The sequence below is a fragment of the Streptomyces sp. NPDC001544 genome (assembly GCF_042894285.1).
GTDB lineage: Bacteria > Actinomycetota > Actinomycetes > Streptomycetales > Streptomycetaceae > Streptomyces.
In genome coordinates, this window is the sequence record NZ_JBIAVN010000004.1 from 173240 (window position 1) to 229633 (window position 56394).

Genomic DNA, 56394 nt, shown 5'->3' on the forward strand with positions numbered 1-56394 from the left:
CGGCTGTCGGCTTGGGCTCGGCCTTGGCGGCCGGCTCCGCCTCCGCCGCTACCTCGGCCTCGATCTCGGCGGGCTCCTCGGTCACCGGCTCCGGCTCGGCCTCGGGGGCTGCTTCGGCGGTCGGCTCGGCCTCGGGCTCCGGCTTGGTCTCGGGGGCTGCTTCGGCGGTCGGCTCCGGCTCGGCCTCGGTGGTCGACTTGGCCTCGGGCTCCGGCTCCGCCTCGACGGTCGGCTCGGGCTCGACGGTCGGCTCCGGCTCCGCCGCTACCTCGGCCTCGATCTCGGCGGGCTCCTCGGTCACCGGCTCCGGCTCGGCCTCGGGAGTTGCTTCGGCGGTCGGCTCGGCCTCGGGCTCCGGCTTGGCCTCGGGGGCTGCTTCGGCGGTCGGCGCGGGCTCGACGGTCGGCTCCGGTTCGGCCTCGGTGGTCGACTTGGCCTCGGGCTCGGTCTCGGCGGTCGGCTCCGGCTTGGCCTCGGGCTCCGGCTCGGTCTCGGCGGTCGCCACGGACGCGGGCGTCGCCTCCGCTTCGGCCCCGGCCTTGGCCTCGGGCTCTGCCTCCGCTTCGGCCTCGGCCTCGGGGGCGGGTTCTGCCTCGGCCGTGGGCTGCGGCTCCGGTTCCGGGGTGGGGGCGATCACCGGGACCAGGCGGATTTCCGGGTCCGTGGACTGGGCCGGGACCGTTACGTTGCTGAAGGCCGCCGAGACCAGGTCGTGCTCCTGGCGGGGCTCGGAGACCTGGGCCTTGGGCTCGGGCTGCGGTTCGGGTTCCGGTGTGGGGGACGAAGCGGTCGGCTCGGGCGAAAGCGTGCTGTCCGCACCCTCCGCTTCGGCGGTGCGCCCCTTGCGCGATCGGCCGAACGCGTTCCGCAGGAGAGTGAGAATGCCCATGTGCGCAACCCTTCGAAGTGAGTTGTTCCCGTCGATCCCTGGCCAGGACGGACACGTAAGGTTAGCGGCCCCGGATCTCAGTGCGGTGAAGCAATGGCCCTCGCTGCCGCCACCTCCTGCCGCAGGGGTTCCAGGACGCTGCCCGCCGGGCCCGTGAGGTCGGTGCGGACGGCGATCAGGGATTCGGCGTGACGGACGCCCTCCGAGAGTTCGTCGAGCTGCAGGACCACCTGGTCCACCTCGAGCGAGGAAGGCGCGGCCGCGCCGTGGCCGACGCGGACGCGGGCCGCCGTCGTCGCGTCGACGATGCGTTCCACGGCGACGACCAGCGGCCACCAGGCGGCGGCGCGGCGGCCGGTGGGCGGGGGTTCGGTCAGGGCGCGCTGGAACTCCGTACGGATGGCGGAGAGGTCGCGGTAGAGGCGGCGGCGCATGCGGGCACGAGAGGCCGGATCGGTCGGTGTGTCCGGGGGGTCGCCGAACGCCGACTCCACGTAGCGGGCCGTGTCCGCGACCGCGTTCGCGAGGCGGTCGCCGACGCGGGTGTGCCAGCTCTCCGGCCAGAGGAGGTAGCCGGCGACGAGGGCGATCGCGCAGCCGAGCAGGGAGTCCAGCAGCCGGGGGACGAGGAGGGCGGTGCCCTGGTGGTTCAGGATGTCCGAAAGGAGGAGGATGACCGGGGTGATCGCCGCTGTCTGGTAGCCGTAGCCCCGCGGAGTCAGGGCTGGGATCAGGGGGGCCAGGATCAGTATCACCGGGACGTCCCACCAGCCCCTCGGCACCTCCGCCAGGACCGCCGCCGCGATCAGCAGGCCCGCCACCGTGCCGAGGGCGCGCAGCAGGGCGCGGGAGAAGACCGAGCCGAAGTCGGGCTTGAGGACGAAGGTGATGGTGAGGGCGACCCAGTAGGAACGGGGCACCGGGACGAGGGAGACCAGGGCCTGCGCGATGCCGATGCACAGGGCGAGGCGCAGTCCGTAGCGCCAGGAGTGGGCGGACAGGACGACGTTGCGGGCGGCCCGGGCGGTGCGGACGCCGAGGGCGGCGGGCCGGCCGAGGCGGTCGTCGATGCCCCGTGGGTCCACGTCGGGGGAGGTGACGACCTCGGCCGCGTGGCGCAGGGCGTGGTCGACGGCGCGGGCCGTCTCGGTGGTGGGGGTGGGGATGCGGAGGTCTATCGGGCCCGTGTAGCCCGTGTCCACCGCCTGGGCCAGGTGCCTGACCGCCGCCGGGATCTCGGGTGGCAGGGGCCGGCCCGCGAGGTGGGCCATGGGCGCCGCCTCCACGACCGGGGTGATCGCGTTCAACTGGGCGAGCAGCCGGGTCAGTTCGCGGCTGCGGCCGTGGTGGCGGGCGCGGTGGGCGAGGATGAGGTCGTAGGACTGGTTCAGGGACTGGGTGACGGCGTGGCGGGCGGCGTCGTACTCGTCCGTGCGGTCGGTGCCGCTCGCCGCCAGCAGGGCGGCGACGGTCCGGTAGGTGCCCGCCACCGCCGTCCGCTCCGGCACCCCGGACCGCAGTGGCCAGGCCAGCAGGGTGAGCAGGAGGACGAGCAGGCCGCCGCCGGTCATCAGGGCGGGGGCCAGCCACCAGGGGCCGGGCAGGGGGAGGCCCGCGCCGATGACCGCGTTCAGGAGCAGAAGGAGGCCCGACACCGAGGCCACCGCGCCGATCGTGGAGATCATTCCGGAGACCAGCGCCACGCCGGTGACGGCGACGACGGCGAGCCATCCCTGGCCGAAGACCAGCGCGCCGAGGGTCACGCCGAGCGCGCCGAAGAGCTGGGGGACGGCGATGTTGAGCAGCCGCATGCGGTAGGCGTCGGCGGTGTCGCCGATGACGCCGGACAGGGCGCCCATGGAGGCGAGCGCGCCGTACTGGGCGTGTCCGGTGGCGAGTCCGACGGCCAGGGGCGCCGACATCCCGATCGCCGCGCGGGCCATGGCGGGCAGGTTGACGGGGGCCGGCCGGGACTGGAGGTTCCGCATCAGCCAGTCGGGAGGGGTGAGGCCGATGGGGAACTCTCGGGGCATGCGCCCATTATCGTCGCGAGGGTACGAGTCCTCTGTCCGCCCTCGCCAGGAACTCCCCCAGCGCCCTGTTGAACTCCTCGGGCCGTTCCAGGTTGGGCAGGTGCGCCGCGCCCTCGATGACGTGCAGGGTGGAGTCGGGGAGGGCGGCGTGCATCGCCTCGGCGTCGGAGACCGGGGTGAAGGTGTCGTCGGCGCCGACGACCACGAGCGCGGGCACGGTGACGCGGGTCAGCAGGTCGCGGTAGTCGGGGCGTTCGGCGCGACCGCGCAGGGCCGCCGCGGCGCCCTCGGGCGGGGTGGCCGTCATCATGCGGTGGACGTGGGACTTCACCTCGGGCGGTGCGTACGGGGCGACCATCTTCTCCAGGACCTCGTCGGCGTATCCGCGCATGCCCTCCCGCAGCAGCCGGTCCGCCATGGCACCCCGGGCCCGCTTGCCGTCCGGGGTCTCCGCCGCCGGGAAGGTGTCGGCGAGGACCAGGCCCCGTATCCGCTCGGGGAACCGCCGGTAGCAGTCCATGACGATCTGCCCGCCCATGGACAGCCCGGCGAGCACGCAGGACTCCACTTCCAGCTCGTCCAGCAGGCCGGCGATGTCCCGCGCGAACCGGGCGAGCGGGGTGACGCCGGGGAGGACGGGGGAGGCGCCGTAGCCGCGCAGGTCGGGGGCGATCACCCGGCGGGAGGCGGAGAACGCCTCGGTCTGCGGGGCCCACATGGTGCGGTCGAAGGGGTGGCCGTGGACGAGGACGAGAGGGAGTCCCTGAGGGTTTTCCGGGGCTTTGTCATCGAATGCGAGGAAGGGGGGCATACGGCGACCCTAGGGTGATCGACCCCCCGGGGCAATAAGATCTTTGCCCTCGGTGCAATCCCCGTGACCGTGCCAAGTGCGAGCCAACTGCCCTACGGAGCAAGGAGAGTTGTGGACGACTTCCGGCAGCTCGCCGACCTGGTCGCCGACGAGATCGCGGCCGGGCGGCTGCGGCCGGGGCAACGGCTGCTCCCTCAGCGGACCTTCGCCCGGCGGCGCGGGATCGCCGCCTCGACGGCCGGGCGTGTGTACGCCGAACTCGTGCGGCGCGGGCTGGTGGTGGGCGAGGTCGGGCGGGGCACCTTCGTGCGCGCCGCCGCCGGTCCGCAGGCGGCCGGTCGGGCGCTCACGGAAGCCGCCGCCCCCGCTCGGTCGGTCAACCTGGAGCTCAACTACCCGGCCGCACCGGGCCAGTCGGAGATCCTCGCCCCCGCCCTGGCCGCGCTGCTCCGCCCGGACGCGCTCACCGAGGCGCTCCGCCCGGCCGCCGTCACCGGCAACCCCGCGGCCCGGGACGCGGTGGCCGCCCTGCTCGGCACCGGCGCCTGGCGTCCGGACCCCGGCCGGATCCTCTTCACCGGCAACGCCCGCCAGGCCATCGCCGCGACCCTCGCCTCCCTGGTCCGGCCGGGTGGCCGGCTCGGTGTCGAGCCGTTGACGTATCCGCTGGTCAAGGAGATAGCGGCCCGGCTGGGCATCACCCTGGTGGCGCTCGCGGCGGACGACGGCGGCCTCAGTCCGCGGTCCGTCGCCGCCGCCCACCGGACCGCTCCCCTGTCGGCCCTCTACCTCCAGCCGACGCTGCACAATCCGACCTCGGTGACCATGGACGCCGGGCGCCGCGCCGAAGTCGCCGCTGTGGTGAGCGAGTTGAACCTGCCCGTGGTCGAGGACCGCATCTGGGCGTTCCTGCACCAGGGGACCGAGCCCCCGCTCGCCGCCCTCGCCCCCGCGCTCACCCACCTCGTCGACAGCCTGTCCAAGCGGGTCGCGCCGGGCCTGACCGTCGGCTTCGCCGTCGTACCGCCGGACCGGGTGGAGGCGGTGGCCTCGGCGATCCGGTCCGGGGGCTGGAGCGCGGGCGCGTTCGCGCTGGAGGCGGCCGTGCGGTGGCTCGGGGACGGAACGGTGGCGCGGCTGGTGACGGCCAAGCGGGCGGACGCGGCCCGGCGGCGGCGACTGCTCGCCGAGGAGCTCGCCGGGTTCGCCGTACGGTCCGATCCGCAGGCCTGTTTCGCCTGGTGGGAGCTGCCCCCGCGGTGGCGGGCGGACACCTTCACGGCCGCCGCGGCGGCCCGCGGCATCGCCGTCACGCCGGGTACGGCCTTCTGCGTGGACCCCAGCCGCACACCGGACGCCGTCAGGCTCGGGCTCGCCTCGGAGCCGGAGCCGGAGCTGGTTCGGGCGCTGCGGACACTCGCCGGCGTCGCGGCGGCGGCGCGGCGCCCGGCACCCGGGCGTACCCGGTGAGCCAGGCGGCCAGTGCCACCGCCAGGCCGCAGCCGAGCAGCAGCCAGGACGCCGTGCGCAGATGGGCGGTGAGCGCGTCGTAGACGGCGCCGGCCGCCGGACGGGGGATGTCGTCGGGCAGGCCGGCGAGGGTGAGACGGCGGCCGACGGTGAGCGCGAGGAGGAGCAGCGCGCCGCCCAGGGCCGTGCCCAGGGCGGTGGCGGTGACCGCGCGGCGGCGGTGGACGGCGAGGGCGATCCCGGCGGCGGCGAGGACGACGGCCGTGACGGGAAGCCAGAAGCCGGCGACTTCCAGCACGTGGAACCCCTTCCTCAGACGGGCCAGTTCCCGGGCCGGGAGCACGGTGACCGAGGTGTGCCGCACCGGGATGCGGGCGGCCAGCGGCACATGGTCCTGGGCCAGCCGGTGTTTCACCTGGGCGGTGACGGGGGCGAGGTCGACGGTGACCGGCCGGTCGTGCGCGGCGCGTTCGTCGTGCAGCGCCCGGAGCACGGCGCTGTGGGCGGCCCGGTTGCCGGCGTCCCAGGCGACGCGGAAGGCCCGGGTCCGGGTGAAGGAGCGCACCGCGTCGTGGACGAAGGGGAGGACCGCGGTGCGCGCCGGGCCGCCCACGTCGACCTGGCGCACGATGCCGTCCCCGACCGTGTCCGCGACGGCGTCCCGCACGTCCGGGTCGGTGGCGAGCGGCGCCACGGCCGCGACGTACCGGCCGGTGTCGGCGAGCGCGTACGACGCCCAGGCCGCCACCGCGCCGAACGGCACGAGGAGGCAGGACAGGACGGTCAGTACGGCCGACAGGGCACTGCGTGGACGTGGGGACACGCTCCCAGGACACGTCCGCAGGTCCAGGCGCGCGAGCGGAGGGGCTGCATTCGGGGGGACGCGGGGACACGGAGGGCTACGGGAACCGCGTGGGCCCCGGCGGTCTCACCGGGGCCCACGCGTGGCCGGGGCGGGGATCACCTGATCCGGTGGCCGGCGGCGTCCTCGCGGGTGTAATAGCGGTAGAACACCACCACGAACACCGGCGCGGCGGTCGCCAGGCCCAGGGCCGTGGACGCCAGTACGGTGTGGCCACGGCCGCTCAGGCTGTACAGGAAACCGACCGCGACGCCGGTGAGGGCCGCCCACAGGAAGGCGTGCACCTCGCGCCGCACGTGGGCGCCGAGGGACTGCACGCCCATGCACAGGGCGAAGAACACGATCGCCGTCACGAAGCCGAACAGCACGTTCCAGCCGGTGATGGGACCGCCGTAGCGGGTGTTGGCCGCGGCCCAGTACCCGTAGACCAGGGCGACCACCAGCGGAATCGCCCACCTGGCGACCCTGTGGGTCCGCTCGTCGAACACGTCGGGCGGACGGCCGTACCGGGTCATCGCACCGGACGTGGGTGCCGCATGAGCCATGAGAGCACTCCTCTCTCCTCGCCCCTGCCCTCCAGAGCACACCCGTGGGGAACACCCTGGCAAGTGGGCGGCGAGGCCCGGTTCGCGGATGCGGCCCGCCCCCTCGCGTGCTTCCCTTGGGGCATGAAGGGCGGGCCGCACTGCACACCGTGACCGACCACGAGGTCCTGCGCCGAAGGCAGCCCCTGCGGATCCGGGGCCGGAGCGTCGCATGGGTGGTGCCGCTGCTGCTGCTCGTCGGGATCACGACGGTCGACGTCAACACCGCCGCGAGCGTCCGGATCATCTCCTGGATCGTCCTGGTGCCCGGGATCGCCGCCGCCCTCTGCGGGCTGTGGACCACGGCCCTCTTCGCCGTGCTCGCGGTCGTCGACTACGTGCTCGTGGACAGTGTCCTCTTCCACCAGTACAAGGTGGGCTGGCCCGACTTCGTCCTGGTCACCCTCGGCGGCATCCTCGCCACACTGGCCTGCGCGGTCCGGCTGCGCGGCGAGCGGCGGATGCTGCACATGAGGGACATCGCCGAGACCACCCGCCGCACCGTGCTGCGCCCGCTGCCGCCGGGCTGGGCCGGGCTGGAGCACGCCGCCGCCTACCTGGCCGCCGACACCGAGGCCCGCGTCGGCGGCGACTTCTACGACATCCAGCCCGGCCCGCACGGCACCCGCGTCCTCCTCGGTGACGTGCAGGGCAAGGGCCTCGGCGCGGTGGAGGCGGCGGCCGCGCTGCTCGGCACCTTCCGGGAGATCGGCTACCACGCGCCCGACCTGGCGACGGTCGCCGCCCACCTCGAGGTGCGCATGGGCCGCCACCGCTTCCACACCACCTCGCTGGGCCGCGCGGACGGCGACCGCTTCGCCACCGCCGTGCTGATCGGCTTCCCCGTCGTGGACGACGGCACCGTGGAGGTCGTCAACTTCGGCCACGAACCCCCGCTCGTGATCGGCGCGGACGGCGTCCGCGCCCTGCCGGCCGGTGACCGCCTCCCCCTCGGCCTCGGTGAACTCGTACCCGCCGCCGGGCCTCCCGCGCCGGCCCGGGTCCCCCTCGGCCCCGGCGAGACCGTGCTGCTCACCACGGACGGGGTGACCGAGGCCCGGGACGGCCACGGCGTCTTCTACGACCTCGTGGGGCAGGTCGCCCGCGCCACCACCGCCGACCCGGGCGCCGCCCGGCCCCGCCGGCTGACCCGGCTGGTCCGCGAGGGCGTGCTGCGGCACAGCGGCGGCCACCTGGCGGACGACACCACGATCTTCGCGGTGCGGCGCATCGAGGGCGTCCTGCTGGGGGGACGTTTCCGGGCCTGACACCCCCCTTCGCGGTCGCAGCGGTTACGGTGCTGCTGACCGGTCAGGCCGACCGGTCGGCCTGACCGATCAAAGGGGGGACGATGCCCGGAACCGTGCTGCTGCTGGCGGCCTCACCGATGGGCAAGGGACGCCTGGTGGACGCGGCCTCCGTGCTCCCCGTCCTGGCGGCCGTCGCCCCCGCCGTGCTCGCCGGCACCGACACCGCCAACGTGGTGGAACTCGCCGACCCGCTGGACCCGCAGGCCGTGCTCACCCGGCTGCGCGCCGCCGCGGCCGCCCCCGGCCCGCTCAGCGTCTTCGTCACCGGTCAGCTCCAGCTCGACCGCCGCCAGCACCTGCCGCACCTGGCGCTGGCCCGCACCACCCCCGCGACCGTCCGCTACACGGCCCTGCCCTGGCACTGGATCCGTGAGGAGCTCCGGCTGCGCCCCGCCGGCGCGACCACCCTGGTCGTCGACCTGCACGCGGACGCCGAGACCTGGGAGCACCTGCACGGCACGCCCCTGGACTCCGGCCGGAACAACGCCGTCTACGGGCGGATCGCGCCGCCGCCGCCCCGGCGGCAGGTCGCCCCGCCGTCCTACATGAAGGCGGTGGCGACGCTGCTGCGCAGCGGGTCGCGGCCGCCCATGGAGCAGTTGCACGAGCAGGCGCTGGCCCGGACCGCCGAGGAGGGCGGCGCCCACCGTGACCTCGTGCTGGCCGCCACCCGGGGCCCCGGTGGCGCCGACCCGCACGCCGAGATCAGTGCCGCCGTGCGGGCCGGGCGGCACGCCGACGCCGACGCCGTCGCCGCGCGTCACGAGCAGGCCGCGGTGCGGGCGCTCGGGGCCGCCTCGGAGGACGCGCTGCACTGGGCCGAGGTCCGCGCGGACCTGGCGATGTTCGCCGGTGACCCGGTGCGCAGTTGCCGTACCTGGCTGACCGTCGCCTCGGCCCGGCTGGCCGCCGGTCAGGCGGCGGACGCGCCCGCCGTGGAGGCGGCCGTGGACCGTGCCCACCACCAGTGGGGGCGCATCGACGACCGAGCGAGGGCCCGTGAACTCGGGCCCGCGCTCGCGGAGTTGAGACTCAGGGTGCCGGGCCGCCGGCAGGGTGCGCTGGACCACGTCCAGCAGCACCTGCGCCAGCTCCAGACACAGGGCTGAGCGTCAGCTGGTGAACGTGAAGTACTTCCAGGCGCCGTGCGTCGTGGAGTTCACGGTGTCACCGGAGGCGCTGTTGATGTAGGAGGAGCGGATCCGGAGCCGCCAGCCGACGTCCTCGCTGTGGTTGCCGCCGTAACTCACCTTGGAGACGCCGTCGGGGCCCAGCTTGAAGTACTGGGGGTCGCCGGGGTACCACTTGCCCTGGTAGTACACCTCGAACTCGAACTTCTGCGCGCGGTTCGGGTAGTACGGCATCTTCGTCGTGAACAGCGGGTTCTTGGACTTGTGGAAGAAGTAGTAGGTCTGGCCCCACACGCTCTTCGACTTGTAGTGGCCGCTGACCGAGGTGGACACGCTCACCTGCGCGCCGACCGTGCTGGCCGCCGAGCGCGGCTGGTAGCGGGCGTCGCCCGCGAACTTCGCGGTCACCGTGGCGTCCCGCTTCAGGCCGATGGTGACCGACAGGTTGCCGTGGGAGTCGACCTTGCCGGACTTGACCAGCTTGTTGGGCTTGTCGGGGCCGTAGGGGTCGGCCCAGATCTCCACCGTGCGGTTCTTGTACGTCGTACCGAGGTGGGCGGTGAACTTCACGTTCTTGCCGTACGCGTACACCTTGCCGTTGTTGTCGATCGACAGCGCCGGCTTGTCCCGCGAGACGTCCACGGTGTCGGAGCCGGAACCCGCCGCGTGGTCGGCGTCGCCCGCGTACGCCACCGTGTACTTCACCTTGCCGCCGGCCGGCGGGGTGTCGGCGAAGGAGTAGCTGCCGTCGGCCTTGGTGGTCACCGAGGGCAGGGGCTTGCCGTTCGGGGAGTCCAGGTCGGTGCGGGTGACGGTCAGCTTGGCGCCGGCGGGGAGGGCGGCCTTGGAGGTCACCTTGCCCTTGACGGTGAGCTTCTTGCCGCGGGTGGCGGTCGCCGGGGCGTCCACGGTGACAGTCGTGGCCACCTTGGTGGGCGCGTCGAACTCGCGCAGCGAGTACCCGCCCGCGGTGTCGTGGGACACCGCGAACAGCCGGGAGCCGTCCGGCGTCCAGGCCAGTCCGGCGGGAGCCAGCACGTCGGAGCCGCTGAAGTCGTAGGTGCGCAGCGCCTCGCCGCTGCCCGGCCGGAAGACGTAGACGTCCGGGTCGTACAGGTCGTCGATGCCTCCGGCGACCGTGCCGTCGGGCGCGACGGCCACCGCGTTCGGGTAGGCGTGGGTGACGTACTTGCCGTCCCCCTGCAGGTCGGCGGTCTTGAACACCTGCTGGTAGTACGGAGCGCTGCTGGCCACCACGACGTCCTTGCCGTCGGGGGTGACCTGGAGGTCGTTGAGGTCGCTGCCCGCCTCGCGGGTGCTCGCCACCCGGGCGGCGGTGCCCGACGAGACGTCGTACGAGGCCAGCTCGACGGGGCTCTGGCCGACCGCACCCGCGATCAGGGTGTTCGAGCCCGGCGCCGCGTCCAGTATCGGCGCCTGGTACCAGCCGTTGTCCTGGCCGAGGGTCACCTCGTGCTGCTCGCCGGTCAGGTCGACGGAGCCGAGGTTGCCCTGGGCGGCGCCGCCGTAGCCGAACCACAGTCTGCCGCCCGCGAGGGCGACGCTCAGCGGCTTGTCGCCCACGGCGTAGCGGGTGGTCTCGGTGTCCGTCGCGGTGTCGATGACGGCGATGGCGTCCAGGTCCTGCACGGCCGCGTAGAGCGTGCGCGAGTCGGCGGACAGCTCCAGACCGGAGACGCCGGACAGGTCGGTGGTGAGCTGCTTGACGACGTTGCCGGCGTAGTCGGTGACGACGATCTTGCCGTTGCTCGGGTCGCTGATGAAGACCCGCTGGTGGACGCCGTCCACCACGATGTCGCCGGTCGACCTGACCGGCAGGACCTTGCTGGAGTCGGCGAACGCCGGAGCGGCGGCGAGCGCCGCCGAGCTGAGGAGGACCGCCAGGGTAGTGGCGGTCGTGAGAGTGCGCATACGCACGCTGGTTCGAACCCCCCGGAACGAATGATGAAAGGCGCCACGGAACACGACCGCTGATGTGTGGGTCCCCTGTGGGTCGTGTGTGGCGGATGTGAGAAGCCTAGGGGTCGAACACTAGGTCATGCCACTGACAAAAGCGCCAGAGCTCCGGAGACGAGGGTGCGCACACCCGGGGCGACCGTGGACAGATCGGGCGCGAAGTGCGGGCTGTGGTTGCTCGGCACGCCCTGCAGCTTCTCCTTCAGGTCCGTGCCCTCGGTCGCTTCCCACACCGGGGGCGGGGTGGTCGTCACGAACCAGTACGCGTACGGGATCGAGCCCGCCGCCAGCTCGGAGAAGTCCTCGCTGCCCATCGCCGGGCCCGGGTCGAACACGGTCGCCGCGCCGAACACCTCGCCGTGCACGGCGGCGACCCGGCGGTCGGTGTCCATGTCGTTCACCGTCACCGGGAAGGTCGCCCCGACCGTCACCTCCGGCTCCCGCGGACATCCGGCCGCCAGACACTCCCCCTGGGCGATCCGGCGGATCGCGGCGAGCATGCGCGCCCGCACCGTCTCGGACTGGGTGCGCAGGTTGAGGGCGATGCGCGCCTCGGACGGGATGATGTTGTGCCGGGTGCCCGCCTCGATCCGGCCGACCGTCAGCACGGCCGATTCGGCGGCGGCGGTCTCCCGGGCGACGACCGTCTGCAGCCGGGTGACGAGATACGCGGCCGTCACCACCGGGTCGACGGTCGTCTCCGGCCGGGACCCGTGTCCGCCCCGGCCGTGCACGACGATGTCCACGTCCGTCGAGGCCGACATGATCAGCCCCGGCACGTGCGGGTACAGCCCGGCCGGACCCGGCACCGCGTGCTGGCCGAGCAGCACGTCCGGCCGCCCGAACCGCTCGTACAGCCCGTCCGCGACCATGCGGGCCGCGCCCTGCCCGGTCTCCTCGGCGGGCTGCCCGACCAGCAGCAGCGTCCCCGACCAGGTCTCCCGCCCGGCCGCCAGCGCCTGTCCGGCGCCCACGAGCCAGGTGACGTGCAGATCGTGCCCGCAGGCGTGCATCACGCCGTCCGTCTCGGACGCGTACGGCAGCCCCGTCCGCTCCGCGACCGGCAGGGCGTCCATGTCCGCCCGCAGCAGCACGACCGGGCCGTCCCCGTTGCGCAGCACCCCCGCGACCCCGGTGCCGCCGATCCCCTCAACCGTCTCGAACCCGGCCGCCCGCAGCCGCTCGGCGAGCCTGCCGGCCGTGCGGTGCTCGGCCATGGACAGCTCCGGGTGGCGGTGCAGATCCCGGTACAGGTCCTCCAGTGCGGCCACCGGAAGGTCGGCGGTCAGCTCCAGGGCGGTCCGGGCGGCGGGGGAGGTCATGGGGACGACCCTAGGGGGTGTCTAGCGGTGCTGGGCATGCTGGGCGGAAGGTGTCTCGGGAGTGGCCCTGGCCGGGCCCGCGTTGGCCGCCGTGATGAGGGCGGCGACGGCGACCACGGCTGCGGCGACGCCTCTGGCGTACCGTGCGGTGGGGCGTCCGTAGCGTGCGGATGAGCGTCCGAGCACGGCAACCTCGCAACAACAGCGGCATGTTAAGCATGTTTAATGCGACGCTTAACCTAGGGGCTGTTCAAGCCGAACGGCAAGGGGTGGAGGGGGAGTTGGGGTGTCGGAGCGTGACGATCCGGAGACCATCGGGCGACGGGTGCAGCAGCTGCGGGCAGAACGGGGACTGACCCAGCGGCAGTTGGCGGAGCCGGCGTACACGCCCGCCTATATCTCGACGCTGGAGGCGGGCCGGGTGCGGGCCTCCGACGACGCGCTCCGGCACATCGCGGGCCGGCTCGGCGTCGCGTTCGAGGAGCTGGCCGTCGGGCGGTCCCCGCACCTGGCCACCGACCTGCGGCTGCGGCTCACCGAGGCGCAGCGGACCCTGGCGACCGGCGAGGCCAAGGAGGCGGCCGTCCAGTACGCGGCCCTGCTCACGGAGGCGGAGGCGCAGGGGCTCCCCGCCGAGCAGGCCGCCGCGCTGCTCGGCCTCGGGGAGTGCGCACTGGAGACCGGTGACCTGGTCGAGGCCAGGGAGTACTTCGAGCGCGCCGAGGAGGTGACGGCCCGCGAGCCGCTGCCGGTGCGGGTGCCCGCCCTGCGCGGTCGCGCGGTCGCCCACTACCTGGCGGGTGAGCTCCGGTACGCCGTGTACCTGCTGGAGTCGGCCCTCGACGAGCTCAACCGGGGCGGGCTGCACGATCCGGACGCCCTCCTCCTGCTCTACGCCAGCATCATCGGCCCCTACATGGACATGGGCGCCCACGCCCGCGCCGCCCAGGCCGCCGAGTTCGCCCTCGCCCTCGCGCCGCAGGTCGAGGACCCCGCGCTGCTCGCCCGGATGCACCGCTCCGTCGCCCGCACCCTGCTCGCCGAGGGCCGGGTCGCCGAGGCCGACGCCTCCCTGGCCAAGGCGGCCGAGCTGTACCGCCAGCTCCAGCTTCGGACCGAGCTCGCCAACTGCCACTGGATGCGCGGGTACGTGTACGCCCAGGACGGCGAACTGGACCGCGCCGAGGAGGAGTTGCGCGAGGCGCTCGCGATGCTCTCCGCCACCCGCGCCGCCCTCTACAGCAGCCAGGTCGCCGTCGAGCTCGCCGACGTGCTGCACCGGCGCGGCAAGTCGGCGCAGGCCGCCGAGCTGCTGGAGGGGGTGCTCGGGGACCTCTCCTCGGAGCGGGGCGCCGTGCACTCGGCGGCCGCGCACCGGCTGCTGGGGATCATCGCCGAGGACGCCCGGGACACGGACGCGGCCGAGGAGCACTACGTACGGGCGCTGAGCCTGCTGGAGCGGGCCGGGGCCGCCGGTGACCTCGCCGACCTGTGCCGGCTGCTCGGCGACCTGCTGCGTCGCACGGGGCGGGTCGAGGCCGCACTGGACGCCTACCGGACGGGCCTCGGCCACCGCACGGCCCCCGGCACCACCACCCTCGGCCCCGCCCCGGCCCAGCCGCCGCTGTGAGGCGGGCGGCGCGGGTGGCCGGCGCGGCAGGTGCGGGCGGGTGCCGGACTGCTTGAGAGCCTTCGGAGGAGGGGTACACGGGGGTCGTACGGCCGTTCGACTCCACGGGAGGCTCGTCATGACGGACACGCACGCCGACCATGCCGGCCAGGGAGAGCAGGTGCTGGCCCGGCTGCAGACACTGCTGGTGGAGTCGGACCGGCTGGAGGACTTCCTGGACGAGCTCGTCACCCTCACCGCGCAGGCCCTGCCCGTCCCCGCCCACTGCTCCGTCACCCTCAGTCCGGAGGGCGGCGACCAGCCCACCACTGCGGCCGCCAGCGACCCCGAGGTGGAACTGTTCGACCAGCGGCAGTACGAGATCGACGACGGGCCCTGTCTGTCGACCCTGCGCACCGGCACGCCGCACGACATCCCGGACCTGGAGGCGGAGGACCGCTTCGGCCCCTTCCCGGACCTCTGCAACGAGTACGGCATGTGCAGCATGCTCTCGCTGCCGCTGACACCGCCGCGCCAGCGGGTCAGCGGCGTCATGAACCTCTACTCCAGCGAGCGCGGGGCCTTCACCCGGCCGGTACGGGAGCAGGCCGCCGTCTTCGCCGGATACGCCTCCGGCGCGCTGGGCGTGGCGCTGAAGATCGCCGGCCAGTTGCAGTTCAGCACCGACCTGCAGCGGGCGATCAGCTCCCGCACGATCATCGACCAGGCCCTCGGCATCATCATGTCGCAGCGGCGCTGCGACTCCGAGCAGGCCCTGGAGGTCCTCAAGCGCCTCTCGCAGGAGCACAACATCAAGCTCCGCGACGTGGCCTCGGAGGTCGTCGCCCAGGTCAGCGGTGCTCCCCCCGCCACCAGGCCGCTGCACCCGCGCGACTCGGCACTGTGAGCCCGCCCGGGGTGACCGAAGGCCGTTTCGGGCCCCCGGCCACGGGTAGTCGGGACTCCTCCCGGGGACGGGGACACCTGCTCCGGGGCCTTCGAGGACGGCCGGGCCGGGGCTGAAGGAGGCGGTGGAGGTGCGGCCCAGGGACGACGGCGCACACGCGGACGGTTTCGGCGGGCCCCAGCAGGGCCGGCACCCCACGCGTGCTCCCGGCGACCCGGCACCGGACCGGGCGGACCCGGCGCGGGCCCTGGCCGACGCGGTGCGCGGAGCGGCGCCCGAGGAACTGCCCCGACGGCTGTGCGCGGCCGCGGTCGAACTGCTTCCGGTGGCCGGCGCGAGCGTGTCACTGCTCAGCGAGGGGCTGCCCGTGCTGGTCGGGGCCAGCGACGACCACGCGGTCGGCATGGCGGAGATGGAGGCCACGCTCGGTGAGGGGCCCTGCGTGTGCGCCGCCGAGACCACCGCCCCGGTGTTCGCGGGCGACCTGACGGGCGGACCGGCCGTGGCGCGCTGGCCGGTGTACGCGCAGCAGGCGACGGCCGTGGGGGTCCGCGCGGCCTACTCGCTGCCCCTCGGCGACACCACGGTGTGCGTGGGCACCCTGAACCTGTACGGCACGGATCCCGGCGAGCTGGCCGGCCCCGACCTGCACACCGCCCGGCTGCTGGCGAGCGCCCTGACCACGGCGCTGACGTCGCTGCACCGGGACGATGCGGATGCCGGCCGGCTGGGCGGCCTGACCCACGAACACAGCGCGATCCAGCAGGCCATCGGCATGGTCATGGCCCAGCGGGGGGTCGACGCGGGCGAGGCGCTGGCCCGGCTGCGCGGGCGCGCGTTCGCCTGCGGGCGCACGGTGCTGGAGGTGGCGCACGACGTGGTCGGGCACCGCACACGGTTCGACAGGGACCAGCCCTGACGGGCCCTGACGGCGGTCAGGCCTGGGCGCGGGCCTCGTCGCGGACCTGGGCCAGACGCTGGGCGCCGACCTCCAGAGCCCGGCGGGCGGTGTCGTCGGGGAGTACGGTGCCGGGTGCGCCGAGCGTGAGCACGATCGACTGGTCCCCGACGCGTACCGCGGCGAGGTCCACGCTGAGCACGGGCGCGTCGCCGTCCGTGCCGGCCTCGCCGGTCAGCGTGATCCGCAGTCCCTGCCGGGCGTCCCCGACGGCCGGCAGCGGCAGCTCCTCCACCTGGACGGCCTCGGCGCCGGAGCGGGTGGTCGTCGCCAGGAACTGTCCGCAGCTTCCCGGCAGCGTCCGCAGCCAGGCCAGCGCGCGGTCCACGTCCGCCGGGCGGTGGGCGGCGACCTGGTAGCGCAACTGGGCGAGGTCGTCGGTGTCGTCCAGGGCGGTCACGGCGGCCTCGCTGCCCCACGGCGAACCGAACAGCTCCTCGGTGTACAGCGCCTCCAGCAACCGCTGACAGTCGGGCGCCGCGTTCGTCGTCGCCTTCAGCATCCCGTCCCGCCAGGTCGCCGCCCCCTCGGACGGCACCCACGGCGCGCCGAGATCGGCCTCGCCGACCAGCGCGGAGCGGGCCTGGGCGCCGGTCAGGGCGGGGTCGGGGCCGTTCTGCGCGTCCGGTGTCAGCGCCGAGGTGGCCACCGGGTCCCGGGCCTGGTCCGGTGTGCGCACCAGACAGGAGGAGGCACTGAGCAGCGTGGCCGCGGTGAGCAGGACGGCGGCGGGGCGGCGGGTGACCGAGGGGCGGGGCATGTACTCACGGCACCACTGCCTCCGGCGGTCCACCAGCGGTCCGGGCCGTCCGGGTGAGGGGCTGCCCAGGGCACCGCCGGGGGCTGCCGACCCCAGACCCCCGCTTCCCCGGTGACGCGGGCCCCGTCCGGGGTTGATCCTGGGGGCGGAACGACAGAAGGAGTCCGCCGTGACCGGTCAGCCCATACCCGTGATCATCGACTGCGACACAGGGGTCGACGACGCCCTGGCCCTGCTGTTCGCCGTCCGCCACCCGGACCTGGATCTGCGGGCGGTGACGTGCGTGGCCGGGAACACGGACGTTGACGGGGTCGTCCGCAACACCCTGACGGTGCTGGAGCAGGCCGGTGCGCCGGACGTCCCGGTGGCGCGGGGGGCCGAGCGGCCGCTGATCGAGCCGGCCCGCTCGGCACGGCATGTGCACGGCCACGACGGGATGGGTGACCTGGGGCTGCCCGCGCCGACCCGGGCCCCGGCCGCCGTGGACGCGGTGACGCTGCTGCACCGCGAGATCCTCGCCTCGCCCCGCCCGGTCACCCTGGTCCCGACGGCCCCGCTCACCAACATCGCCCTGCTGTTGCGCGCGCATCCGGAGGTGACCGGCAACATCGAGCGGATCGTGTTCATGGGCGGGGCCGTGGCCACCGGGAACGCCACGCCCGTCGCCGAGTTCAACGTCTGGCACGACCCGGAGGCGGCGGCGATCCTGCTCACCGCCGGGGTGCCGATCACCATGTACGGGCTGGACGTCTTCCACCAGGTCGTCGTACCCGGGGTCGAGGTGCGGCGGCTGCGGGCGAGTGCCGAGCCCGGCACCCGGCTGGCCGGCGAGCTGCTCGCCCACCGGCCGACGGCGCAGGGCGGCCCCGCCGAGGCCGAGGCGGCGGGCGGTCTCGGTGACGCGGGCGCGGTCTGCGCGGTCGCCGACCCGGAGGGCATCACCACCCGCCGGCTGCCCGTCGAGGTCTCCCTCGCCCCGGGCCCGGCCCGGGGCCAGACCGTCGTCGACCGCCGCCCCCGCCCGGGCGAGTCCGAGATCCACGAGGGCGTCCGCGAACAGGCGCTGCTGGACGTGGCGTTGGAGGTGGACGTCGACCGGTTCGTGAAGCTGTACCTGGAGACCGTGGAGCGGCCCTAGTCGGTCGGGGCGGGGGCCGGCGTCGGTGCTCCCCACCGTTCCTCCACCCGGGCCACCTTCCAGTAGGTCAGGGCCGCCGCCCACACCACCACGAACAGGCCGACGATGATGTAGCCGACGTTGTCCAGGTCGAGGTCCGCGATCCAGCCGGTGAGGCCGTCGCGCAGGTCGAGTTTGTCGTGCAGGACGCCGACCAGCTCGATGGTGCCGATGAAGAAGGCGACGGCGATGGACAGCCCGGTGATGGTGAGGTTGTAGAAGACCTTGCGCACCGGGTTGGAGAACGCCCACTGGTAGGCGAAGTTCATGAACGTGCCGTCGAGGGTGTCGAACAGGCTCATCCCGGCGGCGAAGAGGAGGGGCAGGCAGAGGATCGCGTACCAGGGCAGGCCGGCCGCCGCGCCCGAGCCAGCCATCACCATCAGCGTGACCTCGGTCGCCGTGTCGAAGCCGAGGCCGAAGAGGAAGCCCAGGGGGAACATCTGGCCGGGGCGGGAGACCGACTTCGTCAGACGGCCGAGGATCCGGTTCATGAACCCCCGGGAGTCCAGGTGGGCTTCGAGTTCCCTCTCGTCGTACGTGCCGGCCCGCATCGCCCTGAACACGCGCAGGATGCCCGTCAGGGCGACCAGGTTGAGGGCGGCGATGAGGTAGAGGAACGTGCCGGAGATCGTCGTACCCATGAAGCCGAGGACCTGGTGGGTGCGCGAGCCCTCGTTCATCACCTTGCCGGCGAGCTGGGTGCCGCCCGCGATCAGCGCCGCGAGGACCACCACCACGCTGGAGTGTCCGAGTGCGAACCAGAAGCCCACCGACACCGGGCGCTTGCCGTCGGCCATCAGCTTGCGGGTGGTGTTGTCGATGGCGGCGATGTGGTCGGCGTCGAAGGCGTGCCGCATGCCGAGGGTGTAGGCGGTGATGCCCAGGCCGATCCCGAACGCCTTGGTGCCGACCTTGTAGTGCTCGGGGACGACGAGCAGGAAGAGGATGCCGAACGCGACGACGTGCAGGGCGAGGATCACCACCAGCAGCCCGGCCGTCCTGAGCGTGTCCTCGCGCCGCCACCTGAAGGAGGCGGGCACCGTCGTCGGGGGGTCGGTCTTCACGGGCAGGGTCATCCGGTTCACGCTCCAGCACCTCGTGGATCACTTCGTGAGCTGCCGTGGCCGGTCTCCTGGCTTACGGGTGGTTGCGTCCGCCGTCCCTGCCTTCCCGGTCGTACGACCAGTGGCCCGGCGGGTGCCGGACGGGACGGGAACTCCCCGATCACAGTGGCGAGGGCCGCGTCGACATCGCATCGACTTCCCGAGCACCACGGCGTGCCCACCGTAGGGGTGCGAGCGGTTTCCTGCATAGCTGCGTACCTGCGCAGGTATGAAAGATCACAGAACGGCGCCTGCCACTATGGCGTCATGCATCTCGTGCCTGCCGACCGCGCGGACCGTCGCACCATCGACGGCCACCGGGTGTGCGACGCCATCGCCGCGATCGGCGAACCAGGTCATGTGCGCACCTGGGCCGACCGTTTCTCCCTGCTCGCCGACGCCAAGCGGCTCGCGCTGCTGCTCGCGCTGCACCGCACCGGGCCGCTCGCCGTGTCCGACCTGGCCATCGCGACCGGGATGAACGACCCCGCGGTCTCACAGGCCTTGCGGCTGCTGCGGGCGGCGGGGGTCGTGGAGGGCGAGAAGGAGGGGCGGGTGGTCAGGTACCGGGTGGTGGACGCCGAGGTGCGGGGGCTGCTGAAGCACTGCGCGGCCGACGGAGGCATCGTCGACCTGTCCTGAAGTTTCGCTTTCCCGGCGATGTGGACAGGATTGCCTCCGTCGTCCTCTCCGAGGGAGCCGCTGTGACCGACCTTTCGTCCAGGAATCCCGACTGGTGGCGCCAGGCCGTCATCTACCAGGTCTACCCCCGCAGTTTCGCCGACGCCGACGGTGACGGGCTCGGTGACATCCGGGGCATCACCGAGCGTCTGCACCACGTGGCCGCGCTGGGCGTCGACGCCGTGTGGCTGAGCCCCTTCTACCCGTCGGAACTGGCCGACGGCGGCTACGACGTCGCCGACCCCAGGGACGTCGACCCCCGCCTCGGCACGCTGGACGACTTCGACGCCCTGGTCGCCGAGGCCCACCGGCTGGGCCTGAAGGTGATCGTCGACATCGTCCCCAACCACACCTCCCACCAGCACCCCTGGTTCCAGGAGGCCCTGCGCGCCGGCCCCGGCTCCGCCGCCCGCGACCGCTACGTCTTCCGCGCCGGACGCGGGGAGCGGGGCGAACTCCCGCCCACCGACTGGCAGTCCGTCTTCGGGGGCAGCGCCTGGCAGCGGGTCCCCGACGGCCAGTGGTACCTCCATCTGTTCGCCCCCGAGCAGCCCGACCTCGACTGGGGCAACGAGGAGGTCCGCGCCGACTTCCGCACCACCCTGCGTTTCTGGTCCGACCGGGGCGTCGACGGCTTCCGCGTCGACGTCGCCCACGGCCTGGCCAAGGACCTCGACGGTCCGCTGCGCGACGTCGGGGACATCGGCGCGACCGGCGAGGACGCGCTGCCGCACCTGTCGCCCGGCAGCCATCCCTACTGGGACCGCGACGAGGTACACGAGATCTACCGCGACTGGCGCAAGATCTTCGACGCCTACACCCCGCCCCGCACCGCGGTCGCCGAGGCCTGGGTCCCGGACGCCCGCCGCGCCCTGTACGCCCGCCCGGACGAACTGGGCCAGGCGTTCAACTTCGAGTACCTTCAGGCCGGCTGGGACGCCGAGGTGCTGCGCGGGGTCATCACCGGTTCCCTGGACACGGCCCGTACGGTCGGCGCCTCGGCCACCTGGGTGCTGTCCAACCACGACGTCGTACGCCACACCTCACGCCTGATGCTGCCGCCCGGCACGGACGACAACGCCTGGCTGCTCTCCGGCGGCCACGCGCCGCGGATCGACGAGGCGGCTGGGCTGCGCCGGGCGCGGGCGGCGACCCTGCTGATGCTGGCCCTGCCCGGGTCCGCGTACGTCTACCAGGGCGAGGAACTCGGCCTGCCCGAGGTGGCCGACCTGCCCACCGAGGTCCTCCAGGACCCGATCTGGGAACAGACCGGGCACGTCCGCAAGGGCCGCGACGGCTGCCGGGTGCCCCTGCCGTGGACGACCGGGGGAGCGTCGTACGGCTTCGGCTCCGGGGGTGCCTGGCTGCCGCAGCCACCGGTCTTCGCGTCGTACGCCGTGCAGGCGCAGGACGGGGTGGAGGGCTCCACCCTGGAGTTCTACCGCCGGGCGCTGCGCCTGCGCCGCAAGCTCCTCGAGGGGGAGTCGCTGACCTGGGCGCCGGACGCGCCCGCCGGCGTCCTGGACTTCGCCCGCTCGGACGGCTGGCGGTGCGTCACCAACCTCTCGGCCGAGGCGGTCCCCCTGCCGCCCGGTGAGCCGCTGCTGAGCAGCGCGCCGCTACCGGACGGAGGGAGCCTGCCGCCGGACACCACGGTGTGGCTCGGCTAGGGCCTGTCCGGCGGACCAGGTCGCAGGGCACGGGCGGTGCCTCATCGGCGCTGGTGAGCGGGGCCGAGCGTGCCAAGCCCCGCGTCTGCGGCATGATCTCCCGGGACAGCACACCTAGGCCGTGCTCAGCCCGCCGACGGGCTCGGGCTGGCGGGAGCGCCGGCGCCTGCTCCGCCGCCGGCGGCCGAGCCGCCGAGGAGTCCGCTGAGGTCCACCGGAGTGGACGTCTCGGTGGGCGGCGCGGTGAGCACCACCTCCGGCTGCCCGGCCGGCGGATTCGGCGGGGTCACGTCGGAGGCCGGCAGTTTCGGCGGGTTCGTCTGCGTGTTGAGGGTCGTGTCGAAGTCGACGTCGCCCGTCTTCTCCATGACCGTCATGTGGTCCAGGACCGTGTCGTTGGCCTGGTCGGCGAGGGCGCGCACCAGCGAGTTCTTGGTGGTGGAGCGGATCTTCGCGATGCCGTTGAAGATCGAGCCGTGCGTCATCCGCAGGATGTTGGCGAAGTCGACGTCGAACTGCTTGCCGGTGTCGCTCTTCAGCTGGGTGACGAAGCCCTCCTGCTGGGGGCTGGCCACGTTGGGCAACGTGATGTTCAGCAACGGCGCGATCTTGCGGCAGGTGACGTCCAGCGCGGCGTGACCGTCGATCAGGTGCTCGCTGGCCGTCTTGACCGCGGGCGACTGGCCCTTCTGCAGACCGATCTGACCGACCGGGTACTCCCACAGCCCCGCGGCCCGCACCTTCACCACGAAGTCGCGGTCGCCCTCGGTCAGCGGCCCCCACTGGGTGTTCGCGATGATGCGGGACTGGTCGGAGGAGACGGTGCTCACCCCGAGCATGCTCGGGTAGACGAGCGCCACGAGGGTCACCGCCATGGCTCCGCCCACGAAGAGAGTTCCCGTCGCGTTACGCGAAAGTCGCACCGTGCCTCCTGCCCGGTAGGGGTAACCGCTCGCGCGGACGAGCGGTTCGGACGCACAGGAGTACGGAGACGGAAGCGTCGGCACTCAATGTTTTTGGTAAAACCTGTCGGGCCGGTGGTTGACCGAACGTTGACCGGCCGGTGGGAGAGCCTGGGCGAACCTGACTGTACGTTCGCCGCATGTCCATGCCACCGCGACCCGGGCACCCCGCGAGGGCTGCCGCATCCCTCCCCGTTCTCCCCTACCGCAAGCCCACCAAGGGCCGCGACTACTGGGTCCTGGACGACGTCCTGCCGGACGTGGACGCCGTACGGCAGCGGTGTCTCGCCAAGGACGACTGGGTCGAGGGATATCCGTACACGCAGGAGACCTGGCCGGGGCTGCGCGCCATGCCGGGGCTGGAGCCGGGTGAACTGGGGCGGATCGAGCGGCTGGTGAAGAAGGCCACCGGGGCCAAGGAGCTGTGGGTGCAGCGGGCGCCCGGCGGCGGCACCCTCAACCACAACTGCGTGCAGGTGGTGGGCGCGGGGGAGAGCGAGCCCCGGCCGCACACCGACTCGCGCGCGCTGTGCCGGTACGCGGCCGTGCTGTATCTCAACCCGGGCGTGCCGAAGGACTGCGGCACCAGTTTCTACCGGCAGTCCCTGCCCGGCGGACGCCTCGGCGGCAACGTCGTCCAGGCCCCGCACAACAACCTGGTCGAGGCCCTCGGCACCCGCTTCGTGGCACCGGACGCCTTCGAGGAGGACGTGCGCGTCCCGCACCGGTACAACCGCCTGCTCCTCTACAACGCCAACCTCGTGCACAGCGCGACCGGTTACTGTGGCCGGACGCTGGAGGAGAAGCGGATGACGGCGGTCTTCTTCTGGATGGCCTGAGCCGCTCAGGCCCGGCCGTTCAAATCCCGGTCGCAGGCCCGGCCGCTCAGTACCGGAGCGCCCTCGCCACCTCCGTCCTCACCTGTCCCGACAGTGTGCGGTGGCTCTGCGCCGTCGCCTTGCCCGACTTTCCGGCGGGGACGTTCGCGACCGTGGCGACGGTCGTGTCCAGGAGGTTGCCGCTGCCGTCCTTGAAGTCGACCTGGACGGCGAAGGACTTGGTGGCGTCCGCCGTGTTGTCCGCCGTGACCTGGACCGCCATATGGCCGTCGGAGGTCGCGGCCGGTGTGCCCAGCCGCACCGCGGCCCTGGCGTCGACACCGTTCTTCACGTCGTCCAGCCGCTTCCCCGCCTCCGCGGTCGCCGAGGCCAGCGCCGACGCGCCCTGCGAGGCGTAGGACGCCGCCTTGCTGACCGCGAACGAGGGGCTGCCGCCGTTGCTGTTCGAGCAGCCGCCCAGCCCGGCGCCCAGGCATACGGCGAGCGTCAGTGCCGCGCCTGTCCGTAGACCCGTCATACCGCCTCCGTCCGTGGCCCCCGCCGTTCTCCTGTCCAGTCAAGGACCGGGGCCGCGGGTGCGCACGCCCGGCCATCCGTACGGCGTAACAACCCCGTGGTCGTCCGTGACCATGGCGCATCGTTCTGCGTCTGACATGGCGTAAACAAAATGTGCGTACGGAGAACAGGATGCCCAGGGTGAACGACGAACACGACGCCTACCGTGACGGCACGGAGCGATTCGCCGGTCCGCGACCGGGCCGGGCGGTGGAGCGGTGTGCCGTGGGCGGGCTGCTGCTCGCGGGCGCCGCCTGGGCCGCCCGGGCGGTGTGGCACGTGCGGCTGTTCCTGGCCGGGGAGCCCGCCTCGGGCCCGCCGGACCAGGGGGACGGTGTGCACCGGACGCTGACGGGGCTGGAGGACTCGTACCACGTCGTCAACGCGCTGGGGGGCGGCGCCACGCTGATCTGCGTGCTGGCGTTCCTGTCCTGGCTGTGGCGCGTCCGCGACGACGCGCGGGTCCTGTCGGCCGAGCCGCCGCGCTATTCGGGGATCTGGGTCTACCTGGGCTGGATCCTGCCGATCATGAACCTGTGGGTGCCGCGCGGCATCGTCGTGGACGTCTACGAGAAGAGTGCCCCCGGGCGGCCCCTGCCGCGCTCGCTGAACGTGTGGTGGGGGCTGTGGCTGCTCGGGATGCTCAGCGGGGTCGGCCTGCTGTACGAGGACTCCACCGACGAGATCATCGAGCGCGCCTACACCGAGGTCTGGCCGCTGCTGGCCGCGGACGCGGCGGTCGTGGGCGCGGCGATCGCCGGTGCCTTCGTCGTGCGGGCCGTCTCGGCGGTGCAGCGGGAGCGCCTGGCGGCCCTGACCGGCGGCCCGGGGAGCGCGGCGGCGGAGACCGTGGCCGTGTCGTGACGGCGTGACGGCCGCCCGGAGAGCCTCCGGTGTCCCTTGACGCATTCATGCGCAACCATGGGGTTATGACCGGTTTCGTGATCGGTCATATGGCCGGATGCTCTCACTGAGGGGGCCGACATGGCTGTGGAAATCCCTCCCCTGATCAAACCATCCATGCTCAGACGGCGTGCCGGACTGCTGGGCGAGTGCATGGCGGAGTTCCTGGGGACCTTCGTACTGATCGCGTTCGGTGCCGGCGTTGTCGCGATGGCCGTCGCGGCGCTGCCCGGCTCGGGCCGTGCCGCCACGCCCACCACGATCTTCCTCGCCGCCGGAGACTGGCTGCTGATCACCTGGGGCTGGGCGATGGCCGTGGTCTTCGGTATCTACGTGGCCGGAGGCGTCAGCGGCGCGCACATCAACCCGGCGGTGACGCTGGCGTTCGCGGTGCGCCGCAAGTTCCCCTGGGCCAAGGTCCTGCCGTACTGGTTCTCGCAGCTGGTGGGTGCTTTCGCTGGTGCGGCCCTGGTCTTCGCCGTCTATCACGACGCGATCAACGCCTTCGACGCCGCCTCGAAACCGCCGAAGACCAACGGGCACACACTCGCCACGTTCTCGATCTTCGCCACCTTCCCGGCGCCGTACTTCAACGGTGGCGTCTGGGGGCCGCTGATCGACCAGATCGTGGGCACCGCCTTCCTGGTGATGTTCGTCGTGGCCGTCATCGACCTGCGCAACACGGCGGTGCAGGCCAACCTGGGGCCGTTCGTGATCGGCCTGGTGGTGGCCGCCGTCGGCATGTCCTACGGGGCGAACGCCGGCTACGCCATCAACCCCGCCCGTGACTTCGGCCCGCGCCTGTTCACCTGGCTCGCGGGCTGGCAGAGTCTGGCCTTGCCGGGGGACGGTCCATGGTTCAGCAACTACTTCTGGATACCGATCGTCGGGCCACTCGTCGGCGGGGTCATCGGGGTCCTGGTGTACGACCTGTTCGTCGGCGACGTCCTCCACGCCCGCGCCGAACTGGGAGAGCTGCCGGAGGTCGGCCGTACGCGGCCCACCACGGACGCGGAATAGCCCCGACGCCCCCGTCGGAAGATCATGGGAAGATCCTTCGTTACCGTTTCGTGACCGTTTGAGCTCATGGTCATCATTTGAGATGACCAGCTTGAGCTGTCATGCATTCGGTACCAGAGCGAGAACCCGCACCGCCCGTCGGCAGCGCCGCGGCATCCCGCCGCGGTGGCCGTTCGCACCGGCCCTCTCGGAGCGCCGACCGGCACAGGTCCGCCCACCGCCGGGGCGGTCCGCGCCACCGGGGCCGGGCCTGCCTGGTCGCCGCGATGATGGCCGTCGGCCTGCTCGGCTCGACGGCGTTCTTACTGCACGGCGGACGAAGCGACGCGTCGAGCGCCGCACCGCCCGCGCGGAGCACGGTGCACTGGGCCGCCCGCGAACCGACGGCATGACCACCTCCATCGGCCCGGCTGCCGAAGTCCCCTACGGCCGCATCACGCTGGACACCCTGGGCGCCGGCGGAAGCGGATCGGCGGAGTACGGCTACGCGGTGGGGTCCGCCGGTTCGGAGGTGAAGAGGATCACCGTGCGCGACCACGGGCACACCGTCCAGGCCACCGTGGACAGCGGCCGCTGGACCGTGTGGTGGCCCGACCGCGACCCCGGCGGCCCGCTGACCGGCACACTCACCCTGATCCTCGCCGACGGCACCACCCGCACGGTCGGCGGCAAGGCACTGGTGAAGCACAAGGTCATGTGACGCGGCGCACAGGAACTCCCCCCGTCCCGCAGGGAGTAACAGATGTGAGGCGGCAGACGGAACGAGGAGAGTCAGTGCGTGCGCGGATACGGGCAGGGGACCGTGAAGCCTTCGCCGAGCTGTACGAGAGCCACGCGCGGGCGGTCTACAACCATGCCCTGCGGCTTACCGGTGACTGGTCGGAGGCCGAGGAGGCGATGTCCGAGACCTTTCTCGCCGCCTGGCGTGCCCGGGAGACGGTGGAGCCGGAGGGCGGATCGCTGAAACCGTGGCTGCTCGGCATCGCCACGCACAAGGCGCGCAACGCCAACCGCGGGATACGGCGGCGGATCGCCTTCCTGGCCCGCAGCCCGGAGCCCCGGCCGGTCGAGGACTTCGCGGACGAGACGGCGGGCCGCGTCGACGACGCCCGCCGGCTCGCCCTGGTCCACAACGCGCTGCGCGGGCTGCGCCGCCAGGACCGGGAGGTGCTCGCCCTGTGCGTGGCCGCCGGGCTGGACTACCAGCAGGCGGCCGAGGCCCTCGGCATCCCGGTCGGCACCGTGCGCTCCCGGCTGTCCCGGGCCCGCGCGCGGCTGGCCCGGCTCAGCGCCACCGGCGAGGGCGACCGGGAAGAACCGGAACCGCCCCGGACCCGCGGAGAGATGGAGAGTGAGGCCGCGTTCGCGGCCCTGTTCCTGCAGGAGGAAACCCCGTGAACGCTGACGACCTGCCCCGCGCCGGCTCCGGCTCCGCCGCCCGGAGCGAGGCCGAGGAGCTGCTGTCGGCCCCGGCGGAATGGGACCTCCCGCGGAACCGGCACCTCCACCACAAGGACGTACTGATGCGACGCATCGACCATGACCTGAACCCCGCCGCGCGGACGGCCGCGGCGCCGCCCCGCCGCAAGCTGCTGCTGCGCGCCGCCGTGCTGCTGCCCGCCGCGTCGTTGGCGCTGGCCGGCGCGCTGGTCGTCACCCTCTCCGGCGGTGGCGGCTCCGCCCCGGGATCGGGGACCGGCGGCGCGGGGACGGCCGAGGGCGGCCCCAGCGCGTCCGTGACGCTCGGCCGGATCGCCGCCGCGGCCATGGAGACCGGCACCAGCCCGGTCAAGGACGGGCAGTTGGTCTACGTCCGAACCCTGCTCCGCGCCAACACGGGCACGTTCGAAGGCCCGGTGAAGCTCGGCGCCCTGCACCAGTCGGAGTCCTGGACGGTGCAGAACCCCGCCCCCGTCAAGACCGCCGGGTGGCTCAGGGAAACCGGCAAGGACGCGGTCATGCCCGGTGAGACGATCCCCATCGAGGAGGGCGGCGCCCCGGTCCCTGCCGGCTTCGACCGCCCCACCTACAAGTGGCTGGCCTCCCTGCCGACCGACCCCGCCGCCCTGCTCCGCCTGATCTACTCCAGGACCAAGGGGGACGAGACCGAGTCGCACGACCAGGCCGCCTTCAGCAGGATCGGTGACCTGCTCGGCGACGTCATGCCCGCCGCGAACAACGCCGCGCTCTACAAGGCCGCCGCGCGGATCCCCGGCGTGGTGGTGATCCCCGACGCCGTCGACGCCGCCGGCCGGCACGGCATCGGCATCACCCGCGAGGACCCGAGGTCCCGGATCCGTGACGTCTGGATCTTCGACAAGCACGACCTGACCTACCTGGGCGCCCGCTCGTACATCACCAAGGACAAGAAGAAGGAGCCGCGCCCCACCACCCTCCTGGGCGTCAGCGCCGTCATGGAACGCGCGGTGGTCGACCACCGGGGCGACACCCCGGGCAGGGCGAACGGCTAGCCGACCCGCGTTCCCCGCAGGGGCGGTCCCGGTGTCCCGTCGGCAACGACGGGGCCCGGGAAACTGCCGGACACAGCACAAGCGGTCCCGTCCCCGCCGGTGTCAGGATTCCGCGCATGACCGATGTCCGGGACGTGACCTGCCTTCCTCCCGCGAAGCGCGCCCTGTGGTGGATCGTCGCACTCGGAGCGGCCGGGACGGTCCTGGCCGCGACGGGGACGGCGTACCGGGGCGGGCTCGGGTACCTCTGGCTGGGCGTCGGCCTGGCGTCCGTCCTGGCGGGGACCGTGGCGCTCCACGCGCTCGCCGCCCGGACGACCGCCGATGCTTCCGGCCTGCGGATCCGGACGCTGCGGGGCGGCCGGAGCGTGGCCTGGCACGAGGTCGCCGACCTGCGGGTGCATCTGAGGCACACGAGGAACGGGGAGTTCCGTCGCGTCGCCGCGGTGCTGCGCGACGGCCGCAGGCTGTTCCTGCCGCTGCCGCTCAGCGGAAGGTCCGACGACCCGGAGTTCGACGCCACGCTGGACGCGCTGCGCACGCTGCACCGCCGGTACGGAACCCCCGCGTCGAGTCACCTCCCCGTCATCTCCTCCCGCACCGCCGGCCGCGGCTGGGCCGGGTCGCTGACCGTGTGCGTGCTGCTGCTCGCGGGCGCGGGAGTGGCCGCGTGGACCGTGCCGCAGGCCGCGGCCGAGGAGGCGGCGTGGAACGCGGCCCGCCCGTGCGCCGCCGGTACGCCTGCCGGGGAACGGACCGAGTGCCTGGACAAGCTGCCGGCCGTGATCGAGCGGACCGACGCCGACCGGCCGAAGCAACAGGGCCGGCTGTACTTCACCGGCGGTGGGCCGCTGGGGCGGCTCGAGGTCACCCGGGAGGCCGCACAGGGGTTCCGGCCCGGGGACAGGGTCGAACTGACCGTCTGGCGCGGGGCGGTCCGGGAGGTCAGCGGGCGGCACTACGTGTGGCACGACCGGGTCGGCGGCGCCGGGGACCTGGCCGTCGGGGCCGCCGTCCTCGCCCTCGCCGCCGGGTACCCCGCCGCCCAGCTGGTGCTGCGCCTGCGCGGGCGCCGGCTGCCCGACGACGAGGTCCTCCCGTCGGCGCTCCCCTTCGCGGGCGCGCTCGCCGGCACGGCCCTGTGGCTGCTGCCGCTGTGCCACCTGCACCCCGCGACCCTGTTCACCTCTCCCGTGCCGATCGCCTGGGGCGCCTCGGGCACGCTCGCCTCGCTGGTGTTCCTCACGGCGGCCTGGCGTGCCACCCGGCTGCGCGCGCCCCGGCCGGCCGCGGTGAGCGACGGGCCGGCCGGGCGGGAGGGCGAGGAGGTGTTCCTGCCGGCCCGCTTCCTGGAGCCCACCGACTACAACCCGCACGGCTTCGGCACCCACATCGCCCTCGGGGACGGCCCGCCCGCGGTGACACCCGGTCCCGGCAGGTTCGCGGCCAAACCGATCCCCATGGGGCGGCTCACCCTCAAGGCCGTGCGCCGCGTCCGGGGCGGCGACGGCGACACCGTCTCCAGGAGCTGGCACATCGCCGAACTCGACGACGCAGGCACCCCCGTCCGCCTCGCGGCCGCCCCGGACGATCTGCACCGCATCCTCCGCGAACTCGACCCGGCCGGAGCCGGAGCGATGGCGCACCCGTAGGAGGGCCTACGACAGCCCGGACGCCCGGAGGACCGCCCGCGCCGTCTCCGTGTCGATCTGCTCGCCCAGCCGCCGGAACGCGTCCGCCCCGCTGCGCAGGGTGCCGCGGTGCACGGAGTGGCGGAGGCCGGTGTCCAGTTCGTGCCACAGCAGGGGGTTCGCCGTCAGGACGCGGATGTCGAGTTCGAGGCGTCCGCCGCGGGTGTCCCGCAGGACGAGGCGGTCGGTGACACCGGCGGAACGTCGTACGGACACGAGCGCGTCCGTCCGTACCGTCCGCCGACGCAGCGGCCCGCGCACCGTCAGCCAGCCGGTGCCCGCCGTGACCCGCTGCGGCAGCAGGACGGCGAAGACCGCGGCGGACAGGGCGAGCCACACCGCGGCGCGGGCGGCGGTGAGGGTGTGCGCGTCCCAGTCGACGAGGACGGCCAGCGCGCAGAAGGCGAGGGCGCAGGTGGCCGCGAGCCGGGCACTGCCACGCCAGTGGCGGTCGGCGACCGGGCCGTTCCTCGGACCGCTGCCTCGCATGGCACCGACGCTAGGCGGCGGCTGGCCCCGTGCGACGCGTACTGACGGTGTTCTTACGCGGTGGGGGCCCTCCTTGACGGCATTCTTACGCGTGGGCCGGTCGTCGGCCGGCGTGGGGTCAGCCGACGTGGACGCGCGGGCGGCGGGCGCGGTCCGGTTCCGCCTCGCGCAGGACCTCGCGGGTGACGGGGGCGACCTCGCCCTGGCCGAAGAGGAAGAAGCGGAGGAAGTTGGCGAAGGGGGTGCCCTCGGTCCACTCGAAGTACATGTGCGGGATGCAGCCCGTGGTGTCGCGGACGTGCAGGAGAAGGGCCGCGAGGGCGTTGGGTATGGAGGACGACTCCAGGGTGAGGACCCGGTAGCGGTCGTGCAGCACCTCGCCGCGGACCGTCAGCCCCGCCTCGAACTCCGACGGGTCGGTGACGGTGACCTCGACGAAGACGAAGTCCTCCTGCTCCGGCAGTTCGTTGTCGGCCCGGATCTGCTCGATCTTGTCGCGGTACTCGGCCTTGTCGCGGTCGCCCGGGTCGTTGGCGATGAAGCGGACCTTGCGGCTGGCGATGTCCCGGACGAATCGTTCCGCCATGGAGTCGAGCTGCACACTCGTCACGCGCAGCTCGAAGGCACGGGCCAGCCGGGAGAGCAGCGAGACCAGCATGATGCCCACGATGAAGCAGGCGCCGATCTTCACACCGTCGGGGCGCTCGATGACGTTGGCCACGGTCACGTAGAGCAGAACCGCCGCCACGATCGAAAAAGCGATGGTCCAGTGGCGCTGCCCGGCCCTGCGGGCGGCGATGGTCACCGCGATCGCCGCCGAGGACATCAGCACCAGCACGCCGGTGGCGTAGGCGCCGCCCTGCGCGTCCACGTTGGCATCGAAGATCCAGGTGACCAGGAAGGCGATCAGGGTGAAGACGATGACCATGGGGCGTACGGCGCGGGCCCAGTGCGGGGCCATGCCGTAGCGGGGCAGATAGCGCGGCATCAGGTTGAGCAGGCCGGCCATGGCGGAGGCGCCCGCGAACCACAGGATGGCGATGGTGGAGAGGTCGTACACCGTGCCGAAGCCGTTGCCCAGGTACTGGTGCGCGAGGTAGGCCAGCGCGCGGCCGTTGGCGGCTCCGCCGGGCTTGAACTCCTTCGCCGGGATGAGCACCGTCGTTATGAAACTGGTGGCGATCAGGAACACGCTCATGATCAGGGCGGCGGTCGTCAGCAGCTTCTTGGTGTCCCGGATCCGGCCCCTGGGGTGCTCCTCCGTGTCGCCCGGGTCGCCCTGGACGTGCGGCATCACCGCGACGCCCGTCTCGAAGCCGGACAGGCCCAGGGCGAGCTTGGGGAAGACCAGCAGGGACACGCCGATCATGGCGAAGACGCTGCCGTGCTCGGCGGTGAGGGCGCTGGTCCAGTCGGTGACCAGGTGCCCGGCGGTCACCACGTGCCACAGGCCGTCGACCACGACCACGGCGTTCAGTCCGAGGTAGACGACCACCAGGGCGACCGCGACGCCGATCGCCTCCAGGAAGCCCTTGAGGAACACCGCGCCCAGCAGGGCCACCAGGAACAGGGTGATCCACATCTCCTGGCCGTGCAGCACGCTGGTCAGATGCGGGTTCTCCACGAGGTGGGTGGAGGCGTCGGCGGCCGAAAGGGTGATGGTGATCAGGAAGTCGGTGGCGGCGAAGCCCAGCAGGGTCAGGACGAAAAGCTTGCCCTTCCAGAAGGACAGCAGCCGCTCCAGCATGGCGATGGAGCCCTCCCCGTGCGGGCTCTCCTCGGCCACCCGGCGGTACACCGGCAGCGCGCCGGCCAGGGTGACCACGACGAGGACGAGGGTCGCCACCGGGGAGAGCAGACCGGCGGCGAGGGCCGCGATGCCGGGCTGGTAACCGAGGGTGGAGAAGTAGTCGACGCCGGTCAGGCACATCACGCGGTACCAGCGCTGTCCCTTGTGCGGCGGCTCCGGCTCGGCGTGGGGACCGGTGTGGCCGCCGTGCTTGCCCATGTCGGACAGGCCCTCCAGCATCCACGTCCGCAGACGGCTCTGCGGCGGAGTCTCGGTGGTGGCCATCGGTGTGCTCTCTTCCGGCGTGCGGCTCGGCGTGCGGTTTCGGCCATCACGCGGATGGCGGCACCAGCGTAAGCAGAGAGTGACGCCGGGGCCCACGGGAGAGACCGCCGAACGCGTCAAGGGTGCGTTAAGACGCGGGCGGGCGTCCTCGGGTGAGCGTCTTCAGACGTCCGTCAGCCGGGCGTCCTCGAGGTCGAGCGACCGCTGCAGCCGCCGCCGGGTCGTCTCGCTGATGCGGTGCACGTCGTACAGGCGCTGGAGTTCCGCCGTCTCCACGGCGATCAGGTCGCGGCGCAGCTGGCGGTAGACCAGGTCGGCGGACTCGGCCGCCGTGCCGCCGCTGCGGCCACCGCCACCGCTGCCGTCGGCCTCGGCGAGGCGGTCGTGGGCGTCGTCGAGGCGGGCGTTGAGGCCGCGGCGCAGCCGGTCGAGCACGACGTCCGGTACGGCCTCCAGTTCGGCGAGCTCCTCCAGCCGGGCGAGTCCGGCGTGGGCGAGGTGGGTGCGGGCCTCGATCTCCTCGCGTTCGGTGTGGGCGGGTTCCAGGGCGATGCCGGAGCGGCGGACGACCGGGGCGAGGGTGAACCCCTGGACGACCAGGGTGACCACCACGACCGAGGTGGTCAGGACCAGGACGAGGGGGCGGCCCGCGAGCGGGGTGCCGCTCCTGGTGGCCTCCGGGATGGACAGCGCGGCGGCCAGGGGCATCACCCCACGGGTGCCCGCCCAGGTCAGCACCATCGGCACCCGCCAGTTCAGCCGGCTGATCCCGCCCCTGCGCTGCACGACCGCCGACAGGGGCGCGAGCCACAGCAGACGTACGACGACGAGCGTGGCGGCGACGGCGAGGGCGTACAGCGGCCAGGCCCGGTCGCCGTGGGCCAGCGCCCGCACCTGGGCGGGCAGCGCCAGCCCGATGAGGGAGAAGACCACACTCTCCAGCAGGAACACCACCGTGCCGTACACGGCGTGCAGCTGCAGCCGGATCCGGGCGTTGGTGAGCCGGTCGCCCCGGCCGCCCAGGACGACCCCGGCCACCACGCAGGAGGTCACCCCGGACGTGTGCGCGGCCTCGGCGAGCAGATAGGCGGCGTACGGGGTGACCAGGGCGATCACCGTCTCCAGGACCGGCTCCTCGGTGCGCCGCCGGATCAGGGCCACCACCCCGGCCACCACCGCGCCGATCACCGTGCCGCCACCGGCGAGCAGCAGGAACTGGCCGCCCGCCGCCCCCCAGTTCGCCGCCGCGGACGCGACCGCGATCCCGGCCGCCACCCGCACCAGGACCAGGGAGGTCGCGTCGTTGAAAAGGCTCTCCGCCTGGACGAGGACCTGCACGCGCGGCGGGAGCGCGAGCCTGCGCCCGAGCGCGGTGACGGCCACCGGATCGGTGCTGGCCAGCACCGCGCCCAGGACGAACGCCATCTGCCACGACAGCGGGGTCACCCACGCCGCGATGGCGCCGACCGCCGCCGCGGAGGCCAGGACCAGGCCGATGGCGAGGATCCCGACCGGTTTCCACACGGCGCGCAGTTCCCGCCAGGGCATGTCCTCCGCACTCGCGTACAGCAGCGGCGGCAGCACCACCAGCGCGATGATCTGCGGGCTGATCTCGATCCGCGGGGTGCCCGGCAGCAGCGCCACGGCGAGACCGGCGACCACCAGCAGGGAGGGCGCGGGCATCCGCCACCGGCGCGCGAAGGTCGCCACCACGGTGGCCAGGATGACCAGCGCGAGTACCGTACCGACGCTCCGCATGCCGTCCCCCTGGGGCTGAGAGGAAGCCGCTCCGGCTCCCTGCCGACCAGACTTCCCGGCACACCGCTTTCACCCTATCGGGCCGGATCCCCCCGAGACAGGGGGGCGGACGGGCCGGTGGGCCGACGTCCCGGTGAGCCGGCGGTGAGCGCGCGGTGAGCCGTCGTCCCGAGAGTGGGGCCATCGCCGGTTCCGAACGGAGGACCGGCCACCGAGTGAGGAGCTGACGATGGCCGCACTGACGGGCAGGACGGCACTGGTGACGGGTGCGTCACGGGGCATCGGCCGGGCGGTGGCGCTGCGGCTGGCCGCCGAGGGCGCGCTGGTCGCCGTCCACTACGGCGGCGACGACGAGGCGGCCGAGGCGACCGTCGCGCGGATCGAGGAGGCCGGCGGGCGCGCGTTCGCCGTGCGGGCCCGGTTCGGTGAGGAGGGCGCGGTGGACCGGCTGTTCCGGCAGCTCGGCGCGGGACTCGACGGCCGGGGGCTGGACGTCCTGGTCAACAACGCGGGCATCTCCTCCGGGCACTCCATCGGGCAGGTGACCGCAGAGGAGTGGGACCGGCTGCTGGCGGTCAACGTCACCGCGCCGTTCTTCGTGATCCAGCGGGCCCTGCCGCTGCTCAACGACGGCGGACGCATCGTCAACATCGGTTCGACGGCCAGCCGGTTCGCCGTCTCCACGCAGATCGGCTACACCGTCACCAAGGCGGCGCTGGAGTCACTGGCCCCGTCCCTGGCCAACGAGCTCGGCCGGCGCGGGATCACGGTGAACACGGTCGCGCCGGGCGCCGTGCGGACCGACCTGACCGCCGGCTACACCGCGATTCCCGAAGTGGTCGCCGGGATAGAGGCGATCACCGCGCTGGGCCGCCTCGGCGAGGTCGAGGACGTGGCCGATGTCGTCGGCTTCCTGGCGGGTCCGCAGGGACGCTGGATCACCGGCCAGACCATCGACGTGTCCGGCGGCACGTATCTCGGCCCGATCGCGTGAGGCACGAGGCGGCAGCCGCCCCTCGGGCGGGCCGGGGAACACCCCCCAACTCCGGTACCGGGGTGGATAATCGCGCGCATGCGCTTCGGAATCCTCGGCGGCACGCAGGTGTGGGGCGACGACGGGGCGGAGGTGTCGCTGGGCGGGCCGGCGCGGCGGGCACTGCTCACCCTGCTGCTCGTCAGGCCCGGTGAGGTCGTCCCCGGTGACCGGCTCGCCGACGGTGTCGCGGCCGTCGGGGCCGCGGCGGCGCACGGGGGCGGCGGGACGCAGGGGGTCCCGTCCGCGCACGCACTGCAGTCGCAGGTGTCCCGGCTGCGCTCGGCCCTGGGGCGGGCGGAGCTGATCGAGCGGGCCGGGACCGGCTACCGCGTCGTCGTCGACGCGGACGACGTCGACGCCGGCCGGTTCGAACGCCTGGCACGGGAGGGCCGGGCGGCGCTGCGGGAAGGGGACGCGGAGCGCGCGGTCACCCTGCTGCGCACGGCACTGGGACTGTGGCGGGGCCAGGCGCTCGCCGACGCCGCCGACAGCGAGCCGGCCCGCGCCGCCGCCGTACGGCTGGAGGAGCTGCGGCTGACCGTGCTGGAGGACCGGATCGAGGCCGAGCTGCGGCTCGGCGAACACCGCGCGTCCGTGCCGGAGTTGCGGGAGCTGGTCGACCGTCATCCGCTGCGCGAACGTCTCGCCGGGCTGCTGATGCGGGCGTTGTCCGCCGACGGCGGGCAGGCCGAGGCGCTGCTGGTGTTCGAGCGGGTACGACGGCACCTCGCCGACGAGCTCGGCGCCGATCCGTCCGCCGAACTGACCGGTCTGCACGGCGAGTTGCTGAACTCCGACCCGTCGCCCTCGCTCACCGGCCCACCGGCCCCGCTGACGTCCTTCGTCGGCCGCTCGGCCGAGGTCGCCGAGGTGCGTGAACTCCTGCGCACCACCCGCCTGGTGACGCTGACCGGGCCGGGAGGCGTCGGCAAGACCCGGCTGTCCGCGGAGGTCGCCCGGGCGGAGTCCGACGAGGTGTGCTTCGTGGAACTCGGCGCGCTGCGCGACCCCGCCGTGCTGCCGCAGGCCGTGCTCGGCGCCCTCGGCCTGCGCGAGAACGGACTGCATGCGGCGGCTGGCGACCGGGACCCGCTGGACCGGCTGGTCGCCGCGCTGTCGGGCCGGATGCTCCTGCTCGCCCTGGACAACTGCGAGCACCTGGTCGAGGAGAGCGCCGTACTGGCGGCCCGGCTGCTGACGACGTGCCCGCGCCTGCGGGTGCTGGCGACGAGCCGGGAGCCGCTGGGCGTCATCGGCGAGCACCTCCACCCCGTACGGCCGCTCGACGACGCGGCGGCGGCGGAACTGTTCACCGACCGGGCCCGCGCCGTGCGCCGCGCGTTCGTCCCCGCCCCGGACACCGTACGGCGGATCTGCGCGGCCCTCGACGACCTGCCCCTGGCCATCGAACTCGCGGCGGCCCGGCTGCGCACCCTGAGCCTGGACGAGCTCGCCGAGCGCCTCCACGACCGGCTCGCCGTGTCCGCGCGCGGCAGCCGCACCGCCGATGAACGGCACCGGACGCTGCGCTCGGTCGTCGAGTGGAGCTGGGAGCTGCTCGACGAGCCGGAGCGACGGGCCGCGCGGCGCTTCTCCGTGTTCGCGGCGGGCGCGAGCCCCGAGTCCGCCCGCCGGGTCTGCGGCACGGACGAGGACACGCTGGAGTCGCTGGCCGACAAGTCCCTGCTGGACCGGGCGGGCGGCCGGTACCGCATGCTGGCGACGATCCGCGCCTACGCCGCCGAACGGCTGGACGCCGCGGGGGAGACGGACGCGGTGCGGCAGGCCCATGCCGCGACCCTGCTCGACCGGCTGCGCGCCGCCGACCCGTGGCTCCGGCGCGCCGAACAACTCCAGTGGCTGGAGGCACTCACGGCGGAACAGCCCGACCTGCTGGCGGCGGTGCGCTGGGCGGTCGGCGTGGCGGGGGGCGGTGCGGACGGGGACCGCTCGGCGGGGGGCGGTGTGGCGGGGGGCGGTGCGGACGGGGACCGCTCGGCGTGGGGCGGTGTGGGCCGGGGCCGTGTGGACGGCGGCGGTGGGGCGCGAGCCGGTGCGGCGTGGGGCGGTGCGGACGGGGACCGTGTGGACGGCGGCGGTGGGGCGCGAGCCGGTGCGGTGCGGGATGGTGCGGACGGGGACCGGGCGGCGTGGGGTGGTGCGGAGCGGGACCGTGTGGACGGGGTCGGGGTCGCGCTGGAACTGCTCGCCTCGGCATCGGCGTACCTGTGGATCCGCGGCGCGTCCGGCACGGCGGCACCGCAGGCGGGTGCCCTCCTCGACATCGTGGGCGGCACCCCGCCGGCCGGGCTCGGCGAGGAGTACGCGATCTGCGTGCTGCTCGCCGCGTCCGGTCCGGGCGGCCGGGCGGTGTGGCACCGGCATCGTGCGTCGGCCGGGAAGGCCCTGACCGAGGTGTGGTCCGGCGACCGGCCGGGCCGCTACCCGGCCGGCCTGCTGCTGTGGATGATGCGCAACGCGGGCGACGGCGACGCCCCGGGCGCGTTCGCCCTGGTCTCGGCCCAGCGGGAGCGGTCCGACCCGTGGGTCAGGGCGGCCGCGCGGTACGTGTCCGCCTTCGGGCCCCTCGGCGAGGGGAAAGCGGCGGACGCCGAGGACGCGTTCCGCACGGCCGTCGAGGAGTTCCGCGCGCTGGGCGACCGATGGGGTGCCGCGCTGGCCCTGGACGCGCTGGCCGCTCTGGCGGCCGGGCGTGGCGACCGCGAGCGGGCGGTCGCCCTCACGGACGAGGCGCTCGGCCTCGCCGAGCGGCTCGGCGCCCTGGAGGACTGCGCGGACCTGCTGGTCAACCGGGGTGACCACCGCGTGGACGCCGACCCGGCGGCGGCGCGCGCCGACTACACGCGGGCCGCCGACCTCGCCCGCCGCGCGGGCAGCCCGGCCGCACTGGCCGCCGCCCAGCGCGGCCTGGCCGACCTCGCCCTGCTGGAGCGGGACCCGGCCACGGCGGAGGACCTCTACACCCAGGCCCTGGAACAGCTCGACCCGCACTGGGTGAAGGGCCTCGGCAACCGGGTCCGGACGCTGGCCGGGCTCGGCCGGATCGCCGAGACACACGGCGACCGCGCCGCGGCCCGGGCCCGCTACCGGGAAGCTGCCGAGTCCGCCACGGCGGCCGTGCCCGGGACGGCCCTGCCGGACGCGCTGCGCCTGCTGGGCCTGCCCGAGGCCCTCACCGAGGCGGTGAGCCGGCGGTGACCGTCCGGTGAGCGGCCGGGCGCAGTCTCTACGGCATGACGAACTCACCGAACGCCAAGAACACCGACGTCCTGATCTCCGGCGCCTCCGTCGCCGGTCCCGCCCTCGCCTACTGGCTGCACCGCCACGGCTTCCGCCCGACGATCGTGGAGCGCGCCCCCGCCCTGCGGGACGGCGGTTACGCCGTCGACTTCCGCGGCGAGGCACACCTGTCCGTGCTGCGTGCGATGGGCATCCTGCCGGAACTCGAACGCGCCCGGACCGGCACGGGCTCCATGAAGTACGTCAACAGTGCGGGCAGGCCCGTGGCCGAGATGCCCGCCGACCTGTTCGCCGGGGACATCGAGGTCCTGCGCGGCGACCTGTCCCGCATCCTCTACGACGCCACCAAGGAGCACACCGAGTACGTCTTCGGCGACTCCGTCACCTCGCTCACCGAGGACGCCGACGGCGTGACCGCCACCTTCGAACGCTCCGCGCCGCGCAGGTTCGGCCTGGTGATCGGCGCGGACGGGCTGCACTCCACCACCCGCCGCCTGGTGTTCGGCCCCGAGGAGCGGTTCGTCCGCCATCTCGGCGTCCACTGCGCGATCTTCACCACGGACAACTACCTCGGCCTCGACCACACCGGCCACGTCTTCCGCACGGCGGGCAGGTTCGTCGGCCTCCACAGCGCCCGCCACAACGCAGAGGCCAGGGCGGTCTTCTACTTCGCCTCACCGCGCCTGGACCTCCACCGCCGTGACGTGCCCCGCCAGCAGGCCGTCCTCGCCGAGCACTTCGCCGGCAACGGCTGGGAGAGCGACCGCCTGCTGGAGGCGATGCGGCACGCACCCGACTTCTACTTCGACTCGGTCGCCCAGGTCCACATGGACACCTGGTCCCGGGGCCGTGTCGCCCTGCTCGGCGACGCCGCCCACTGCCCGTCCTCCCTCTCCGGGATGGGCTCCGGCCTGGCGCTGGTCGGCGCGTACGTCCTCGCGGGCGAACTGGCCGCCGCACACGGCGACCACACGGTGGCGTTCGCGCAGTACGAGGACCGGATGCGCGCCTACGCACGGGGCTGCCAGAAGATGGGCGACGGTGTGGCCCGGCTGATGGTCCCCGGCAGCCGCGCCCTGGCCGCGTTCCTCAACCGCTACTACCGGCTGCTGCCCTACCTCCCGGGCAAGAACATGGCGTCGAACATCGCCCGCAGGACCGCCGAGGACATCGTCCTGCCCGATTACGCGCCGCAGCTCGCCACCTCCCGCCCACGGCGTCCACAGCCCGTTCTCAGGACACTGTGACCGTCAATTCATCGACGCAACAAGGGAATTGATGGAGGATCAACGCCGTGGCCTCCCTCCTTCCCAGGCCCCTGCGTCTCGCCCTCCCCGCCGCGGCGGTACTCGCCGGCGCCGCCCTGAGCGCGGTGCCGTCTCCCGCACAGGCCGCCCCCACTACGTGGGCGCCGGCAGCACGGCGGCCGCCATGAGCGCCCTGAAGTCCGCGGGCATCGCCCCCGTCGCCAAGAGCCTCTACCTGGACCTCGGCGGCCTGGTCAGCAGCCTGGATCCGACCGGTGGCTTCTTCGGCCACGACAAGATCGAGGGCGTCGCCACGACGGACGGCGGCCGCACCGTCGTCGTCAGCAACGACAGCGACTTCGGCGTCTCCGGCTCGACCCCCACCCCGCCCTACGCCCTGCACGCCAAGACCCTCCCGAACGGCGCGCAGGGCGACGGCGAGTACCTGGCCGTGGACACCACCCGTCTCCCCGCCGCGACCAGCACGGCGACGGTGACGATCACCGTCCGGTAGTCGCCCGTCACCGTCAGGATCGCGTCCGCGGCCCGAACGTATCCCTTTCACGCCTTCAAGCCGGATGATATTAATTGGGGGAATTCGGTCAAAAGGTGATGGATCGGTGAAACGAGAGCAGCGGGCGCCCGAGCCGACTGCCGTACCCGGAGCAGAGCAGGGCGCGGTCCTGTCGTTCCATGCGCCCGCTCTGGCCGCCGCCCGCGCCGTTGCCCTCGGTGCCTCTTTGCTGGCCGCCCTGATCGGCGCGGTCGGCCTGTCCGGCTGGATCTTCGACGTCGGCGTCCTGAAGAGCGTCCTGCCCGGTGTCGACGCGTCCATGAAGCCGAACACGGCCGTGGCCCTGCTGGCGCTGGGCCTTTCCGTGTTCCTGCCGGCCCGGGGACCACTGACGCCGCGGACGGTCACCGTGGCCCGTACGGCCGCCGTCCTGGCCGGCCTGATCGGCGGGCTCACCGTCGCGGAGTACGTGACCGGGGCGCACCTGGGCATCGACCAGCTTCTCTTCCAGGACGACACCGCGAGGGTGGCGACGGGGACACCCGGACGGATGGCGCCCAACACGGCCGTGGCGCTGACGCTCGGGAGCGTGGCGTCACTGTGCGCGAGCACGCGGCGGCTGCCCGCCTGGACGAGCCAGATTCCCGGCCTCGTCGTCCTCACCCTGGGCATGCTCCGGCTCTACGGGTTCGCCTACGGCGTGCCCCAGCTGGAACGGTTCGGCGACTACACGGGCATGGCCCTGCACACCGCGCTCGCCCTGGTGCTGCTGGGCATCGCCGTCTTCCTGGCCCGTGCGGACGAAGGCCCCGCGGGGCTGCTGATGAACGCGGGCACCACGGGCGCGCTGGGCCGCCGACTGCTCGCCACCATCCTCGTCGTGCCGCCGCTGCTGGGCTGGGCCGTCCTGGCCGGTGAGGACGCGGGACTGTACGGGACGCGGCTGGGCGTCGCGCTGCTGGTGTGCGGCCAGGTGACCGCGTTCGCCGCGGTCATCTTCGTCGCCCTGGGCGTGGGCCGCCGTATCGAGGTGGCGCACGCCCGCGCCGAACAGCAGGTGCGGCAGAACGCGCTGCTGCAGGCGTTCATGGACCACACGCCGGCGGCGGTGTTCATCAAGGACCTCGACGGCCGCTTCCTGGCGGTCAACACGAGGTTCGAGCAGGAGACGGGCCTGTCCCGTGAACGGGCACTGGGCCTGAGGGACCGGGACGTCCTGCCGCCCGGCCTGGCACGGCACATGCGGACCGCCGATGCCGACATGCTGGCCCGGGGCACCCCGGTGCAGCGGGAGGAGGTGCTCGACCTGCCGGGAGGCCCCAAGGACGTCCTCACCTCGTTGTTCCCGCTCACCGACTCCTCCGGCAGACCGTACGCCGTGGGCGGCGTGGTCACCGACATCACCGCACGGGTCGCGGCCCAGCGCGAGGTGCAGCGGGCCCACCGGCGCTTCCTCGCACTGCTGGAATCCGCCCCCGACGCCATCCTGATCACCGACGGCGACGGCACCATCGTCATGGCCAACGCACAGGTGGAACGGTTGTTCGGCCGCGGCTCGGCCGACCTCGTCGGAGCCGAGGTCGTCGACCTGGTGCCCGGCCCACGGCGCCGCAGACACAGGGCGCTCCTCGACGGGTACCTCCGGCTGCCCGACGCGAAGCCGATGGTCCTGGACAGGGACCTGTACGGGCTGCACGGCGACGGCCGTGAGTTCCCCGTGGAGGTGAGCGTCAGCACCCTCCAGGCCGAACAGGAGACGCTGATCTTCCTGACCGTCCGGGACATCACCGAACGCAGACAGGCCGAGGCCGACCGCGCCGAACGCTACGAGCAGCAACGGCGCATCGCCTACACCCTGCAGCACAGCCTCATGGGCGAACCGCCCCGGCTGCCCCACCTGCCCAGCGCCCACCGGTACCTGGCGTCCGTCCAGGGCCCCGGAGTCGGCGGCGACTGGTTCGACATCATCCCCCTGGACCGGGACCGTACGGGCATCGTCATCGGCGACGTGATGGGCCGGGGCCTGGAGGCCGCCGCCGTCATGGGCCAACTGCGCGCCGCGTCCCACGCGCTGGCCCGCACGGGCGTATCGCCCAGCCGGCTCATGACCGGGCTGGACGCGTTCGTCGGTGACCTGGGGGACCAGCTCGTCACCTGCGCCTACCTGGTGATCGACCAGGACGCAGGCGAGGTCACCGTGTGCTCCGCCGGGCATCTGCCGGTCATCGCCCTGCCGCCGGACGGGCCCGCCCACCGGTTGCCGGCGCCGGTCGGCGTGCCGCTGGGCGTGAGCGACCTCGGCGGCGGTGGGGAGCCGTTCCGGGAGACGACGCGGCCGCTGCCGCCCGGCAGCACCCTCGCCCTGTGCACGGACGGACTGGTCGAGCGGCCGGGCACCGACATCGACGTCCAGATCGACGTCCTCGCCCACACCCTCGAGGTCACGCTGAAGGGCGCGCCCGCGGACCCGCGCATCCTCGACGAGGCCGCCTCCCGGCTGATCGGCGCCCTCATCCCGGACACCGCCGCCCATGACGACGACGTCACCCTGCTCCTGGTCGCCCTGCCGACGGCGGACGGGAACGGCTCCCCCGCCTGACGGACCCGTCCGGGCCCGCCCCGATCACGGTCGGCATCCCTCCCGTTGGTCCCCGGCCCCACTGGGTCTATCGTCGTCAATGCCGGGGCCAGAACGAGGAGGACGGCCGGTGATGCCGCAGGACGAGGCCGTGATCGGCTGCACGGGGAAGGTACTCATCGGAACCCGCGGATCCGCGGGCCCCGGAGAGATCCTGGTCAAGGTCAGAGGCGGTTCGGAGACCTTCCTCGCCTGGTCGGAGGATCCCCTGCCCACGGGGGCGACGGTGCTGGTGATCGAATCACGGGGATGCCGCGAGGTCGGCGTCATCGAGTGGGTGGATCCATTGGACGCGCTCGGCGACGACACCGCCGGCGCCGGTTGAGGAGTACAAGCAATGTTCGGATACCGCGTACCCGCCCCCGACGAGGCGATGTTGATCTCGGGTGGCCGGCGGGGACTGGGGGGCGCGCCGTTCCGGGTGGTGACCGGGCACGGGAAGTTCGTCCTGCCGGTCTTCCGCAAGGTCCGTTTCCTGACCCTGTCGATGTGCGAGTCCGAGGTCACCGAGACCTGTGTGACCAGGCAGGGCATAGCGCTGCACGTCCGCGCGGTCATCGCCTTCAAGGTCGGCAACGACCACGAGAGCATCATCAACGCGGGCCAGCGGTTCCTCTCCGACCAGGAACAGATGTCGGTGCTCACCGGCCGGATCTTCGCCGGTCACCTGCGGGCCATCATCGGCTCGATGACCGTCGAGGAGATCGTCACCGAGCGGCAGAAGCTCGCCGCCGAGGTCCTGGACACCTCGAAGACGGAGATGGCGAAGATCGGCCTGATCGTCGACTCGCTGCAGATCCAGTCGATCGACGACGGCGACACCGGCTACATCGACGCGATGTCCGCGCCGCACAAGGCGGCCATCCAGCGGCAGGCGCAGATCGCCCAGGCACAGGCCACCCAGGCCGCGGTCGAGGCGGAGCAGGCGGCGGCCCGCAAGCAGGCCGAGTACGCGCGGCAGACCGCCGTCGTGAAGGCCGAGTACGCGGCCGAGGTGGACCGCGCCCAGGCGCAGTCCGCGCAGGCCGGACCGCTGGCGCAGGCGCACGCCCAGCAGGAGGTGCTCGCCGCCCAGACCGAGCTGGCGCTGCGCCAGGCCAAGCTGCGCCAGCAGCAGCTGGTGGCCGAGGTCGTCAAGCCGGCCGAGGCGGAGGCCGAACGGGTCAGGATCCTCGCCGCCGCCGAAGCGCAGCGCATGAAGATCCAGGCGGAGGCCGCGGCCTCCTACGACCGGGTCGCCCTGGACCGGATGCTGATCGACCAGCTCCCGCAGATCGTGAAGGAGGCCGCCGGCGGCCTGGCCGGCGCCAACGTCAACGTGCTGAACGGCGCGGACGGCCTCGGTGAGATCGCCGCGGGCCTGGTGTCCCAGGGCCTGACGATCCTCGACTCGGTCCGGCAGAACCTGAACGGCCAGGAGTCCGACGATCGCCGCCCGGAGCAGAACAAGGACAACGGCCTGCTCCAGTTGCGCGCGGGCAAGGAGCGCAAGTCGAACGACGGCCCGGTGGACGTCGACTAGCAGGGTCCCGGTAGCGGTACAGGAGGTCCCCCGCGGTAGTACCCGCGGGGGATCCGGCGGCCGGGCCGTACTGCGTTCTCAGTAGCCGGAAGTGTCGGCAGGCGCACGACGACAGGAGGGCACGTTCCCGGAGAGCCTTGGCGGACAGTCGGCACCAGATGTGGAGACCTCCTGCCGTGGCTACCTTCCTGTATCGAGTGGGCCGTCTGGCCTTCCGGCGGCGCTGGTACGTCGCCCTTGTCTGGGCGGCCGTCCTGGCCGCCGTCGGATTCGGCGCGCTCAAGGCCCCGGGGGCCGCCGACGAGGGGTTCTCCATGCCGGGGATCGAGTCCCAGAAGGCGTTCGACCTGCTGGAGCAGCGCTTCCCCGGGGCCAGGGCCGACGGCGCGAGCGCCCGCGTCGTCTTCGTCGCGCCGGACGGTGAGAAGGTGACCGCCGCCGAGAACAGGCGGACCGTCGAGAAGGCGGTCACCGAACTGGCCCACGGCCCGCAGGTGGCGAGCGCCGCCGACCCGTTCCGGGCGAAGGCGGTCAGCAAGGACGGTACGACGGCGTACGCGACCGTCACCTACAAGGTCAAGGGCAGCGACCTCACCGACGCCGCCAAGAGCCACCTGCAGAAGGCCATCGACAGGGCCCACGACTCCGGGCTGACCGTCGAGGCCGGCGGGAGCGCGGTGGACGACCGCGGCGGCGCGGGCGGCGCCGCCGAGGGCATCGGTATTGCGATCGCCGCCGTCGTCCTGCTGATCACCTTCGGTTCACTGGCCGCCGCCGGGCTGCCGCTGCTCACCGCCGTCATGGGCGTCGGCGTCAGCATGGCCATGATCCTGGCCCTGTCCCACGCCCTCGGCCTGTCCACGACGACCGGCACCCTGGCGATGATGCTGGGCCTCGCGGTCGGCATCGACTACGCGGTCTTCGTCGTCTCCCGCTACCGCGAGGAGCGCGCCCAGGGCCGTGCGCCCGAGGAGGCGGCCGGGCTGGCGGCCGGCACGGCCGGTTCCGCGGTCGTCTTCGCGGGACTCACCGTCGTCATCGCCCTGGCCGGGCTCTCGTCGTCATCGCCTACCAGTCGGGCCTCGTCCAGGCGGCCCCGCCCGCGCCCTGACCCGGAGCGCGCGAGGACCGGGTCAGCCCTCCCGGACGATCCACTCCCCGCCGCCCAGCGGGTAGTCGTACCCCGGGCGGCCCACGTCCGCGCTGGTGCGGAACGGGGTGCCGTCGTCGTCGATGTGGACCGTGCCGTGACGGCTGCCGCTGGACCAGTCCAGGGTGAGGTCCCAGCGCACGTCGTGCGCCCTGGTGTGGGCGGTGACGTAGAAGACCTCCGGGTCGGACTCGCTGACCTTGTACGGGAAGTCGCGCCGGCCGTTCTTGACGGTGACCGTGGGGCTGCCCTCGTCCAGGTCGATGTCGAACGACTCGGTGTCGACGCCGCCGCCGCAGCCGACGCCCATCGAGTAGTCGTTCCAGGCGAGCGGCGCGCCCTTGGCGAGGACCCGTACGTGCAACGCCTGCAGGACGACGGTGTCCTCGCCGGTGCCCTGGACGGTGAGCGCGATCCGCTGTTCGCCCGACGAGACCGCCCCGTAGGCGGCGGCCCAGCGCGGGGCGTCCTGCTCGCTCGCCGGCGGGCCGACCTGCTCGGGTCCGCTGTCCACGAGGAAGTGCTGGCTGCACGGGCTGTCGTAGACGTAGGGACGGGTGCCGACGGTGAACGGGACGGCGTCGGAGGTGTTGTCGCCGGCGGGCCGGCCCGCACTCCGCCTGCCGTCGCCCTTCGGGGCGCCGGTCCCGGTGCTCCGGGAACCGGCCACCGCGGTGGGGGACTTGGTGGGCGACGCGGACGGCCCGTGTCCGCTCCTGACGGCGGACGGGGTGGCGGAGGGCTGCCCGGGGGCGCCGGCCTCCACGGGGCCGGTGGAGGCCGGCACCGTGGTGTCCCCGGCCGGGAGGGGCGTCGGCTGCAGGGCGTACACGACGGCTCCCAGCGCGGCGACCACCGCGGCGGAGGCGATCAGCGCGGTGCTGCGACGACGCAGCCGGGAGGGACGCCGGGACAGCGCGGCCCCGGCCGCCGTGTCGATGACAACCGGCTCACCGCTCTCGGCGTCGCCCTCGGCCCCGTTGCCGGATGCGGTCTCTCCCACGGCCCCGCCCTCACCCCGTCCGGGATCCGCCGCATCCACCGCATCGGCCGGACCGTCCGGACCGGCGTCCCGGGCCGGCTCCCGCTCCGTGACCTGTTCCGCCCTGCGCCCACGCGCCGCGTCCGCCAGGATCCAGCGCCGGTGCAGTTCCACCAGCTCCTGCGGCGTCGCCCGGCAGACCTTCGCGAGGCGCTCCACCGGTGCGTACTCGACCGGCACCGCGGTGCCGTTGCAGTAGCGGTGCAGCGTCGACGTGCTCATGTGCAGCCGCTTGGCCAGCGCCCCGTAGCTCAGCCCCGAGCGGTCCTTCAGCTCCCGCAGCCGCCGTGCGAACGCCTCGGTCTCCCCGGCCTCCCCTGCCCCTGACACCCGTTCCCCTCATTCCCCGCATTCCAGTCGCGCGTTCCAGGGCCCTTGCGTTTCCCCTGGTCAGAGCGCATTTCGGCGTTCCAGCGTCCCCAACTCCCCGCTGTGCGTGGCGGTTGGGACGGATCACCGCACAAGCTTCGGTCATCCAATCACCACCGCCACCCGAACACCGAAGGGGCACGGCAACATGTCCACTCTCCGCACCTCCCGCATCCGTCTCGCCGGCGCCGCCGCGACCGTCGTCGTCGCCGCGCTCTCCCTGAGCGCGTGCAGCGACGGGACCGGTCTGCACACCGAGCCCCGACCGGCGGCCACCTCCGCGGGCCACTCCACCGCCTCCCCCTCCGCGGGCTCCCGCGCCGACTCCTCCTCGCTCTCCTCGAACACCGCGGCCCCCTCGAACGGCTCGGCCTCCTCGAAGGGCTCCGCCCACTCGAACGGCTCGTCCCTCTCGAAGACCTCGGTCTCCTCCAAGGCACCCGTCTCCACGGGCACGCCGGTCACCTGTGAGGGGTCCAACACCAGGACGGTCGCGGCCCCGCTGAACCGCCCCGTGAACCACATGCTGCTCACGGTGACCAACACCGGCAGCAAGAGCTGCTACCTCTACGGCTACCCGTCCGTCAGCTTCGGTGAGGCCCAGTCCGTGCCGCCGGTCATCGAGGAGTCGAAGCCGCAGGCGGTCGTCACGCTCCAGCCGGGGGAGTCCGGGTACGCGTCGGTGAGCCTGTCCGCCACCGACGGCAGCGGCTCGAACGGCCACACCGCGAAGACGCTGACCGTCTACTTCCAGGGGCGCTCCGGCAGTGGGAGCACCGGCCCGGCCGCCCACCCGGCACTCCCCGCGAAGGGCGCCTACGTCGACGACTCGCTCAAGGTCTCGTACTGGCAGCAGTCGATGGACGACGCCGTCAGCTGGTGACGTCGCCCTGGGCCTCAACCGTCACCGGCCGCCCCGGTGCCCCGACGAAAGTCCTCCCACGCCTGCCGCTGGATCTCCTCGGCGTCCGACAGCAGCCTCTCCAGGGGCTCCGCGGCCGCCGAGGAGGGAGCGGGCAGCCGCGTCAGCGTGTCGTAGAGGTACGCGCAGGCTTCGGCCTCGGTGCCGCAACGCCGCATGACACTGTCCTGGGCGCGTTGCCGCAGGCCGACGGTCCAGGCATCCGCCTCCTGCCGCAGGAAGTAGTAGGCGTCGGGCTGGACGGGCACGTCGTGGACACCGGCGATCTCGTAGTAGGCCTCGGGAACGCCCGCCTGGCGGAGTCGCGCGACGAGTTCTGCTCTGTCCATCGGGTCGCTGGGCCGTGTCGGCCTAGGTCAGCTCCTTCAGCTTGTGCGCGGTGACCAGCGTGGGGATCGTGTCCGTCGTCACGTACTGCAGGCCCAGGCCGGGCTGGCCGAACCAGGGACGGATCGGGCCGGCCTCGACGGTGAACGGCTGGTCCACCCGGTAGAGGTGGTAGCTGAACGGATACCTCGAGACGTAGGTGTCCAGATTGCTGGGCGGAAGCGCACGCTTGGCGTACGGAGTGCCCGCGGGGGCGAGGAAGTTGCCGAGACCGCTGCCGAAGAGGTCGACCAGCTGCCCCTTGCGGAGTGTCACGGGACGCTCGACCGGCTTGCCGTTCACCAGCACGAAGCCCTGGTGGTCGGGGTACCACCAGCCCGACTTCCCCGTCGTGGGATCCGTCTGCCAGTAGCACCCGAGGAACCAGTAGGCGGAGGTGTGATCGGTGCGCTGATAGCCCCTCAGCATCGCGCCGATGGCGCCCGACTGGGGGAGGTACTTCGGCCCCAGCCGCCAGTCGTCGAGGTAGTACCGCTCGTACGCCGTCGTCGGCGCCGAGTTGGTGCCGCGGGCGCGGTCGGTGGTCGGGCAGTACGTGCTGTGCCCCGGCCGGGTGTGGTCGGCCTGGGCCGTGGCCGGGGAGATGCCGATCAGCAGGAGGAGCGATGCGAGGACGCTCCCTGCGAAGGCGCGCAGTACGCGCATCCGGGGTCCCTTTCTCTTCTGGTTCTCTTCTGACCGGACGGCCGGCCTCGTCGTGTGACTAGGGCCCAGTTCACGCGCGGCATACGCCGAAGGAGCGAAGGCCGCGCGGTAAGTCACCCGAACCGGTGAGCGGAATTCCTCGGACGGCCCAACGCCAACCCCAACTTCTCTGTCTGACAGGTGAGTTGCGAGGAGCGTCCCGTAGGCAGCTCCCCTTCCGCGTCTCGATCATCCATTCGAACCCAAGATCCAGAAGGAACTCATGCGTACATTGACGTCGATCGCCGCCGGCGCCGTGCTGGCTTTCGCCGGGCTCACGACGGTGGCCGGTGCCCCCGCCCAGGCCGCGGGAGATCAGCAGTACGTGGCTCTGGGAGATTCGTACGCATCCGGGGTCGGCGCGGGTCACTACGACCCGGCCAGCGGTGACTGCAAGCGCAGCACGCTCGACTACCCGGCCCTGTCGCAGGCCGCGCACCCGCAGTACACGCTGAAGGACGTCTCCTGCAGCGGCGCGACCATCGCGGACGTGCGCGACAAGCAGCTCTCCGCCCTCAACGGCGACACCGACATCGTCACCCTCACGGTCGGCGGCAACGACGCCCAGTTCTCCTCCGTGGCCCAGGACTGTCTGCTGAACACGGACAGCTACTGCAAGACGGCCACGTCGTGGATGTCGTCCTACGCCAGGAACCAGATGGTGACCGAGCTCGCCGGCCTGTACAGGGACGTCAAGTCCCGGGCCCCGCAGGCCAGGATCATCGTCCTCGGCTACCCGGAGGCGCTCTCCCCGACCGGGACCTGCCCGGTGATCGACCTCAGCCCCGCCAAGCGCGGCTACATGAACGGGTTCGCCGACGCGCTGGCCGAGGGCACCAAGGCCGCGGCGGCGCAGCAGTCGGTCACGTTCGTCGACCTGCGCGACACGTTCAAGGGCCACGGGGCGTGCGGCTCCGACGCGTGGATCAACGACCTGAACCACGCCTCCGAGGTCTTCCACCCGAACCTGCAGGGGTACCTGTCGGGTTACTCCGACCAGCTCAACAAGGCCTGGGGCTGACCCCTTGGCCGCCCCTGGGCTGCCCGGGCCGGTGACCGGCCCGGGCAGCCGTACCGTCGAACGTCCCGTGTGTGCGGATCACCGCCGGAGCGGCCGTCACCACATCCGCGACGCCGATTCCGGCGGACGCGTAACGCGCAGGCACCCCCACCGCGTGTAAGAGGTGACGTCCGACCATGAAGGGACACACGTGAGGGAAGCACCCGCGGACTACCTGGAGTTCGCAGCCGCCCGCAGCGGGCCTCTGTTCCGGACCGCCTGCCTGCTCACAGGCGACTGGCATCTCGCCGAGGATCTGGTTCAGGAGACCCTCGCCAAGATGTACCGGTCCTGGCGGCGGATCAGCCGGGTGGAAGCCCCGGTGGCCTATGCCGACACCGTGCTGGTGCGGACCTTCCTCTCCCAGCGCCGCCGCCGCAGCTCCACCGAACGCCCCAGCGACCGGCTGCCCGAGGCGGCCGGCCCGACGCGGGACGCGGAGCTGCGGATGACGCTGCTGGACGGCCTGGCCCGGATGACGGCCAAGGACCGTGCCGTACTGGTGCTCCGCTACTGGGAGGACCGCTCGGTGGAGGAGACCTCACAGGTCCTGCACGTGTCGCCGGGAGCCGTTCGTTCCCAGAGCAGGCGTGCCCTGGAACGGCTGCGTGCCCTGCTCGGCGATCAGTTGGCCGACCTGACCGCATGACGAGCACGGTCCGGCGGCGCCCCTCGCGCCCGGGCCGACCGACGCCCACACGAACGGAGATCCACCATGTCACTCAACGAGGACCTCGACGAAGGGCTGACCCGCGCCATGAGCCGTGCCGCGGGCGAGTTCCCGCCCCACTCCGCCGACCTGGTGCAGCGGTCCGTCGCGCGGGGGCGGCGGATGAAACTGGTCCGCGCCACCCAGGTCGCCGCCGCCACGGCCGTCTTCGCGCTGGTCACCGTGGGCGGCACCATGATGGCCACGGGCGCCGTGCACAGCGTGGGCGGTGACGGCACCCGGTCGAGGCCCGGCGCCTCGGGGCAGTCCACCGAACGGTCGTCCTCCGCCGCCCCGGTGACGGTCAGCGGGGAGGAGATGGTCAGCACGCTGAAGAGTCTGCTGCCGCCCGGCGGCACCGTCTCCGACGCCTCGGGACGGGGGACGCAGTCGGACGGTCCCTTCATCTCCCCGACCGCCAAACTCACCTACTCCACCGGCAAGGGGTCCTCCGGTATCGACATCCGCCTCGCGCGGCTGGATCCCGGCGTCCCGGCGAACCAGCAGGGCGATGGCGGCTGCCTCCCGGTCGAGGTGCGCCCGTACGACAAGTGCACCACCCGGAAGCTCCCCGGCGGCGCGGTGCTCAGCACCACGAAGTCGTTCACCTATCCCAACAGCGACACCGGCCAGAAGCGCTGGTACGTGGTGTACACCACCGCGGCCGGGGTGCAGGTGACGGTGCAGGAGTTCGGTGGCGGCGGCGAGAAGGGCTCGGTCGACGGAGCCGATCCGCTGCTGTCGACCGACCGGTTGACCTCCATCGCGCGCAGCCCGGCCTGGGCCAAGGCGATCGCCGCGCTGCCGGCCGACGACGGCCACTCCACGAGCCCCTCGGCCGGGACGAAGCACGTACCCGGCACCCGTATGACCAGTGTGCTGAAGTCACACCTGCCCCACGGCGGGACCATCTCCGACCTGGACGCGAGCGACGACCTGGTTGAGCTCGTGTACGACGACGGCCGGGGGAAGAACATGGTGGAAGCCGACGCGCAGTACAACATGTCCGCCCTCCTGGCCAAGGACATGGGCTGCACCGGTGTCGCCGGTGACTGCGAGGCCTGGACCATGCCCGACGGCACCAAGGTGAAGAAGGTCAAGGGGCACTCGGAGAAGGGCGGTTCGGCCGCTGTGTGGCTGGTCGACACCCTGCGTCCGGACGGCCGCCGGGTGGTGGTGCGGGAGGTCAACTCGTACGCCGAAAGCGCCCCCGTGACGCGCCCCCAGCCGGCGCTGACGATGGACCGGCTGCTGACCATCGCGCTCGACGAGCGGTTCTTCACCGGCTGACCGTCGACTCGGCCGCCGGCGGTTCGTCTTCCGGGCCCGGGCCTGGCGTCGGCCGCCGGACGGCGTTCCGGACGCGGCCCCGCGCCCGCGGTTCAGCCGGATCCGGAACTGGCCGCCGATTCGCCGGCGGCACGGCGGTACTCGGCGTTGATGCGCTGCGCCTCCTCGAGCTGGTCCTCGAGGATGACGATGCGGCACGCGGCCTCGATCGGGGTCCCTTTGTCGACGAGCTCGCGGGCGCGGGCGGCGATCCGCAGTTGGTAGCGGGAGTACCGGCGATGTCCCCCCTCCGAGCGGAGCGGAGTGATCAGACGAGCCTCACCGAGGGCTCGGAGGAAGGCGGGAGTCGCGCCGAGCATCTCGGCTGCCCGGCCCATCGTGTACGCGGGGTAGTCGTCGTCGTCCAGACGATCATTCAGTGGGTTGTCCGATGTCATGTCACCTCGCTGTGCAACGCGTCGAGGGGCCCTGGTGCCGTACGGCACCAGGGCCCCGAAGGAAATTGAACACCATCTGTCGGCACTACTGACGTGCCGACCTTCTGTTTCCGCTACCCGGCCCGACAGGGCGGAGCGGGGGATCGCAGCTGCGTGACCGGGGACCACCATCCAATCCGGGGTCTTGCGGTACCCGGGCCGAGTGCGTCTCGGGCCGGGCGATCCTGATGGCGTCTACTCCTCCGTTCTTTCTCGGGAGCAACCACTGCTGACCTGCGTACTTCGTATTCAGCCACCCGCCAGTTCGTGTCTGGCGGGTCTCGTTCGACCCTGTCGTATGAGAAGAAGCGTATCCATGCCAGGTGGGAATGTCTACTCTGGCAAAGGTAGATTTCATCCGTCCGGCGGATGAGCAAGCCTGCCGCGGCCGGCCCTCGGGCCGGCCCTCATCGGTTGCCCGGAGCCGCCTGCCCCTGCCGTCGGCGCACCTGCTTCACCCCCCTCGGGCAGCGGTGGTACGGGTGGGCCGCATATGCTCTGCTGCCATGTCGAATCCTGATGAGCTGCTCGTCGCCATCTGTGCCGCGGTGGAGTCCGAGGGAAGCAATCAGATGTCGCTGACCGTGGTCGTCGGCGGTGCCGTCATCACCGGCCGGTTGGCTCCCGAGGCCGTATGGCGGGAGCGGGTGGCGGAGGTCCTGAAGGACTCGGACCGCCTCGGCCCGTTCTCGGACGTCTTCGCCCGTCCGCGCGGCAAGCGGCCCGATCGCGGTGCGGCGCCCACGCATCTGCACTTCCATCTCGCGCGGATCCTGCAGGGCAGCCTCGGGATCCCGGAGACGGGTGGCATGTACCGAGTCGCGATCAAGGACGTCAGCGCATGGACCGTGGGCGACCTCAGCTACTTCGACGAGTGAGACGCCGTCTCCACCTCGTTGTCCGGCCCACGGTGCACCCGCCCACGGCTTGCGAGCGGACGGCGGCACAGCGGTGGGGGCCCTGCCGACGCGCGTCGGCAGGGCCCCCACCGGGCTCCTGAGGGCGGTTCACCGCCCGGCCTCACACCGCCCCGGGGCCGGTGCCGCCGAGCAGTGCGGACGCGGTGCGGAGGAGATCGGGACCGCCCGCGCTCACGCCCCCGGGCGCGGCCTCGGGGCGGCCGTGGCAGGTGAAGCCGAGGCGCGTCATGGCCCTCGTGACTTCGCCGGCGGTGAAGTCACGAGGGTCCTGTCGCGTGATGACCTGGCCCACCTGCTTGACGGGGTAGCGGCGGCGGCCGATGGTCACGGACTCACCCGTGACGGGGTCGGGCCGGACGTCCTTCATCGAGGCCGTCACCCCGGCCTTGGTCAGGTCGAACGGGTACTGGGCGATGACGCAGCGCATGGTGCCTCACAGGGGAGAAGTCGCGGGAGAACGGGCCGTGCAGGCGGGGCGAATCAGCGCGAGAGGGCGCATGCGCCCGGAGCCCGGCCGTACGCTCCGATGCCGCCGGGGCGGGCGGCGGGCGAGGGCGGTGATCCGTCGAGGACGTCCCGCAGCCGGATCCGGTCCGTGTATGCGGGACTGTCGCGGAGGACGGTGAGCCGGACCTGCGTGATCAGGCCCGTGCTCTGGTCGTCCCCGTCGCACACGGTCAGGTACTCGACCCGGGCACCCGCCATCACGGCCAGAGCCACCTCGACGGTCATGTCGTCACATACCCGAGGCCCGTGCCCGTCGATGTCCTCGACCATGGTCACGGGGGCGGGCTCCGGCACACGGGACTGCGTCCGCGCTGGCGTCAAGGGTGTCTCCTTGGGTGAGGGATGGTCGGCTTGGCGGCCCTGGCGCCTGGCGGCCCTGGCGGCCCTGGAGGCCCGGGCGGCCCCTGCGGCTCCCGGGAGGCCACGGGGCTCCGGGGAGGCCACGGGGCTCCGGGGAGGCCACGGGGCCTTCGGGGACCGGCCCGCTAGGCAGCCGAGTCGTTCCCGGGCCCGCGCTGTGCCCTGCGGCGCACCCCCGCGCCGGCGGGACGGCCCTGGCCGGTGCGGCCGCGACGGCTCCGGGACGGCGAGGACGCGCGGCGGGTGCGTTCCACGACCGGCGCGGTGATGACCACCGGGATCCCGGAGGGCGCCTGGGCGCCGGTGATGCGGCTCAGCTCCGCCTCGCCCGAGCGGACCGGCGTGATGTGCGGGGTGATCCCGGCCGAAGCCATCAGCCGGGCCATGCCGCGACGCTGGGCGGGGGTCACCAGGGTGACGACGCTGCCGGACTGCCCGGCGCGGGCCGTACGGCCGCCGCGGTGCAGGTAGTCCTTGTGGTCGCTGGGCGGATCCACGTTGACGACCAGGTCGAGGCTGTCGACGTGGATGCCGCGGGCCGCGACGTTGGTGGCCACCAGGACGGTGACGTGACCGTCCTTGAACTGCGCCAGGGTGCGGGTGCGCTGCGGCTGGGACCGCCCTCCGTGCAGGGCCGCGGCACGGACACCGCTGTTCAGCAGGTCCTTGGTCAGCCGGTCCACGGCGTGCTTGGTGTCCAGGAACATGATGACCCGGCCGTCCCGGGCCGCGATCTCGGTGGTCGTACGGTGCTTGTCCGCGTCGCGCACATGGAGCACATGGTGCTCCATCGTGGGGACGGCACCGGCCGACGGGTCGACCGAGTGGACGACCGGGTCGGTCAGGTAGCGGCGGACCAGCAGGTCGACGTTGCGGTCCAGGGTGGCCGAGAACAACATCCGCTGCCCTTCGGAGGGCACCTGGTCGAGCAGGGCGGTGACCTGGGGCATGAACCCCATGTCGGCCATCTGGTCGGCCTCGTCGAGAACCGTGATGCCGACGTCGTCGAGCCGGCAGTCGCCCCGGTCGATGAGGTCCTTGAGCCGGCCCGGGGTCGCGACGACCACCTCCGCGCCGACGCGCAGCGCACCGGCCTGCCTGCCGATGGACATGCCGCCGACGACGGTGGCGAGCCGCAGGCGCACGGAGCGGGCGTAGGGCGCGAGCGCGTCCGTGACCTGCTGGGCCAGCTCCCGGGTGGGGACGAGGACCAGGGCCAGGGGCCGGCGTGGCTCGCCGCGTCGGCCCGCCGTACGGGCCAGCACGGCGAGGCCGAAGGCGAGGGTCTTGCCCGACCCGGTGCGGCCACGGCCGAGCACGTCACGGCCGGTCAGGGAGTTCGGCAGGGTCGCCGCCTGGATCGGGAAGGGGACGGTCACGCCCTCCTGGCCGAGCGTGGTCAGCAACGGCGCCGGCATGGCGAGATCGGCGAACGACCCGACAGCGGGCAACGCGGGCGTGACCGTCTTCGGAAGCGCGAACTCGCCCCCTGCGGACTGCCGGTTTCCGTACCCGTCGGAACGGCGCGGAACGCCGGAGCGGCCTGTTTCCGCACTTCCTCCGAAGCGGCTGTACGGGCGATTGTCGCGTGCGCGAGTGGTGCGTGTGCGGTTCATGCGGAACCTTCCTCGATGCGGGCACGTGTCAAGGAATTTCCGCAGCAAACGAGCGGCGCAGAGAATCGCGAGAACGGGCCGAAAACGCCGGGGGAGAAGCACCCCGGAAATAAAGCGAGCCGGGACCCGCACCCCAAGGTGCGGGTCCCGGCTGCGAAGTATGCGGCAGTGCCGGTGCGTCAGGCGGGAACGATGTTCTCGGCCGTCGGACCCTTCTGGCCCTGCGCGATGTCGAACGACACCTTCTGGCCTTCGAGCAGCTCACGGAAGCCCTGGGTGGCGATGTTCGAGTAGTGGGCGAAGACGTCGGCGCCGCCGCCGTCCTGCTCGATGAAGCCGAAGCCCTTTTCGGAGTTGAACCATTTCACAGTGCCAGTAGCCATTTTGTTTCTCCTTCGGAGACGATGTCAGGAATACACTCTGTGCGCATTCCGTGTCGCCGTGATGATCGGCCGTCGGAAAAACCTAACTGGCAACCACACCCGCAACTGATGACGACAGTAGCACGTCGGTGTCGACCCTGCACGGAAAGTAATTCTGCACCGCCTGTGGCCGCAGGAATGTTTATCGTGTGCCGCGTTGATATCTCATGTCGCGAGTACAGATATTTGTTCCCCGAGCACCCCGCGGGCTTGGCATCTCACCGTTACGCTCACACGCCAGCGC

General features: G+C 72.9%; 49 protein-coding genes, 2 pseudogenes and 1 riboswitch. Of the genes and pseudogenes, 29 read left to right on the top strand and 22 right to left on the bottom strand.

Annotated features, from left to right (window positions below):
- The 3 genes and pseudogenes from ACFY0F_RS13610 to ACFY0F_RS13620 form a co-directional block, all read right to left on the bottom strand.
- Positions 1-889, bottom strand: a pseudogene (locus ACFY0F_RS13610) (Toxic cation resistance protein); the annotation flags it as partial.
- 77 nt (positions 890-966) lie between these two features.
- Complete coding sequence (locus tag ACFY0F_RS13615) at positions 967-2922, bottom strand: FUSC family protein (RefSeq protein ID WP_388792713.1); 1956 nt, start codon at positions 2920-2922, stop codon at positions 967-969.
- A 7-nt stretch (positions 2923-2929) separates the two neighbouring features.
- The gene (locus ACFY0F_RS13620) at positions 2930-3733 is read right to left on the bottom strand and encodes an alpha/beta fold hydrolase (protein ID WP_388792714.1); all 804 of its coding nucleotides are present in this window, start codon (positions 3731-3733) and stop codon (positions 2930-2932) included.
- Between the two features lie 111 nt (positions 3734-3844).
- On the opposite strand from ACFY0F_RS13620, the gene ACFY0F_RS13625 reads away from it, so the two are divergent.
- Positions 3845-5203: a PLP-dependent aminotransferase family protein gene (locus tag ACFY0F_RS13625; RefSeq protein ID WP_388792715.1), complete on the top strand. Its 1359-nt coding sequence runs from the start codon at positions 3845-3847 to the stop codon at positions 5201-5203.
- Here ACFY0F_RS13625 and ACFY0F_RS13630 read toward each other — a convergent pair.
- Both ACFY0F_RS13630 and ACFY0F_RS13635 read right to left on the bottom strand, forming a co-directional pair.
- A complete protein-coding gene (locus tag ACFY0F_RS13630; protein ID WP_388792716.1) occupies positions 5094-6026 on the bottom strand; it encodes a hypothetical protein in 933 nt (310 codons plus the stop codon). The genes ACFY0F_RS13625 and ACFY0F_RS13630 overlap by 110 nt on opposite strands.
- 137 nt (positions 6027-6163) lie before the next feature.
- Positions 6164-6610 (bottom strand): hypothetical protein, encoded by a 447-nt coding sequence (locus tag ACFY0F_RS13635; protein ID WP_388792717.1) that lies wholly within the window; start codon positions 6608-6610, stop codon positions 6164-6166.
- A gap of 149 nt (positions 6611-6759) precedes the next feature.
- Between ACFY0F_RS13635 and ACFY0F_RS13640 the strand changes: the two genes are divergently transcribed.
- Positions 6760-7917 carry a PP2C family protein-serine/threonine phosphatase gene (locus tag ACFY0F_RS13640; protein ID WP_388792719.1) on the top strand — a complete coding sequence of 386 codons (1158 nt, stop codon included), beginning with the start codon at positions 6760-6762 and terminating at the stop codon, positions 7915-7917.
- Positions 7918-8000: 83 nt separating this feature from the next.
- Positions 8001-9068 carry a hypothetical protein gene (locus ACFY0F_RS13645; RefSeq protein WP_388792721.1) on the top strand — a complete coding sequence of 356 codons (1068 nt, stop codon included), beginning with the start codon at positions 8001-8003 and terminating at the stop codon, positions 9066-9068.
- 3 nt (positions 9069-9071) lie between these two features.
- Here ACFY0F_RS13645 and ACFY0F_RS13650 read toward each other — a convergent pair whose 3' ends face one another.
- The gene (locus ACFY0F_RS13650) at positions 9072-11021 is read right to left on the bottom strand and encodes an Ig-like domain repeat protein (RefSeq protein ID WP_388792722.1); all 1950 of its coding nucleotides are present in this window, start codon (positions 11019-11021) and stop codon (positions 9072-9074) included.
- 125 nt (positions 11022-11146) lie between these two features.
- Positions 11147-12388, bottom strand: coding sequence for an amidohydrolase (locus tag ACFY0F_RS13655; RefSeq protein WP_388792724.1), 1242 nt, complete (start codon positions 12386-12388; stop codon positions 11147-11149).
- Positions 12389-12674: 286 nt separating this feature from the next.
- Between ACFY0F_RS13655 and ACFY0F_RS13660 the strand changes: the two genes are divergently transcribed.
- The 3 genes from ACFY0F_RS13660 to ACFY0F_RS13670 all read left to right on the top strand — a co-directional run bounded on the left by ACFY0F_RS13660 (position 12675) and on the right by ACFY0F_RS13670 (position 15823).
- Entirely contained in the window at positions 12675-14018 is a 1344-nt protein-coding gene (locus tag ACFY0F_RS13660) for a helix-turn-helix domain-containing protein (protein WP_388792726.1), read from the top strand.
- A 118-nt stretch (positions 14019-14136) separates the two neighbouring features.
- On the top strand, positions 14137-14904 hold the full coding sequence (locus ACFY0F_RS13665; RefSeq protein WP_388792728.1) for an ANTAR domain-containing protein: 768 nt from the start codon (positions 14137-14139) through the stop codon (positions 14902-14904).
- Positions 14905-15034: 130 nt separating this feature from the next.
- On the top strand, positions 15035-15823 hold the full coding sequence (locus ACFY0F_RS13670; protein WP_388792729.1) for a GAF and ANTAR domain-containing protein: 789 nt from the start codon (positions 15035-15037) through the stop codon (positions 15821-15823).
- Between the two features lie 16 nt (positions 15824-15839).
- Here ACFY0F_RS13670 and ACFY0F_RS13675 read toward each other — a convergent pair whose 3' ends face one another.
- Positions 15840-16622: a hypothetical protein gene (locus tag ACFY0F_RS13675; protein WP_388792731.1), complete on the bottom strand. Its 783-nt coding sequence runs from the start codon at positions 16620-16622 to the stop codon at positions 15840-15842.
- 169 nt (positions 16623-16791) lie between these two features.
- On the opposite strand from ACFY0F_RS13675, the gene ACFY0F_RS13680 reads away from it, so the two are divergent.
- Complete coding sequence (locus tag ACFY0F_RS13680) at positions 16792-17760, top strand: nucleoside hydrolase (RefSeq protein ID WP_388792733.1); 969 nt, start codon at positions 16792-16794, stop codon at positions 17758-17760.
- Here ACFY0F_RS13680 and ACFY0F_RS13685 read toward each other — a convergent pair.
- Positions 17757-18878, bottom strand: a complete 1122-nt coding sequence (locus ACFY0F_RS13685) for a HoxN/HupN/NixA family nickel/cobalt transporter (protein WP_388793218.1) — start codon at positions 18876-18878, stop codon at positions 17757-17759. The genes ACFY0F_RS13680 and ACFY0F_RS13685 overlap by 4 nt on opposite strands.
- Positions 18879-18906: 28 nt before the next feature.
- A riboswitch (cobalamin riboswitch) is annotated at positions 18907-19092 on the bottom strand.
- Positions 19093-19172: 80 nt separating this feature from the next.
- Here ACFY0F_RS13685 and ACFY0F_RS13690 point away from each other — a divergent pair.
- Together ACFY0F_RS13690 and ACFY0F_RS13695 are read left to right on the top strand one after the other, a co-directional pair.
- Positions 19173-19547: an ArsR/SmtB family transcription factor gene (locus ACFY0F_RS13690; protein ID WP_388792735.1), complete on the top strand. Its 375-nt coding sequence runs from the start codon at positions 19173-19175 to the stop codon at positions 19545-19547.
- Between the two features lie 62 nt (positions 19548-19609).
- The gene (locus ACFY0F_RS13695; protein ID WP_388792737.1) at positions 19610-21256 is read left to right on the top strand and encodes an alpha-amylase family glycosyl hydrolase; all 1647 of its coding nucleotides are present in this window, start codon (positions 19610-19612) and stop codon (positions 21254-21256) included.
- Positions 21257-21381: 125 nt separating this feature from the next.
- Here ACFY0F_RS13695 and ACFY0F_RS13700 read toward each other — a convergent pair whose 3' ends face one another.
- Positions 21382-22179, bottom strand: coding sequence for a DUF4142 domain-containing protein (locus ACFY0F_RS13700; protein WP_388792739.1), 798 nt, complete (start codon positions 22177-22179; stop codon positions 21382-21384).
- A 185-nt stretch (positions 22180-22364) separates the two neighbouring features.
- Between ACFY0F_RS13700 and ACFY0F_RS13705 the strand changes: the two genes are divergently transcribed.
- A complete protein-coding gene (locus ACFY0F_RS13705) occupies positions 22365-23057 on the top strand; it encodes a DUF6445 family protein (protein WP_388793220.1) in 693 nt (230 codons plus the stop codon).
- A gap of 46 nt (positions 23058-23103) precedes the next feature.
- Here the strand turns inward: ACFY0F_RS13705 and ACFY0F_RS13710 are convergent, their stop codons facing one another.
- Positions 23104-23574 carry an FxLYD domain-containing protein gene (locus ACFY0F_RS13710; RefSeq protein WP_388792741.1) on the bottom strand — a complete coding sequence of 157 codons (471 nt, stop codon included), beginning with the start codon at positions 23572-23574 and terminating at the stop codon, positions 23104-23106.
- A 170-nt stretch (positions 23575-23744) separates the two neighbouring features.
- Between ACFY0F_RS13710 and ACFY0F_RS13715 the strand changes: the two genes are divergently transcribed.
- From ACFY0F_RS13715 to ACFY0F_RS13740, 6 genes are all read left to right on the top strand, one after another.
- Complete coding sequence (locus ACFY0F_RS13715; RefSeq protein WP_388792743.1) at positions 23745-24476, top strand: DUF4328 domain-containing protein; 732 nt, start codon at positions 23745-23747, stop codon at positions 24474-24476.
- Between the two features lie 120 nt (positions 24477-24596).
- The gene (locus ACFY0F_RS13720; protein ID WP_388792745.1) at positions 24597-25535 is read left to right on the top strand and encodes an MIP/aquaporin family protein; all 939 of its coding nucleotides are present in this window, start codon (positions 24597-24599) and stop codon (positions 25533-25535) included.
- 388 nt (positions 25536-25923) lie between these two features.
- Positions 25924-26235: a hypothetical protein gene (locus tag ACFY0F_RS13725; RefSeq protein WP_388792747.1), complete on the top strand. Its 312-nt coding sequence runs from the start codon at positions 25924-25926 to the stop codon at positions 26233-26235.
- Between the two features lie 74 nt (positions 26236-26309).
- Positions 26310-26933: an RNA polymerase sigma factor gene (locus tag ACFY0F_RS13730; protein WP_388792749.1), complete on the top strand. Its 624-nt coding sequence runs from the start codon at positions 26310-26312 to the stop codon at positions 26931-26933.
- Positions 26930-28006: a CU044_5270 family protein gene (locus ACFY0F_RS13735; protein ID WP_388792750.1), complete on the top strand. Its 1077-nt coding sequence runs from the start codon at positions 26930-26932 to the stop codon at positions 28004-28006. Before ACFY0F_RS13730 ends, ACFY0F_RS13735 begins: the two co-directional genes overlap by 4 nt.
- A gap of 116 nt (positions 28007-28122) precedes the next feature.
- The gene (locus ACFY0F_RS13740) at positions 28123-29658 is read left to right on the top strand and encodes a PH domain-containing protein (RefSeq protein ID WP_388792752.1); all 1536 of its coding nucleotides are present in this window, start codon (positions 28123-28125) and stop codon (positions 29656-29658) included.
- 6 nt (positions 29659-29664) lie between these two features.
- On the opposite strand, the gene ACFY0F_RS13745 is transcribed toward ACFY0F_RS13740, so the two are convergent.
- The 3 genes from ACFY0F_RS13745 to ACFY0F_RS13755 form a co-directional block, all read right to left on the bottom strand.
- Entirely contained in the window at positions 29665-30186 is a 522-nt protein-coding gene (locus ACFY0F_RS13745; protein ID WP_388792754.1) for a hypothetical protein, read from the bottom strand.
- A gap of 118 nt (positions 30187-30304) precedes the next feature.
- The gene (locus ACFY0F_RS13750) at positions 30305-32260 is read right to left on the bottom strand and encodes an amino acid transporter (RefSeq protein ID WP_388792756.1); all 1956 of its coding nucleotides are present in this window, start codon (positions 32258-32260) and stop codon (positions 30305-30307) included.
- A 162-nt stretch (positions 32261-32422) separates the two neighbouring features.
- Positions 32423-34018 (bottom strand): Na+/H+ antiporter, encoded by a 1596-nt coding sequence (locus ACFY0F_RS13755; protein WP_388792758.1) that lies wholly within the window; start codon positions 34016-34018, stop codon positions 32423-32425.
- Positions 34019-34247: 229 nt separating this feature from the next.
- On the opposite strand from ACFY0F_RS13755, the gene ACFY0F_RS13760 reads away from it, so the two are divergent.
- From ACFY0F_RS13760 to ACFY0F_RS13795, 8 genes and pseudogenes are all read left to right on the top strand, one after another.
- Positions 34248-35012 (top strand): SDR family NAD(P)-dependent oxidoreductase, encoded by a 765-nt coding sequence (locus tag ACFY0F_RS13760; protein ID WP_388792760.1) that lies wholly within the window; start codon positions 34248-34250, stop codon positions 35010-35012.
- Between the two features lie 78 nt (positions 35013-35090).
- Positions 35091-38273, top strand: a complete 3183-nt coding sequence (locus tag ACFY0F_RS13765; RefSeq protein WP_388792762.1) for an ATP-binding protein — start codon at positions 35091-35093, stop codon at positions 38271-38273.
- Between the two features lie 35 nt (positions 38274-38308).
- The gene (locus tag ACFY0F_RS13770) at positions 38309-39562 is read left to right on the top strand and encodes an FAD-dependent monooxygenase (protein ID WP_388792764.1); all 1254 of its coding nucleotides are present in this window, start codon (positions 38309-38311) and stop codon (positions 39560-39562) included.
- Between the two features lie 184 nt (positions 39563-39746).
- Complete coding sequence (locus ACFY0F_RS13775) at positions 39747-40076, top strand: hypothetical protein (RefSeq protein ID WP_388792766.1); 330 nt, start codon at positions 39747-39749, stop codon at positions 40074-40076.
- A 106-nt stretch (positions 40077-40182) separates the two neighbouring features.
- Positions 40183-42675, top strand: a complete 2493-nt coding sequence (locus ACFY0F_RS13780) for a SpoIIE family protein phosphatase (RefSeq protein WP_388792768.1) — start codon at positions 40183-40185, stop codon at positions 42673-42675.
- A gap of 112 nt (positions 42676-42787) precedes the next feature.
- Positions 42788-43039 carry a hypothetical protein gene (locus tag ACFY0F_RS13785; RefSeq protein ID WP_388792770.1) on the top strand — a complete coding sequence of 84 codons (252 nt, stop codon included), beginning with the start codon at positions 42788-42790 and terminating at the stop codon, positions 43037-43039.
- Positions 43040-43051: 12 nt separating this feature from the next.
- The gene (locus ACFY0F_RS13790; protein WP_388792771.1) at positions 43052-44236 is read left to right on the top strand and encodes a flotillin family protein; all 1185 of its coding nucleotides are present in this window, start codon (positions 43052-43054) and stop codon (positions 44234-44236) included.
- A gap of 176 nt (positions 44237-44412) precedes the next feature.
- A pseudogene (locus ACFY0F_RS13795) lies at positions 44413-45294 on the top strand (MMPL family transporter); the annotation flags it as partial.
- Positions 45295-45369: 75 nt separating this feature from the next.
- Here ACFY0F_RS13795 and ACFY0F_RS13800 read toward each other — a convergent pair.
- The gene (locus ACFY0F_RS13800) at positions 45370-46758 is read right to left on the bottom strand and encodes a helix-turn-helix domain-containing protein (protein WP_388792773.1); all 1389 of its coding nucleotides are present in this window, start codon (positions 46756-46758) and stop codon (positions 45370-45372) included.
- Between the two features lie 187 nt (positions 46759-46945).
- On the opposite strand from ACFY0F_RS13800, the gene ACFY0F_RS13805 reads away from it, so the two are divergent.
- The gene (locus tag ACFY0F_RS13805; RefSeq protein ID WP_388792775.1) at positions 46946-47680 is read left to right on the top strand and encodes a DUF4232 domain-containing protein; all 735 of its coding nucleotides are present in this window, start codon (positions 46946-46948) and stop codon (positions 47678-47680) included.
- Between the two features lie 14 nt (positions 47681-47694).
- Here ACFY0F_RS13805 and ACFY0F_RS13810 read toward each other — a convergent pair whose 3' ends face one another.
- Positions 47695-48048 carry a hypothetical protein gene (locus tag ACFY0F_RS13810; protein WP_388792777.1) on the bottom strand — a complete coding sequence of 118 codons (354 nt, stop codon included), beginning with the start codon at positions 48046-48048 and terminating at the stop codon, positions 47695-47697.
- A 22-nt stretch (positions 48049-48070) separates the two neighbouring features.
- Positions 48071-48751, bottom strand: a complete 681-nt coding sequence (locus tag ACFY0F_RS13815) for a TNT domain-containing protein (protein ID WP_388792779.1) — start codon at positions 48749-48751, stop codon at positions 48071-48073.
- 262 nt (positions 48752-49013) lie between these two features.
- On the opposite strand from ACFY0F_RS13815, the gene ACFY0F_RS13820 reads away from it, so the two are divergent.
- From ACFY0F_RS13820 to ACFY0F_RS13830, 3 genes are all read left to right on the top strand, one after another.
- Entirely contained in the window at positions 49014-49811 is a 798-nt protein-coding gene (locus tag ACFY0F_RS13820) for an SGNH/GDSL hydrolase family protein (RefSeq protein WP_388792781.1), read from the top strand.
- Between the two features lie 190 nt (positions 49812-50001).
- Positions 50002-50499 carry a SigE family RNA polymerase sigma factor gene (locus ACFY0F_RS13825; RefSeq protein WP_388792783.1) on the top strand — a complete coding sequence of 166 codons (498 nt, stop codon included), beginning with the start codon at positions 50002-50004 and terminating at the stop codon, positions 50497-50499.
- A 66-nt stretch (positions 50500-50565) separates the two neighbouring features.
- Positions 50566-51849, top strand: a complete 1284-nt coding sequence (locus tag ACFY0F_RS13830) for a hypothetical protein (protein ID WP_388792785.1) — start codon at positions 50566-50568, stop codon at positions 51847-51849.
- Positions 51850-51941: 92 nt separating this feature from the next.
- Here ACFY0F_RS13830 and ACFY0F_RS13835 read toward each other — a convergent pair whose 3' ends face one another.
- Complete coding sequence (locus tag ACFY0F_RS13835; protein ID WP_388792786.1) at positions 51942-52286, bottom strand: MerR family transcriptional regulator; 345 nt, start codon at positions 52284-52286, stop codon at positions 51942-51944.
- 545 nt (positions 52287-52831) lie between these two features.
- Here ACFY0F_RS13835 and ACFY0F_RS13840 point away from each other — a divergent pair.
- The gene (locus tag ACFY0F_RS13840; protein WP_388792787.1) at positions 52832-53203 is read left to right on the top strand and encodes a hypothetical protein; all 372 of its coding nucleotides are present in this window, start codon (positions 52832-52834) and stop codon (positions 53201-53203) included.
- Positions 53204-53345: 142 nt separating this feature from the next.
- Here the strand turns inward: ACFY0F_RS13840 and ACFY0F_RS13845 are convergent, their stop codons facing one another.
- The 4 genes from ACFY0F_RS13845 to ACFY0F_RS13860 all read right to left on the bottom strand — a co-directional run bounded on the left by ACFY0F_RS13845 (position 53346) and on the right by ACFY0F_RS13860 (position 56111).
- Positions 53346-53672: an SCO5918 family protein gene (locus ACFY0F_RS13845; protein WP_388792789.1), complete on the bottom strand. Its 327-nt coding sequence runs from the start codon at positions 53670-53672 to the stop codon at positions 53346-53348.
- Between the two features lie 53 nt (positions 53673-53725).
- Positions 53726-54073 carry a CBS domain-containing protein gene (locus ACFY0F_RS13850; protein ID WP_388792791.1) on the bottom strand — a complete coding sequence of 116 codons (348 nt, stop codon included), beginning with the start codon at positions 54071-54073 and terminating at the stop codon, positions 53726-53728.
- A gap of 164 nt (positions 54074-54237) precedes the next feature.
- Entirely contained in the window at positions 54238-55728 is a 1491-nt protein-coding gene (locus tag ACFY0F_RS13855) for a DEAD/DEAH box helicase (protein ID WP_388792793.1), read from the bottom strand.
- 179 nt (positions 55729-55907) lie between these two features.
- Positions 55908-56111 carry a cold-shock protein gene (locus ACFY0F_RS13860; protein WP_184848139.1) on the bottom strand — a complete coding sequence of 68 codons (204 nt, stop codon included), beginning with the start codon at positions 56109-56111 and terminating at the stop codon, positions 55908-55910.
- Positions 56112-56394: the final 283 nt, after the last annotated feature.

Bases quoted from the DNA above. Each gene is read 5' to 3' on its own strand.
- ACFY0F_RS13615 (WP_388792713.1), bottom strand. From the start codon at position 2,922: ATGCCCCGAGAGTTCCCCATCGGCCTCACCCCTCCCGACTGGCTGATG.
- ACFY0F_RS13620 (WP_388792714.1), bottom strand. From the start codon at position 3,733: ATGCCCCCCTTCCTCGCATTCGATGACAAAGCCCCGGAAAACCCTCAG.
- ACFY0F_RS13635 (WP_388792717.1), bottom strand. From the start codon at position 6,610: ATGGCTCATGCGGCACCCACGTCCGGTGCGATGACCCGGTACGGCCGT.
- ACFY0F_RS13645 (WP_388792721.1), top strand. From the start codon at position 8,001: ATGCCCGGAACCGTGCTGCTGCTGGCGGCCTCACCGATGGGCAAGGGA.
- ACFY0F_RS13650 (WP_388792722.1), bottom strand. From the start codon at position 11,021: ATGCGCACTCTCACGACCGCCACTACCCTGGCGGTCCTCCTCAGCTCG.
- ACFY0F_RS13655 (WP_388792724.1), bottom strand. From the start codon at position 12,388: ATGACCTCCCCCGCCGCCCGGACCGCCCTGGAGCTGACCGCCGACCTT.
- ACFY0F_RS13665 (WP_388792728.1), top strand. From the start codon at position 14,137: ATGACGGACACGCACGCCGACCATGCCGGCCAGGGAGAGCAGGTGCTG.
- ACFY0F_RS13675 (WP_388792731.1), bottom strand. From the start codon at position 16,622: ATGCCCCGCCCCTCGGTCACCCGCCGCCCCGCCGCCGTCCTGCTCACC.
- ACFY0F_RS13685 (WP_388793218.1), bottom strand. From the start codon at position 18,878: ATGACCCTGCCCGTGAAGACCGACCCCCCGACGACGGTGCCCGCCTCC.
- ACFY0F_RS13690 (WP_388792735.1), top strand. From the start codon at position 19,173: ATGCATCTCGTGCCTGCCGACCGCGCGGACCGTCGCACCATCGACGGC.
- ACFY0F_RS13705 (WP_388793220.1), top strand. From the start codon at position 22,365: ATGCCACCGCGACCCGGGCACCCCGCGAGGGCTGCCGCATCCCTCCCC.
- ACFY0F_RS13710 (WP_388792741.1), bottom strand. From the start codon at position 23,574: ATGACGGGTCTACGGACAGGCGCGGCACTGACGCTCGCCGTATGCCTG.
- ACFY0F_RS13715 (WP_388792743.1), top strand. From the start codon at position 23,745: ATGCCCAGGGTGAACGACGAACACGACGCCTACCGTGACGGCACGGAG.
- ACFY0F_RS13720 (WP_388792745.1), top strand. From the start codon at position 24,597: ATGGCTGTGGAAATCCCTCCCCTGATCAAACCATCCATGCTCAGACGG.
- ACFY0F_RS13725 (WP_388792747.1), top strand. From the start codon at position 25,924: ATGACCACCTCCATCGGCCCGGCTGCCGAAGTCCCCTACGGCCGCATC.
- ACFY0F_RS13740 (WP_388792752.1), top strand. From the start codon at position 28,123: ATGACCGATGTCCGGGACGTGACCTGCCTTCCTCCCGCGAAGCGCGCC.
- ACFY0F_RS13745 (WP_388792754.1), bottom strand. From the start codon at position 30,186: ATGCGAGGCAGCGGTCCGAGGAACGGCCCGGTCGCCGACCGCCACTGG.
- ACFY0F_RS13750 (WP_388792756.1), bottom strand. From the start codon at position 32,260: ATGGCCACCACCGAGACTCCGCCGCAGAGCCGTCTGCGGACGTGGATG.
- ACFY0F_RS13755 (WP_388792758.1), bottom strand. From the start codon at position 34,018: ATGCGGAGCGTCGGTACGGTACTCGCGCTGGTCATCCTGGCCACCGTG.
- ACFY0F_RS13760 (WP_388792760.1), top strand. From the start codon at position 34,248: ATGGCCGCACTGACGGGCAGGACGGCACTGGTGACGGGTGCGTCACGG.
- ACFY0F_RS13765 (WP_388792762.1), top strand. From the start codon at position 35,091: ATGCGCTTCGGAATCCTCGGCGGCACGCAGGTGTGGGGCGACGACGGG.
- ACFY0F_RS13770 (WP_388792764.1), top strand. From the start codon at position 38,309: ATGACGAACTCACCGAACGCCAAGAACACCGACGTCCTGATCTCCGGC.
- ACFY0F_RS13775 (WP_388792766.1), top strand. From the start codon at position 39,747: ATGAGCGCCCTGAAGTCCGCGGGCATCGCCCCCGTCGCCAAGAGCCTC.
- ACFY0F_RS13785 (WP_388792770.1), top strand. From the start codon at position 42,788: ATGCCGCAGGACGAGGCCGTGATCGGCTGCACGGGGAAGGTACTCATC.
- ACFY0F_RS13790 (WP_388792771.1), top strand. From the start codon at position 43,052: ATGTTCGGATACCGCGTACCCGCCCCCGACGAGGCGATGTTGATCTCG.
- ACFY0F_RS13805 (WP_388792775.1), top strand. From the start codon at position 46,946: ATGTCCACTCTCCGCACCTCCCGCATCCGTCTCGCCGGCGCCGCCGCG.
- ACFY0F_RS13810 (WP_388792777.1), bottom strand. From the start codon at position 48,048: ATGGACAGAGCAGAACTCGTCGCGCGACTCCGCCAGGCGGGCGTTCCC.
- ACFY0F_RS13815 (WP_388792779.1), bottom strand. From the start codon at position 48,751: ATGCGCGTACTGCGCGCCTTCGCAGGGAGCGTCCTCGCATCGCTCCTC.
- ACFY0F_RS13820 (WP_388792781.1), top strand. From the start codon at position 49,014: ATGCGTACATTGACGTCGATCGCCGCCGGCGCCGTGCTGGCTTTCGCC.
- ACFY0F_RS13830 (WP_388792785.1), top strand. From the start codon at position 50,566: ATGTCACTCAACGAGGACCTCGACGAAGGGCTGACCCGCGCCATGAGC.
- ACFY0F_RS13835 (WP_388792786.1), bottom strand. From the start codon at position 52,286: ATGACATCGGACAACCCACTGAATGATCGTCTGGACGACGACGACTAC.
- ACFY0F_RS13840 (WP_388792787.1), top strand. From the start codon at position 52,832: ATGTCGAATCCTGATGAGCTGCTCGTCGCCATCTGTGCCGCGGTGGAG.
- ACFY0F_RS13845 (WP_388792789.1), bottom strand. From the start codon at position 53,672: ATGCGCTGCGTCATCGCCCAGTACCCGTTCGACCTGACCAAGGCCGGG.
- ACFY0F_RS13855 (WP_388792793.1), bottom strand. From the start codon at position 55,728: ATGAACCGCACACGCACCACTCGCGCACGCGACAATCGCCCGTACAGC.
- ACFY0F_RS13860 (WP_184848139.1), bottom strand. From the start codon at position 56,111: ATGGCTACTGGCACTGTGAAATGGTTCAACTCCGAAAAGGGCTTCGGC.